This window comes from Cohnella boryungensis (genome assembly GCF_042651945.1).
In the GTDB taxonomy this organism is placed as follows: domain Bacteria; phylum Bacillota; class Bacilli; order Paenibacillales; family Paenibacillaceae; genus Cohnella; species Cohnella boryungensis.
The window spans coordinates 1-44,460 of sequence record NZ_JBHSED010000029.1; the positions used below are offsets into that span (position 1 = coordinate 1).

The window sequence follows — 44,460 nt, forward strand, 5'->3', positions numbered from 1 at the left end:
ATGCAAAAGCTGAATGTCAAAGGTCGTTCGCAAGCGGTTGTCGAGCTTATTAAGCTCGGGGAGCTAAAGATTTAAAGCAGCAGGTGCACCTTTCTCAGCCCGCTGATCGATCGGCGCGGACCTTCTTTTCCGTTTCCTTGGGAACGGAGAGAAGGCTTTTTTGATAGTCGGACAGGAGTTGCCTGTTGCGGAAAGAAGGGCGATTCGAGGAGGTATGAGGATAGCCCAATAAGAAAAGGCGCGAAGCTCAGCTCCGCCCCTTTCCTTCATGCCTGAAAAATTAACGCGCGCGCGTACCGGAAGGGGCTGGGAAGATCCGCTCCACAAGCGCGTTGAATTCGTTCAGGAAGCCTTGAATCGGATGCCCGGCGCGGACATCTCTCATGTAGCCTTCCATGCGACCCGTGAAATCGGGATTCGCCGACACGTAGACGTTCTCCACGGAGGGCGATAACGCGCGGACCTGCTGCGCGATTTTGTCCTTCATCCCGTCCGTCATGGCCGCTTGTCCGCTGTTGGCCTTGTCTTTCTCCTTTACGGCCACATAAGCGTTGTGATCGGTCATCATCACGTAGGCGGAATCGATGCCGGGGATTGCCGCGATTTTGTTGGCCACGCGGTCGCTGGTCTCGATTCTGGAATTTCCGTGCATGCCGATTACGTTGTTGTTTATTTTTTGTTTGCCGTAAATGCGATTTTGCTCGTTGTCCTCGTCTCTGGCGAAGCGCCTTGTTGTCGAGCCGCTGCGCAGACCGTATTCGTCAGCCGCATAGCCGCGCATGGCGTTCTCGCGAACGGAATTGTTGCGAATGTTTTTGTTGCCCACATCCCCCGTCTTGCTCATGCATCCCGACAGAGCGATTGCGGATGATAATAACACGGCGGAAACGACGATGCTTTTGCGCACGAGTATTTGGCCTCCTTGAAAGTCGTATGCTTGACGATAATTCGCCTGTGCATAGGTTGCGCCTGCGGACGGCCAAATATTCGATCGACGGTCATTTCCCCGTGCCTATCAACGTCTGAGAAAATGTCACCTTAACTCGTCAAAGAAAATGTCATGTTCAAGTGGTGCCGAGGCGACTCATCAGAGCGCATCGACATAGCGATTATGTTGAGAATACAGAATGCCATGGGAATTGCCCTTGCTTGTGGGATGCTGGATACCTGCCCGTGCTGGTCGTTAGTTCCACTTTGCAGCACTACTCTTCTCCTCACCTGCTCCGTGCTGGCCGTTAGTTCGACTTTGCAGCACTACTTTTCTCCTCGCCTGCTCATTGCTGGCCGTTAGTTCCACTTTGCAGCACTACTTTTCTCCTCGCCTGCTCATTGCTGGCCGTTAGTTCCACTTTGCAGCACTACTCTTCTCCTCACCTGCTCATTGCTGGTCGTTAGTTCGACTTTGCAGCACTACTCTTCTCCTCGCCTGCTCATTGCTGGCCGTTAGTTCCACTTTGCAGCACTACTCTTCTCCTCACCTGCTCCGTGCTGGCCGTTAGTTCGACTTTGCAGCACTATTCCTCTCCTCGCCTGCTACGTGCAAACTCTGACTCTGAGGAATTAATGTTTTCCCAACACATACTCGCTCGGGCCGAGTGCGGCTGCTCCTTCCGCATTCGGCCTATGTCCACTCATGATCTTCTCCACCGCAACAGCCTTCTTCATTTCTAGGTCATTTCCCCGCGCCTTGACAAATCAGCAATTAATAAGTACGCTCTATGTATTGATACCTGGTACTAATACTTAATACCAATCACGATAACGGAACGGAGGAAAAATAAGATGCCCCATGCGATGCCTTTTCATTCCAATGCCCGGATTACGGCTCTTGGCAGCTATGTACCTGAAAAAACGATCACCAACTCCGATTTGGAGCAATGGGTGGATACGAACGACGAATGGATTGTACGACGCACAGGAATCGAGGTTCGACATCAGGTCACCGACGATCAAGCGACGAGCCATCTAGCCATAGCAGCCGTCAAAAATCTGCTGAGCCGTTTTCCTTCCGTCGATGCGTCGCGAATAGACGGAATTATCGTCGCCACTACGACACCCGACATGCCGTTTCCCTCCGTCGCCTCTCAGGTTCAGCAAGCGATCGGAGCGCAAAATTGCCTTGCGGTAGATATTAGCGCTGCATGCGCGGGGTTCGTCACCGGGCTACAGATGGCCAACGGTCTCCTCCTCAGCGGCGCCTATCGCCAGGTGCTCGTTATCGGCGCGGAAACGTTGACCCGGATTACCGACTATACTGATCGCTCGACATGCATCCTGTTCGGAGACGGAGCGGGAGCCGTGCTGCTGGAAGCCCGCTCCGCAGATGAAGGCTCGCTGCTTGCGTCTTGTGCCTCCACGGACGGAGCGGGCGGGATGCAGGTCTATTGTTATCCGGGCGCTAAAATCGTCCAAAACGGCAGAGAAGTATACAAATGGGCGCTGACTACCGTGCCCGACGGCGTGCAGGAGCTGTTGAGGCAAGCGGGCTTTACGATCGGAGATTTGGACTGGTTCGTCCCGCATAGCGCCAACCTTCGCATGATCGAAGCGATCTGCGAAAGACTTGGCCTTCCGCTAGACAAAGCTCTCCAAAGCGTAGTCCGCAACGGCAACACCTCTGCGGCCTCGATCCCGCTCGCCCTGGATGCCGCCTACCGGGAGGGACGGCTTGAGCCGGGCCAGCTCGTCGCGCTGTACGGCTTCGGCTCCGGCCTCACCCAGTCCGGACTGCTGCTGCGCTGGACGATCTAAAGCTGCAAGCGATGCGTTCGGGTTGATACGCTCAGCAATTCCGCTATGCCTTCTTCCAGCGTCTTGGCAGGCCTCCACCCCAACACCGCTTCGGCTTTACGGGGACAAAGCCTGCTAAGACGCGCATCTCCCGGTCGTCCGGACTCATAGATGCGCCCGGGAGAAACTCTCCCTAGCCGCTCGAATAAGCTCGCCAGCTCGTTAATCGACGTGGCTGCGGCTGTCCCGATATTGCAGATTTCTCCTTCGCCAGAATCGATTGCCGCAAGATTGGCCCTAACCACGTCATCCACATGAACGAAATCCCGTCCCTGCTCACCGTCCCCATGGATGATCAACGGCATGCCTCGTGCCTGCCGCTCCAAGAAGCATGCCACTACGCCTCCTTCTCCTTTTGCCGTTTGCCCCGGCCCGTAGACGTTCGCATATCTCAGAATCGTGAAGCGAATCCCCCACCATCGCGCGGCATGCTGAATGTATTGCTCCGCGGCCCATTTCGACAGCCCGTAAGGAGAGCTCGGCCTCTTGACGCTCGTTTCCCGCAGAAGACGGGATCCGCTCGTCCCCCCGTATACGCCGGAGGTGGAGGAGAACACCAGCTTGCTGGCAGACTCTCTGCACCCTTCCAGCACCCTCAGCGTCCCAAGCACATTGCTTCTTCCATCCTCTACAGGCTTCCGCATCGAGCTTCCCATCCCGACCTGCGCTGCGAGATGAAACACGACCTCAGGCCGAAAGGAAGCGATGAGCTCGGCCGTCTCCTCCGCTTCTGCCGGAAAGGCATACAATTTGGCCCCGTACGGTACCTTATCGACCTTCCCCGTACTAAGATCATCGATAACAAGGACCTCTTCGCCCCGGTCCAGCAACGCACCGACCAGACGGCTTCCAATGAATCCCGCTCCTCCCGTCACGACGACGCGCATAGATCGCTTCAGTCCTTTACCCTTTTTCACCACTATATGAAGCTGCTCCAAACCTCGCTTGGACAGACGATGCAAAATAGGCCGAAAGAGCAGGTTCAATCGTCGTGACGGCAATCACCCTGTCCACATACGATAGTACATCCCACATGGCTAATCGGTCAGGAGGCTTATATGGCAAACGAGTCTTATCCTCTAGTGAGCGTCATTATTCCTTTTTACAATTGTCCATATATCGATCAATCCGTCGCAAGCGTTCTGAACCAGACGTATCCGAACATCGAGACCATCGTCGTCGACGACGGCTCCACGTTTCACCAGAACAAGCTGGCCCCTTTCCGGTCCCGTATACATTACTTCGGTAAAGCGAACGGCGGAACCGGCAGCGCAATGAACTACGGTCTGCGGGCCGCCAGCGGCAAGTATCGGGTTTGGCTGAGCTCGGACGACTTGATGTATCCCCATAAGATTGCCCGTCAGGTCGCTTATATGGAAGAACGGCAGGCTTTGATCAGTTGTACCGATTTTCATCTCATCGACGCCGACAACCGCATTACGATGCGAGCCCTGGCGGTAAAATTCCCCAGTCTCCGCAAGCTGATCGAAGCCTTGTTCACGTTCTGCCCGATTAACGGCTCAACCGTAATGATGCATCGCTCCTTGACCGAGAAAATCGGTTATTTCAATGAGGCGCTCGCCTGTACGCAAGATTATGAATATTGGCTTCGCGTCCATCTTGCCCGTATCGATTTCTACTATATGAATGAAGTGTTGACGCTGTATCGGTGGCATGAGGGAATGGGCTCGGTACAGAAGAAGGCCGCCGTTGACTATGAATTCAATCTTGTCCGGGACCAGTACGCGCCGCAAATGCGCGCCTTGCTTAACCTCTTATAATCCCGTGACATCGGGGGGAGGCCAATGAAGGTTTTATTTGTTTTTATCGTACCGAGCGGAGGCGTAGATACCTTAAACCGATTAAGATACCGGGCGTTGCTCCATAAGGGCATCTACAGCCATTTTCTCTATTTTCAATCCGGAAGCGGATCATCGGACCATCCGCCGGAAATTCCCGTATTCTATGCCTCGGAGCCGTCTGCCATTCGGCATATTCTGGACTACTACTCCTTCGATTGCATTGTGCTGACTTCTTTTTTCATCCAGCTCGCCCTTTTTCGCGAGCTTGGGTATACTCGGCCGCTTGTCTATGAAATTCAAGGCTTCGGACCTCCGGAGCACGCGCGCCTTAATCTGACGGATGCCCGCCCTTATATCTCCGCTCACGCCAACGCTATTCTATATCCATCCACTCCCTACATCGGAGAGCTGCTGCAAGAAATCTATCCCGACAAACCGCAATTCTCTTTCGCCAATCCGTTCGATCCGAAGCTTTATGATAGAGGAAGATTCGCTTATCCTCCCCATCCCCCCTTAAGCTACGCGCCGTTGGCCTGGCTAGGACGGCTGGAGGACAACAAGAACTGGAAGGACTTTCTTCTAATCGGGAACGAGGTGATTCGACGGGGAATGAATGTCCGATTGTGGATGTTCAGCGATCCGAGCCTTGCCGCGCCCGGAGAGAAAGAGTTGCTGCACCAATGGACTATAGGGCTTGGCCTGAAGCCTTACCTTATTCATCACCATAACGTAGCAAACTCGCTTATGCCTTACTATTACCATCTTATCTCTTCTTCGGGCGGCGCGGTCTGCATGACCTCCAAAGCGGAAGGCGCCCCTTATGTCGCCCTGGAGGCGCTTAGCAGCGGATGTCCTGTCGTCACTTCGAATTCCGATGGAGTGGCTTCGGCCATTATCGACGGAAAAACGGGCCTATATTACATGCACGGGGACCTTAAGACCGCCAGCGATCAGATCGTGCGCTTGCTAACGAACCAAAAGCTTAGGAAATGTCTTGTGGCGGAAGGCAAAAAACATGTGCGGAAGGAGTTCTCTATGGCAAAATACGCCTCGCGTTTCTCCGACATGCTCTCGGCAATCGGTGTAAGCTCATGCTGACGAGCATCATCGTTCTCACCTTGAACAATAGGGACCAAACCTTGCGCTGCCTCCATAGCATTCGAACCTTCACCGACAGTCCGTATGAGCTCATTTTTGTCGATAACGGCTCCACGGATGGAACGGTTGAATGGTTGTCCGCGCAGCCCGACGTCAAATTGATCGCGAACGGAAGGAACCTGGGGTTCGCCGCCGCTTGCAACCAGGGCGCGACCGAGGCGAACGGAGACTTTATCTTGCTGCTCAACAACGATACGATCGTCTCTCACCGTTGGCTTTCCGTACTTCTTCAGTGCCTCCATGCCGATGCTCGAATCGGCATTGTCGGTCCGAAATCCAATTTCGTTCTTCCTCTACAGAAAATCGATGTCGATGTCGGCAATGAGGGAAGGTACCACCTGTTCGCGCAAAGCTATAATCGGCATAATCCGGCTCTGTGGCAGGATCTCTGTGCCTTAAGCGGCTTCTGCATGCTGCTTCGCAAAAGCACCTGGCAGGCGCTGAACGGGTTCAACGAGGCGTTCGCTATCGGCGGCTACGAGGATATCGACATCGGTTATCGGGCATTGAAGTCGGGATTGTTCCTTCGTCTGGCGGGGGATTGCTTCGTCTACCACGAAGGGAACCGCAGCTTCAGCGCCAACGAGATCGATATGTACGGGGTGGCTGCCGTGAATCGCCGCCTGTTCATACGCAAATGGGGGTTTAATCCCGAGAGGCTTATCCTGAATTTCGATCCCGCTTTCCTGCCCGACCGTTACGCTGCGCCGCACCCTCATCATGCCCCTCTGGCCCCCGAGGTGCCTAGCGGCTGGTACGGAATGGACATGAACGGCTGCGTCTACCGCGTGGAGCGAGGCCGGAAGCGCGCGATCCATTCCTATGATGCGTTCTGCCGCTTGAATCTCTCTTACGATAGGGTCGGACGCTGCGGTTCTGCCTTGCTTCATAGCTTGCCTGACGGCCTCCCTCTTGATGGCGTCAGCTTTCCGCATGGCTATCCCGACGTCTTCATCGCTCGCGATCCGGCTGGCGGCATGCACAGCATCAGCTTCGGCATTCGTTATCCGATTCGCGATGAACCGTCCATGGTCGCACTCGGATTGCGCCCCGAAGAAGCGATCCCCGCCAGCTTCGAGCAGCTTTGGAGTCTGCCCGAGGGCTGGCCGCTGCGAGGAAACGTGTGGGAGGAGTATGAGCTGTACGATTATCGGCTGTTCCGGGGTCCTAACGGAGGAATCTATTTCAGCGAAGGACAGCGATTGAGACCGCTTGTCTGGGAAGAGACGCTGACCCGTTACGGCTGGAGCAATAACAACGCCGTATTTCTTCCCGCTGAATTGTTCAATCGTACGCCGATCGGCTTCCCGATCCACTAAATGACAACGCAAAATGGCGGACAGGAGAATTCCTGGACCGCCATTTTGCGTTGTTGATATACTATACGAGTCCTTCAATCCCGAGACCCGGGGAATCGGAAAGGAAGAGGGTTGCTCCCTCATACCGAATTCCGCCCCGGATGGGATCAGATGACATTAATAAAGGCGAATCCAGATCAAATCTCGTTACATTTTTCATAGCACCGGCGAAATGAGCCGCTGCGGTAATGCCGACGCGGGTCTCAATCATACTACCTATCATGCACTCCACCCCACAGGCTTCCGCCATTCGATTAAGGGTCAGCGCATGATGAATGCCGCCTGCTTTCATGAGCTTAATATTAATGAGGTCGGCCGCACGACAACTGAGCAGCTTCATCGCGTCCTGAGGGCTGAACACGCTCTCGTCGGCCATGATCGGCGTATCTACCGCGCGAGTCACCTGCTCCAGACCCGTTACATCGAATGCCGGTACCGGTTGCTCTACCAGCTCAATGTTCAATCCGGCATCTTCCATCGCCCGGATCGCCCGAATGGACTCTTTTACGCTCCAGCCCTGATTGGCATCTAGCCTTAACTTGATCTCGTTGCCAATCCGCTTGCGAATTTCCTTCACTCGCGCAATGTCGAGCTCAACATCCCCTACGCCGACCTTGAGCTTGAGAACGTCAAAACCCTCGCGAACATATGCGGCTGCATCTTCGCCCATCTCCTCGGGCGAGTTGACGCTAACCGTACAGTCCGTCTTGAACACGCTGCGGTAACCGCCAAGATACTTGTAGAGAGGCAATCCCGCTTGTTGAGCAGATAGATCGTATATGGCCATATCCAGCGCGGCCTTCGCACTGCTATTGCGTACCGTTCCCTTGTGAAGAAGCTCGAATACTCGTTCCGTATTTTGAGTCTCCAGTCCGATTAACCTAGGCTTAATCGAATGAATAAACGCCTCAATGCCTTCAAGCTGTTCTCCGGTAATCGCCAATGTCGGAGGCGCTTCGCCGTAGCCTATTCTGCCGTCTTCGTCCGTAATGCTTATTATTAGCGACGTAGCGCTCTCCAACGTACGCAGTGCTGTCTTGAAAGGTTTCCGAAGCGGGACGACGATTCGCTGCATAGCGATATCCCGAATGATCATTTGGTGCTCTCTCCTTGTTCCAGCAAGTTTTAAGAATTACGATTAAAAATTTCAATAATAATTTAAATTAATGAAATTAAAAATCATGATATGCCGCGCAAAACAGCCATAGGACGGCAAGCAGACTCTCGATTCTATCCGGCGAATCCAAAGCTGCCTCTCTCCGTTGGCTGGCATGCTTGCTACAAGCGATTTTAACTTAATTAACGACTATTCTTTCCCATGTACGGCTCTACGGCTTTTCTCTAAGTAGGTAATAGACGCATCATAATTCCGACTGACAACGCCGAGGTACAAAATATCGATCACATTAAGCTGGGTAATTCTCGAAGAGGTCGCTCCGCTACGGATCTCATTCTCCGTCGAACTGGTCATAAGCGGGATATGCGAATATTCGCATAGCGAATTGTTCCCCAGCTTCGTTATGCTAATGGTCGTCGCCCCCCGAGCCTGAGCTAGCTTAAGACAGGAGACCACATGCTCCGTTTCGCCCGAATAGGAGATTCCGATAACCGTGTCGTCCTCCTTCAATGTCGTCGCGGAGGAGAGTTGGATATGCGGATCGCCAAAAGAAAAGCATGTTTTATTTATCCGAAGAAACTTGTATTGCGCATCCGTTGCGATTAAGTTTGAAGCACCCATCCCATAGAAAAATACCCGGTTGGCTCGCAGAATCGCCTCGACCGCCTTTTCGATCAATTCCGGATCAAGAATCTTCATCGTATCCTCGATCGACTGAATGTGATTCGCCGATACGCTGTTGATGATACTCTGCATCGAATCGTAAGGCTGAATTTCATTGTATTCTAATTTGTTCTGCCCGATCAGATCGCCCGCGACCTTCAGCTTAAGCTCCTGAAAGCCCGATACGCCGAGAGATTTGCATAAGCGAATGATGGCCGCCGAGCTCCCTCCGCTCCATTCCGACAATTGGGCTACCGAAGCCTGTACAATCTGTTCCGGATGATCCACGATATATTGGGCAATTTTTCTCTCCGAAGGAGTCAGAACGTTAAGAATTGCCCGAAGCCGTATTAGCCCGCCCTCCATTTTCTTCCTCCCTCGCAAGCATTTTCGTTACCCAATTATAACAGTAATTGATGGCTTACCCCAACAATCAAATTGGACATGTCAGCCCATTCGGCGCATTACCCAAGCTTGTATCCTCATAAGCATACAAGAACCCCATTTTAATGAAGGGTTCTTGTTCGTAGCCGATCTTGCTTATTCTCTTAATATCCTAAATGGAAATCAAAGCCATTTTCGCAGCCCCGTAAGCGGCGTTGTTCAACGGCTTCAGCACTTCGGCTTGGGGATGAGCCTTGGCGATCCCTCGGACAAAACGATGGAATACATAGTCAATGTGTGAAAATACGCTTCCGCTGCATACGAGAGACACGGGCTTATTCTCAAAGCGCAGCTTGCGGATTACCGAATCCGCCATTAAACAGAGCTCATCGGCCGCATGCTCAAGAATCTCTCCCGCTTTGCGATCCCCCGCCAGATGGGCTGCATTCACCACTTTGGCCAGCGCGGCGATCGGCGGTTTCTCCGCCTTCTGATACACGAAGGGAAGCATCTGCTCGATTTGTTCCATGCCCACCTCTTGCAGAATAAGATTCATTAATTGTGAATGCGGCTCTCGGCCATCGTAGCTGCGAAATGCGGCTGCAATGGCGCGGACGCCAATGTCGTACCCGCTTCCTTCGTCGCTGATTCGATGTCCCCAGCCCCCGGAACGGGCACGATTGCCTATCTGATCTCGCCCAAAGGCAAGTGAGCCCGTGCCCGATATGACGACAACACCCTCAAGCTTTCCGCAGCCTCCCACGAGAGCCGTCTCCGCATCATTTGTCAAAATAACAGAACCGACAACGCCTATTCTTGCGAGAATTCCCTGGAACAGTTCCTGCTCGCTTGGGCGATCCAAACCTGCGTTGCCCAGACAAATCGCCTTGCAATCCGAGATACGGCTCCCGGAAAGAGTCATAGCTTCCGATAGGAGCTCAGTCAGCACACGTTCAACCTCCGCCGCTCCCGTCGAATAGAGATTCAACGGCCCGCCCTTGAATTCCAACAGGCGATTGCCCGACAAATCAGACATATGCAACAAGCTTTTGGTGCCTCCGCCGTCTACACCGATAACATAATCCATGCGGGGCCTACTTGCCCAGAGCCGAACGGGCCGACTCGATCGCTCTTGTTACGAAGCCCTCCGTCTCGTCAAGCGCATGGCGCGCCGCTTCGAGGCTAACGCTCGCATTAATCATCACAACCGCGGTTTTCACATGGTTATCCGCTTCAGTTAATGCTTGCTCAGCTTCCTCGTAGCTCGCTCCCGTTGCCGTCTTCACAATGCGGATCGCCCTTTCCTTAAGCTTCATATTGCTGACATGCAGATCCATCATTAAGTTCTGATACACTTTGCCTAATTTGATCATGGAAATCGTTGATATCATGTTCAGGATCATTTTTTGCGCTGATGCAGCCTTAAGTCTAGTTGAGCCGGTCAGAATCTCAGGTCCGACTTCTACTTCAATGGCATGATCGGCAAATTCGCTAACGATTGAATCCAGGTTGCAAGAGATCGATATCGCCTCTGCCCCGATCTGTCTGGCATATTGCAGCGCCCCCTTGACATAAGGCGTTCGTCCGCTAGCCGTTAACCCGACGACCACATCAGAAGGAGCAAGGCCCTTGCTCTTCAGATCGAGGACCGCCTGCGCCTCATCATCCTCCGCTCCTTCGGCCGCTTTGATAAATGCGTCGTCTCCGCCGGCCATCACCGCGATTACCGTCTCATAGTCGACCCCGAAGGTTGGCGGGCATTCAGAGGCATCGAGTACGCCGATTCTTCCGCTTGTCCCGGCCCCCGTATAGATGAGCCTGCCTCCCTGCTTCATCCTGGCGACAATAGCCGCGATCGCCTGTCCGATGACCGGAAGAACCTTGCTTACCGAAGACGCTACGGTCTGGTCTTCCTCATTCATAATGAAAACTATTTCTTCTATACTTAATTCGCTTAGATCAAGCGAACGTAAGTTACGCTGTTCCGTCACAAGATGCTGCAATGTATCCACTAAGATTTCCTCCCACTTGCTTTTACTTGACGGCACCTGCCGTCATGCCATCCATAAATTGCTTGGAGGCGAAGATAAACAATAAGATCATTGGAAGCGATGCAAGAGTAAGCCCGGCAAATAACGTACTCCAATCGGATGCGTATTCTCCGAACAACGACATCAGCCCAATTGGAATCGTCTTCATCACCGTGTCCTGAATAAAAATAAGCGGAAAGAAGAAGTCGTTCCAAGCCGTTACGAAGTTAATAATCATTACCGTTCCAAGCGCAGGGCGCATTAGCGGTATAATAATCATCCGCAGGATCTGCACATCCGAGCAGCCGTCGATTCTCCCGGCCTCCTCCAGCTCCTTGGGCAATGTCCGGAAAAATGCCGACAATATCATAATTCCGAGCGGAATTCCGATAGCCGTATAAATCATAATAAGAGACCATGGCGTATTCGACAGGCCCAGATCCTTCATCAGCAGAAACAAAGGTACGATTCCCAATTTGATTGGAATCATCAAGCCGATCAAGAAAAGAAATAGCAACGCCCCGTTCCACTTATAGCGCGTTCTGGCAATATAATAGGAAGCAAGCGTACAGCAGACGAGAATCAAGATCATGCTGACCGTCGAGGTCAGAACGCTGTTCAAGAAATAGGTGCCGAAGGGCATTTCCCCCAAGAGTTTCTTGTAAGCGGAAAAGGATACCTTACTAGGAAGAGAGAGCGGGTGCGTAAAAATCTCTATGGTTGACTTCAATGAAGATATGACCATCAGAAATACGGGATACAGGCTTACAACGGCAAACAGATAAGCGATGGTATGCTGAGTTACTCGGGCTGCAACACTCGTTCTCATAATTGGTTCACCTTCCTCGTTAGAGCCATGAAGCCAGCCGATATGACTGCGATAATGGTGAACATGACGACTGCAAGCGCAGAGCCGAGTCCGATTGCGGCAGAGCTGTCCGCGGAGCCCCCGAAAGCCGTACGATAAAAGAATACCGCCATCGTATCCGTCGAATAATAAGGTTCGCCCGACGATCCCTGCATCGCGTACACAAGTTCAAAGGCTTCGAACGATTGTATAAAAGTTAGCACCGTAATCATAAGAATCGGTTGCATGATTAACGGCAATACCATAGACGTAATCATCCTAAATCCCTTTAGTCCATCCAAGCGGGATGCTTCGATGATTTCTCCGGGGATCGATTGCATACCCGCTAGCAAGATCAGCAAGGATAGCCCGATTCCAAACCAGCAATTAACCAATATAATGGAGATCAGAGCCGTTTTCGGATCGCCAAGCCAAGTCATGGCCCACGATTCCAGCCCTAATTTCTCAAGAAGGACGTTTAACGTCCCATATGTCGGATTCAAGATCAGCTTCCATAGAAACCCTACAACAATGACTGAGAGCAGTCTCGGCAGAAAGTAAGCGACTTTCAAAAATCCCGAGCCCTTAATCCGCTGATAGATGAGATAGGCAAGCAAAAAAGCAATCCCGTTCTGTACAATCATCTGGACAACAAAGTAAATCACGTTGTGTTCAAGCGCATTCAGAAACATCGTATTAAACGGTTCAACGGTCAACAGTCGCTTGAAGTTCGAAAACCCGACCCAATCCAAACGCTTGATTCCTTGCCAGTCGTACAAGCTGTAGGAAAACGCCGCTCCGATCGGGTAGATAATAAAAAACAAATAAATAAAAAGCGCTGGAATCGGAAACAGGTGAATGGACCATCTTGTTTGTTTGAAACCCTTGGACTTGTCGGCCATAGACGGTTGGCACCTTTCTGCATAGATTGCTTCAAACTCGAATACCCGAAAGCGGTGCGCCATATCCAGCGAATGCTGGTCTACTCACACGGGCGCCTCCGCTTTCGGGTTTTCTAGCGAAGAAATGAATCGCTTTGCTTATTTACCAAACCAGGTGTCTGTAGCCTTTTGCATGCTTTCGGCAACTTGCTCTGCTGTTTGCTTTTCGAAGAAGAGCGCCTGCATCTCGTTTTCCATCGTCACTTTAGTCGTTGGCGTGCCTTTAGCGAAATTCGTTACCAGCAAATAAGGGGTCGATATCGTATTGGCATAGTTTGCGAACTTGGCAATAATCGGATCAGCAACTTCAACGCCAGCAATCGGGCTAACCCGTTTCATTTCATTGGAGAACAGATTGCCGAAGGCCTTGGATGCGGCGAATTCCAAGAACTTCTTCGCTTCCTCTTTATGTGCCGAATTGCTGTTTACTGCATACGAGCCGTCAACATAAGTCGAAACAGTCAATTTTCCGGCTTCTGTCTGCGACGGTACAGGGAACACGTCGAAGCTCAGTTCAGGATTCATGGACTGGATGACACCTACATCGAAGTCTCCCATCACGTACATTCCGGCCTGTCCGGTAACGAACAACGTTCTCATATCTTCATAGCTGACGCCTGTGAATTTATCGGCATAGTACGGGGATAAATCTTTCATCATTTGCAGAGAGCTGACGTACGCGGTATCCGTGAACTTCTTCTCTCCGCTAACCAATTGACTTGCGAATGCGCTGCCGCCGTATGCGGAAGGCCCCATGGCGCCTTGAGTGATCGAGATAATCCAGCCATCCTTCGCCCCGAATGCGAATGGAGTTACCTTGTTGCTTTTGAGAGTCTCGGCAATGTTAATCAGTTCATCCCAGGTTTTAGGCTCGGACAAATTATAGGTCGCGAAAATATCCTTGTTATACATAATCGCAACCGTATTGAGCGCCATCGGTACTCCGTAAATATTGCCCTCTTTCCCCGTGACAGCCGCCAAGACGTCCTCAGGGAACGCATCAAGACCGTTCAAGCCGTTAATCGGTTCGACGTAACCCGAATCTCCGAGCGTGACGCCGCCCGCATAAGGACGAAGATGGATAATATCCGGGCCGCCGCCTGTCTGAAGCGCAGTGCTCAGAACCGTGTTGTATTCCGTGCTTTTTGTCGGCTCGAAGGAAATTTCAATGTTCGGATATTGCTTATTGAACTCTTGAATGATCTTCTTATAGACGTCCTTGTCGTCCGTTCTCCAGCTTCCCATCGTTAGCTTGACCTTCTCGCCGGAGCCGTTGCTTGCGGTTTCCGAAGCCGGAGCCGAAGAAGCCGCCGACGGGCTTGCCGAATTTTCTTTATTGTTTCCGGAGCTTCCGCAACCCGCAAGTACAACGGACATGACGATCAAAAGAATAACTGTCTGATTGAATAAACGTTTCATACTAAAAATAGCCTCCCTTATTCATTTGATCTTTGTTCGGAAATGGCGGAAAGCACTGCGTCGTGAAGCTGAGGTCTGAGCTGTCTTATCGCATTGTCTCTACCTAGATGAACCGCGTTCGTCATAAACACGACCGTAAGTTCGCGAACAGGGTCGATCCACAGGCTGCATCCCGTGAAGCCCGTATGACCGAAGCTCCCGATGGACCAGTTCTTGCCGCAAGAAAGAATTTCTTCCTGGCCCTGCCACACCTGCCACCCCCATCCTCGTTGCTCGATTGGCGCTTCAAAGCACTTCTTCACCCATTCGGGCGACAGCAGCGGGTATCGCTCCGGATACAGCCACCCCAGAGCATAGCGCGACAAGTCTGCCGCCGACGTAAACAACCCCGCACTTCCTGAAGCCCCACCAAGTCTATGAGCCTTCTCATCATGCACTACTCCGTGCAAGTAGCCCGTTTCGCACCACTCGGTCGGCGCGATTCGATCCTTCCAGCTCTCCGGCGGGTTAAAGGAAGAGTTATGCATTCCCATCGGCGTGAAAATATGTTCCCTAGCGTAATCCTGCAAGGGCTGATCCGCAACAAGAGATACGATCAATCCCAGCAATATCATTCCTGGATCGCTATAGAGAACTCTTCTTCCCGGCTCGAACTCCAACGGTTGCTCGACGATCTCTCGAAGTAAGTCCCCCGTTGCATATCGATTTCGATAACCCGGGACGTCGGCTGGCAATCCGGATGTATGCTGCAGGCAATGGCGAATCGTTACACGATCATGTCTGAACTTTGGCACATATTTCTGGATCGGATCGGATAAGAGAAGCTTGCCCGATTGTGCGAGTTGGACGATCGACGGTAAGGTAACGACGACTTTCGTCAGGGAAGCAGCATCGAATACGGTCGACATTGTCATCGGCTGTGAAGCTTCGTCGGAAAATAAATGCCCCCCGGAAAATCGGATATGCCTCCTGTCACCCATTCGAACATCGACAACGGCCCCCGGAATTTGCTTGTTCTTAATCCAGACGCTGATCAATCTCTCAAACATGTCCATTACAGTTCACATCATTCCTTGTTTTCTCTAGAAATCGTGAAAATGCTCGTGTTATTTCGATGGATAGACCGTAAGTTGCTAACCGGTTAAGCAACTTACAGCCTCATTGTAAACTATAATTTCAAGTTCATCAATATAAAAATGGAATTTTATTTCATTTTCTAACGTAAAAGGTTAGATAATATGACACAAAACAAAAAACAGCCCCCATGCCGCATCGATGAAACGATGGACCGGAGGCTGTTTCTCCAAGATTCAGATCGCGGCGAGCTGTTCAACTGCGGGTACGTAATCGTAGCCCAAATCCAGAGCGACTGCTTCGTAGGTCACGCGGCCAGCGATCACGTTCGCTCCGCTTCTAAGCGCCGGATTGCTTCGGATCGCCTGGGCCGCCCCGAGATCCGCAAGCTGCAGAGCGAAAGGAACCGTCGCGTTCGTCAAGGCTATCGTTGACGTCTGTGGCACCGCGCCGGGCATGTTGGCGACCGCATAGTGAATAACGTCGTGTTTGACATACGTCGGATGCTCATGGGTCGTAATTCGGTCGATCGTCTCTACGATACCTCCTTGGTCGATGGCAACGTCAATGATGACCGCATTTTTCTTCATGGATTTGACCATCGCCTCGCTAACAAGCCTCGGCGCCTTCGCCCCTGGAATAAGCACGGCGCAGATGAGCAGGTCCGCTTCCGACACTGCGGCAGCCAGGTTGGACGGATTGGAGACGAGCGTCTGCACCCGATGACCGAACAGATCGTCCAGCTCCCGAAGCCTTGCGGCGTTCAGGTCGAGAATCGTCACCTCCGCCCCTAAGCCTACCGCGATTTTAGCCGCGTTCGTACCAACGATACCGCCACCGATCACGACGACCTTCCCCCGCCGAACCCCGGGTACGCCGGAGAGTAGAATGCCCATACCTCCGCTTTTCTTTTCCAGTAGTTGTGCGCCGATCTGCGATGCCATCCGTCCTGCGATCTCACTCATTGGGGACAGCAGGGGAAGGGTGCCGGCCACGTTAATCGTCTCGTAAGCGATCGCCGTCACCTTGGATCGTACGAGCGCTTCGACCAGTGCCGGCTCGGCCGCCAGATGAAGATAAGCAAACAACAGTAAGCCCGGGCGGAAAAATTCGTATTCGGAAGCCAGAGGCTCCTTCACTTTCATGATCATATCGGCCTTCGCCCACACTTCAGACGCTGTATCGATCAGCACTGCTCCTGCTTCGGCATATTCCGTTTCGGTAAACCCGCTTCCTTCCCCCGCTCCCGCCTCGACCATCACGCGATGTCCGCGCCTGGTCAGCTCCTTGACGCCTGCAGGCGTCAATGCGACTCGATTCTCGTTGCTCTTAATTTCTTTGGGAATTCCAATGTTCATCCTGGTCACCTCGGTTATAATTGATGTTCGATTTAGTGACATTGTACAGACGATCATTTCGCTTGACACGAGACATCCTGTCGATGTATTTTCCAAAAAAATATACATATTGTTGAAAAAAGCAATGACAACGGCTGCTTCCTTGCGTTATCCTTGTTCACATACTTAACATGGGGAGTGTTTGCTTGAAGACAGAGCTGGAGTTTACAATCGGAGACTTGCTGCAGCGGCCTATCTTCGGAACCGCCGCTCTGGCAGGAGGGAGCCGCGGCGTTCACCGCAAGGTCGGATGGGTTCACGTACTTGAAATTACGAATATTTCTCCTTACGTGAGCTCTGGAGACCTGATTCTCTCTACGGGAATATGGATTCATCGTCCGGAGCAGGAACGAACCGATTACCTGCAGCAGCTCATTCGGAGCGAGGCGGCTGGCCTGTGCGTCGAGCTCGGGACTTCCATCGACCGCGTACCGGAGGAGCTCGTCGCGATGGCAGAGGAACACGACTTTCCGCTTATCGTGTTCGAGAAGCCTGTTCGATTTGTCGAGATTACCCAGGATATTCACGCCTTGCTTATTAACCGGCATCATCAGATGCTGAAGACTACGGAGCTCTTCTCGCGTCGGTTGCAGCAGCATACGCAGCAGAGCACGGATGTTGCCGCTGTACTTCGCCTTCTGCATGAAGAGACATCGCGACAGGTTTTCTATATCTCGTCCATCGCGTCCAATCGTTTTTTTCCCTCGCTCACGGGAGCCGCAGCCTCTCGAATTTCCGAATATTACCACAGAGAGATAGAAGCACTGTTCATGGACAATCGCGATGAGAAATATATGTATGATATGGATGAGAGCGCTTCCCTTCTCGTTCATCCGGTCGTATGCTTCGGGCAAGTGTTTTCCGCTGTCGGCATCGTTCTGCCGCGCGACGCCCGAGCCGAATTTTTGTCGCCGCTGTTGGATCATACGGCCAAAGCAATCGCAACTCTCGTCTTGAGGACGCAATTTTTGGAGGAGAAGCGGCTTCGCAACCAGAACGAACTGATCCAGCAATTGCTCGACAATCGCTTGGAGAACGAAGAACAGGCACAGACTAGCATGGGGCTCCGCTTGCTGGCGAAAGGACACTATCTGTTCGCCAGCGGAAGCATTGAATTTGAGGACAAGCGGGAGGAATCGGGACCCGAAGGAATGGAGGCGGCCAGGCAGGATGTGCTCGTGCTGCTGCGTTCCTTGCTTAAGAGGCACGCCCTTGCCAATCTCGTCATGATCAAGGGTAATCAAATCAGCCTGCTTGCCGCCAAGGAAGCGATTGTCGAAGAATCTGCAGCCTCCTTGCTCAAGACGATCCGGAGTATTGCCGACGAACTGACCCGCTTTGCGGCTCGGCAATTGCCCTACGTCATGCTGCATGCCGGATTCGGCAAAATCAGAACGAGGATGACGGAAAGCTGGCGAAGCTTCCACGAAAGCTATCAGGTCATCGAGGTGAAGCGAATCATTCCCGCTCTCTCCGACGCGCTATTCTATGATGAACTGGGAGCCTATCGCCTTCTGAAAGCCGTGCCAAGGCAATCCATTCTGAGCGAATTCATAGACGATCAGTTGGGAGCGCTCGTCGCCTACGATCTGCTGCATGGAACACAACTGGTAGAGACGCTGGACGTCTATCTGAAATGCTTTGGCTCCAAGCAAGATACCGCCGCCAAATTATTCGTCCATCGCCAGACGTTATATGCCCGGCTGGAGAAGCTTGAGGAACTGCTCGGAGCCGATTACGGCAGCCAACATAGACGAATCGGCCTTGAGCTGGCGCTTATGGGGCATCGAATGCTCGGGCAATAAAATACCGCCGTCATAAGCGGAATGATTCACGAATAGGCTTGTTAGGCTTGTTCCGTTGCTTCAAGCGCCGTCAACAGTCGCTCCAGCTTGGGCACGTAACATCTCCGCAGCTCGGCTAGCTCCTTCCCTATCGCTTCCTTGAACCTGAGGGAGCCCATCGCGGCATGAATGCGATACTCCGTCAAAGGCTCTCTCATGTAACCCAGCGGAAAGCCCGCCAAGATCGTCCTAAGCCACAGCTCATAGTCATGGGTATAAGGCAGCTTCTCGTTGAAGCCGCCCATTCGGGCGAATAGAGAGGCCGTCATCATCACCGTACAGCCGTTCACGGTATTGCTTAGCCGCATTGAACGATAAAACTGGACCATTGAGCTATCCGGCAGCCGAACCGGCTGTCCCTCAGCGATCCCCTTGCCGTCCATGCGCAGAAAAGCGGTATGCGCGATCGCGTATCCATTCTCCTGCATGAAGCGGACTTGGCCGGCGACTTTATCCGGGAGAAACCGATCGTCCGAGCTAAGCCAAGCGATATATTGTCCAGCCGCTTGTCGGAAGCCAGCATTGAGGGCGCTCGCCGTGCCCCGATTGGGCTGATTAATCACCTTGACGCGACCGGCCCCCTCAAGTCGATACAGGACATCCGTCTCTCTCTGCGAACCGTCATTCACGACGATAATTTCAAGAGGCCGATAGGTTTGCGCCAGCGCGCTTGCCACAGCCTCATGCAAATAAGGGTCGTTATAGAACGGAATGACGATCGATACAACCGGGTCTAGGGAATCCTGAATGACGGTTCTCCCCCTTCCATTCTCCTTCGCCGCCGCTCCTCTGCCAACGCATGACGAATCGATTCAGGGAAGGTCACCGACGGACTCCACCCCAGCTCGCGAATACGAGAAGCGTCTCTGGAAAGAGGGGATGGAGATGGCTGGTCGTCGCCTACTATCCATCTCAACCGGACGGCCGCCGCTTCATCGAAGACCGCCTTGACTTCTCCAAGCGTACGGCGAATACCGGACTCGATCGCATAGCTTACGCCAGGCAGGCCCTTGTTCAGAATCGCCTCGTACGCAGCCGCGGCATCCCTTACATCCAGAAAATCCCTGGATTCATCCAGCGAAGAAAGACGAAAAGGCGGTTGATCCTCCCCAAGCTCTTCGGATGCCGCCACCCAGCGGACAATCTTGCCGCATAGGCCTCCGCTGTTGCCGGGACCGACCAGATTGGAGGGCTCGGCGATCATCACCGGCAGGCTGTACCAGTGATGCCACGCCTGCGCAGCCGCAGCCTGCAGCGTCTTGCTGAAGCCGTAAGGATGAAGGGCTTCGGCAAGACGCGACGGATCGGAACGGAGCATGGAACCGACCACTAGCATGCGGCATGAATCAATCGCACGCACGCCTTCCAACAAATTCGCAGTCGACATCAGATTCGCTGCAAGCGTCGCCGTCGGCTCTTTCCACGAGACATCCACGGCATTGCGGCCGGCCAGATGCAGTACGGCTTCCGGCCGGATGCTGCCCAGCAGCTTGTTCACCGCAGTCCCGTCCGTTAGATCGCACCCCTCAGCATGGACAGCCGTCAGATTTTCGCTGATTAGGGAGCGAGGAGACAGGATGGCAATGACCTCCCAGCCCGAATTCGCGAATGTACGGCAGGCGTGCAAGCCCGTGAACCCCGCAGCGCCGGTAATAAGTATTCGGCCCGGAGTCACGACAACGTCATCTGCCGCCGAAGCTCGCTCAACATCTCGACATAAGTCGGAGGCTCATAGGCAAAATCGCTGCGGGTCGCTGCCAGCGTACGATCGATGACAGGCTCATCGTCCGGGATAATTCGGACATCTCTCTTGTCGAAGCACTCCTGCATCAGAAGCAGCAGCTCGTGCTTGGACAGTTTTTCCGGCGATGTCAAATGGAGCAGGCCGCCCACCTTCGGATGCTGGATCAGCCATTCAACCGCTTTGGCCAGCTCAAGCGTCGTCACCCCGTTCCACAGCACGTTGCGATATCCGCTTACCTTCCCCTGCCGCGACAAAAACCACTGCATCAGGCCGATGCCCGACGCCTTTTCGTCCGGCCCGATAATCGATGTCCGAATGGTCGCATGCCCAGGCTGATTTATTTCTCCCAGCGCCTTGCTTCTGGCATATACCGTCGTCCCATCCGGCTCGTCTCGCTCGGAATAACCGCCGCGGCGGCCCGAGAATACGCAATCCGAGCTGATGTGGATAAGCCTGGCCCCGATCCGGTCTCCCAGATGACGAAGCCAGTGCGGAAGGAATCCGTTGACCCTGTAAGCCTCCAGCGGATGATCCTCCGCATGATGATTCAGAATGCCCACGGCATTCACGATAATATCCGGCGAGATTTCCGCGACAAGCTCGTCTACCGCATCGAAGGCCCGCACGTCGAGCTTCCGAACCTGAAGGCCCTCAAGCGCCTTCAAGTTCGATCTCGGCTCCGCCTGCGGCCTGACCGTAACGACCAGCTCGTCGGCCGAGCTGGACTTCAAATGCGCCGCGACCATATGACCCGCCATGCCGTATCCGCCAAGCAGCAGGATTTTCACGTTAGGAACCCTCCCCGCTCCAGCATTTCCCGAATTTGCGTCTTATCCATTAGACATTGACTGGAAGAAAAGCTTTCGAAGTCGACAGGACTATACCCTTCGTAATGGCTGCGCAGGCCGGGAATGTCAAGCGTGGGCAAAATAACGAGATACTGATCGTCGAACACGATTGTGCTCAAGCTTTCGTATTCCGTCAGCAGAATCTCATGAATCTTCTCCCCCGGACGAACTCCCGTCTCGATCATCTCTACGCGTTTGCCGAGTGCATCCATCAGGACATCGGCCAGGTCGACAATTCGGCAGGTTGGCATCGTCATCACGAATATTTCTCCGCCAATGCTTTGCGCCGTCGCCTTGAACAGCAGCCGGATGGCATCCTCCAGCGTCATGAAGAAACGCGTCATTTCGCGGTCGGTCAAGCCGATCTGATCCTTGTGCTTGATCTGATTCAGGAACAGATGCACGACGCTCCCATTCGTCCCTAGCACGTTGCCGCCTCTGACGCATACGAACTTCGTATCGGTGTGCAGCAGGTTCGCGTAGACGATCAGCTTCTCCCCGATCGCCTTCGTCATCCCGTAGAAATTGGACGGATTCGCAGCCTTGTCGGTGGAAATATTGATCACGCGGCCTACCTTATTTTCGATGGCCGCTTCAATCACGTTCTGCGTGCCGATCACGTTCGTTTTCAAAGCTTCATAGGGCTGATCCTCGCACACCGGCACATGCTTAAGTGCGGCAAGATGGAAGAGAATATCGACGCCGATGCAAGCTTTGGACAACGCCTCGCGATCCCGAACGTCGCCGATCCGGAAAGTCAGCCGAGGGTCCTCGAACGCCCGGCTCATGGCCACCTGACTGGATTCGCTGCGGGAATATACGATGACCTCGGCCGGATTCATCGGCAGCAGTTGCTTAATTAATTCGTACCCCCAGGAACCGGTCCCTCCGGTCACCAGAATACGCCGATCATTAAACATCCTTTTTCCCTCCAACCACAAATTTCGCCACTTTATCCGACACGTTGTCCTCCAGGTATCCTTCAGGGCACTTCCAGGCTCCTCCCAAGGACAGCATCACCCTCGCCGCTCTCTGAATCGCTTCCGGTTGAACGCCCGCGACGATATTGCTGCCGCAATCTACCGTCTCGGGTCTTTCCGTGGTCTGCCGAACCGTGACAGTCGGCACCCCGAAGATGCAGCATTCTTCTTGAACAGTCCCGCTGTCCGTAAGCGCCAGCAGGGCGTTTTTCTCCAAATGAACAAAATCGAAAAATCCGAAGGGCTCATGGAACGATACAAGCGGATGCAGGGATGCGCGAACTGCTGCCGACAGTCTCGATTCCGTACGGGGATGCAGACTGCATACGAGAGGAAGACCATGCTCCTCCGCCGTGCGGCTCAATCCCTGCATAATTCCCTTCAGCGCATCGGGGGCATCGACATTCTCCGCGCGATGAATCGTCGCCAGCAAATACTGCCCGCGTGTGAGGCCGTGGCGTGCGAGAATCGAGCTGCTCTGAATTCTCTCTTCGTAATGGAGAAGCACCTCGTAGATCGGATTTCCGGATCGGAATGTTCGCTGGACAGGAAAGCCTTCACGCAGCAGGTTTTGCTTGCTGTTCTCCGTGTAAGGCAGATTATAGGTAGATACGGCGTCGATGATCCGGCGGTTCTTCTCCTCGGGCACGTTAAGATCGAAGCAGCGATTGCCCGCCTCCATATGAACGACAGGAATCCCCATGCGTTCGGCGACGAGCGCGCACAATGCGCTATTCGTGTCGCCGAGCACAAGCACTCGGTCGGGCTTCTCCTGCCTAAGCACCTGCTCCACTGCGCCGAACATAGCTGCCAATTGTCCTCCGACCGTCTCTTTACGTTCGTTCAGGAGCAGATCAGGCTCGCGCAGTCCCATTTCCGTGAAAAAAACGCCGCTTAAGCTGGACGTAAAATTTTGCCCCGTATGCACCAGCACATGCCGCTCGGCAAGACGATCCAGCTTGCCGATCAATACGCTGAGACGGATAATCTCGGGCCGGGTTCCCAGTATCGTTACGATGCGCATCGTTTCACCTTCTTCGTTGTGCTTTTCTGCCCGTAGCCTTCCGGCCTGCCGAACGGCCGCGGCGCCTGACCGACCTGCGCCTCTTTGCCTTTGTTGCGCGTCTGCGGCGAAGCTTGCCCCCGCCTCGCGCCGAAGTCCCGCCAAGCCCCAGCAGCGTAGGTCCGGACGGCAGCTTCTGCAGCTCCTCATCAGGCACCGCGGAGACGTCCTCGAAGGCATACCCCCTTTGCAGAAAGGCCTGCTCCGAGCCGAAAGGCCGCTTCACGCCATGCTCCACCAGATAGACGGTCGGCCCGCTGCCTCGCCACAAGGAATTACGCTTCCGGACCATCGACGGCGGGAGCTGTTCGATCAAGGCATCGAGCCGTTGCCGGAACGCATCGACGCCGAAAGCCTGCTGAGCCGCCGCCATATTGCGCTCTCCCACCGCTAGCCGCAGCTCGTCGTTGCTAAGCAGCGCATTCACCCGTTCGGTTAAGCCTGCGACATCTCCGGGCGGTACCAAATACTCCCGATTGCCCGTCGCTTGGAGAATCTCGGTCAGCCCTCCGGAGGAGAAGGCCACGACGCCTTTGCCGAATACGAGTCCCTCCAGAGCAGTCATTCCGAAGCCTTCCGCGACCAGGCTCGGCACGACAACGACATCCATCACGGGGAAGACATGCTGAATCTGCTCGGCGAACGGAAGAAAGATAAAGCGATCAGAATAGCCGGATTCGGCAGCGAGCCTTTGGCAGTGCCGATAATAAGCGTCGTCCGCGGACTTCCCAAGAACGAGAAACCTCATCCTGCGATCGGATGCCGCAATAGGCAGCATCGCATCTATAAATTGCTCCAGACCTTTGCTTCTGTAGATGGTTGCCGCCAGGAAGCCGGCCACGCGATGATGCTCTCCCCAGCCGTACAGCTGACGCAATCTCATCCGATGGTATGGCCAGCTGTTGGGGAGCAATTCATCGCGATTCATATAGGGGGGAAGCATGAATGTTTTCGACTGCGGCGCATGCTCGTGAACGGGCTTAAGCGTGGTGTGGGAAATCCCCGCAACGATATCGCTGTTTGCGGAGATCAGCTCCACGGCCGTCTTGCGATCCAGACGGTCCATAATCGTCTCCATCAGCATCCAGACCGTGGGAAACCCCAACGCTTTCGAAGCTAACGCCGGCAAAGGATGGACGCTTGTATTGACAAGTACGCAGCTCGGGCGCTCCTCCTCCAACAAAATATGGATGCGGCTCCAGGAGGGGTGCTTTTTCATCGCAGCGAGCTCCTCGTGAATCGTAGGAGCCGCAGTATACAAGGAAACGCACAACGGGATATCCAGCATGACGATCTTGATGCCCATCGCCCTCGCCTTATCCGCAATCTCTCCACCCTGCGGTACGACCAGAACGCATTGGAAACGACGGAGCATCTCCCGGGTGATCAGCAGGAGCAGCTTCTCCGCTCCCGTCACGAAGGACTGGCTGCAAATATGCGAGAAGATCACCAGCTTCGGTTTTGCGCCGTTCACGACCGCGCATACCGATGAATGGTCACGGGTATGTCCGCCACCTCCTTAAGCCGAGTTGTACAATGTATGGGAAGGACAGCAATCACGGCGCGGCGATTAACCATTTTTCATCAAATCTATTAACTGGTTCAGCCTGGATACGTACGTATGATCCTTTAGCGTTCGGTAGAGCCCCCTTAGGGCGATCATTTTGCGCTCTTCCTCGTGCTCCAGATAATACTCGGCTTTGGCGGCCAGATCCTCCGGCGAATCGTAGGTTACGATTTCATGTCCGGGAATGTAATATTGGGCAAGATCCTCGCGCCAATCGGTCAATTGAAGCGTCGCGGATGCGGATATTTCGAACGTTCGCGGATTCGGCGACAATGCCGTTATCTGCGCGCTGTTCTGGTTAAAGGTGCCGTCATCGTGAGCTCTGTGCGAATTAATGACGATTTTGTGGGCGTTGTACCTTTCCGTCGTTTCCTCCGGCTCCATCCAGTTCCCCAGCTCGATAACGCCTTTCCAGCGCTCATATTCCGTCAGACGGTCCCACCAGAATCCCGAAATGTACAGGCGCCTATGCGAGATAAGCGGCATAAGCTGATTAAATAGATTGACGCGATTCCAGTAGGCGCTGCCGATAAAACAAATCTCTCCCCTCATCGCGAGATCTGTGTTGCGGGGGCGATAAGCCCCGGGGAACACCCCAAGGGGCAAGTAATAGACGTTGGCGCAGCCTCTCTGCAAGTACAGCGGTACGCAATTGCGCTCCAGCGTAAAAACATGCGAATAATGAATGGCGATATCCGCCGTGACATCCGAATAATAAGGATCATCCGTGAACCAAATTGCCGTGCGAACTCCGAGGCCGTTTACCGCATGAATCTTATCGAGGGGCAAATGCATACCGTCCAGCGCCAATAGGAAATGGGGTCTTTCCTTTGCGGCAATCGCAGCAATATCATCCGTCGGCACGGCGATCGTTACTCTCTCCGCGATAACTCTTAATGTGGCGATAATTCCGTCATCCAACGGAGAGTATGGGAAGCCTTTGCCCGAGGTTACGTATAATACATGCACCGGGCGCTTCACCGGAACTGGCGTTGCCCGGCGTACGACAGACTCACACACACCTTGCCAGTGTCCGTCGGATCGGCCTAGTGCGTATCCGTCCTCTCTCCCCCTGCGATAAGCCGCGTTGTCCAGCCGTCTCGTACCCGGACGCTTCGCCTTTGCCAAGCCTCATCCCTCCCTCTTGTTGAATGGCCCCGTGGGCTGAGACTACACAAGACCGGCTGATTGCAGCAACCTGCGAATCCGGTTATTGAACGTATGATCCCGCCTAGTCCTTCGATATCCTCTTGCCGCCACCCATTGACGCTCCTCATCCCGTGACAAGTAGTGCTCCAATTGCTTAACCAGATCATTCGCGTCTCTGAAGACGGCAATTTCCGAGCCTATGGCGTAATACTCCGGCAATTCCTGGCGAACATCGGTCAACTGAAGGGAGGCGCACGCCGCCATCTCGAAGGTCCGCGGATTAATCGACTCGGCCTGCCAGTTGATCCCGTTCAGATTGTCCTTTCCCGCTTCCGTCGTGCGGTGCAGATTAATGACGATCTTCGCTCCGTTGTAATATTTGGCCGTCTCCGGCACCTCGATCCATCCGTCATTGACGAAATGGGACACAAGCGAATAATTCGTCATCCGTTCCCAAAGCTTGCCGCCGATAAGCACCTTCTTCCCCTGCAAAAAGGGCGCAATCGCGTCAAAGAGCTCGACGCGATTCCAGAACGCCATGCCGATAAAGCAAATGTCCGTCCGATACTCCGGAGGGACTGCCATTGGCTTGAAATAATCGGGATGGGAAGCCAATGGAAGATGGTGCACCTGCATACATCCGCAGGAACGGTACAGGGGCAGGCAGGAGCGCTCGTGGGTAAACACATAATCGTAGTGAGGAGCGATCTTCACCGTCAGATCGGTCACATACGGATCGTCCACAAACCAGATCATGGCCGGAATGCCCATCGCGCGAATCGCGTCGATCTGCTCCAGATGATCCGGCGGAAAAACATGCAGTCCATTCATGACCAGCACCGCGTCCGGCCGGAATTGTTCGGCCTGCAGACGCATCTCTGTCGCAGGCGAGACTCTCACCTCTGACGTTTCGCTCCGCAAGGCTGCGATCACGCCTTGATCAATCGCCTCGAAGCCTTGCGGCACATATAGAATCCGCGCGCGGCTTGGTGGGAATGTCTCCTGACGAACCGTTGCGTCAATGCCGCCGCAGATTCCTAATCTCCAACCGTCCAGCCACCCTTTCGCATAGCCGTCCTCGCGGCCGCGAAGGTGGTTTTTTCTGCTTGCAGCACTCCGCATCCTCATCACCCGCAATCAATATATGCGCCCCGGTTGGGTTGATCTTGGATACTTACCCGCCCCCAGCCAGAATTTAGGCGGGTAAATCCCCTCCCGCCAATTGCCGCATTCGCGCATGACGAACAGACAAAAAAGAGGCGGTCAGGAAAATTCCTGAACCGCCCTTCATTTGCTGGCTCGCGCCGGATTCATTGAACGCGGTGAACCTTCACGTATTGATCTACGATTCCGCGTACTTCTATTGGAACGACATCTGTTTTCTGGATTCCGTTGCTGTACTGCACCGTAAAGACAAATGCATAGGGGCCGTCGGGAATGTCGGTAAACTTCACGTCGGTGTCCGCTTCGCGCAGCAGCTCCTTCCATAAAATGGAGGATGGTTCCGTCGGCTTCAACATTTTCTTCAATGCCGGAGTCGCCTCGGCGCTTACCGATACCGCCTTGGTCGCTGAGGTCCCCGTATCCGTCACCGTTGCTGACAGCAGGAACGCTTCTCCCGCCCAGAACACATTCTCCGCCCGAAGCTTGCCTGGATATTTGGCATTCCAGGTCAGTCTGTTTTTCTCCCAATCGGGCGTATGGGCGACCTGACCGGCAATCGTCAGCTCCAGTACGGGAATAAGCTTCGTAACCGTATCGCTGGCCCCGTGGGTGTCTGTAACGCGCAAGGTCGCCGTTATCGCTCCCCGGTTGTTCTCTGTCCATGCTCCGGGGATGGCCATTTGTTTGGTCAAGCCGGTAAGACGGTCTCCGTTCGGCCCGACAATCGTCCAGACGTACGCAAGCGGATCTCCGTCCGGATCTCTGGACAAGTCGATCAGTTCGATCCGATCTCCTTCGTAGGCGGGTTTCGGCTCCCAGTCGAAATTCGCGATCGGTTTGCGATTAACGACAGTCACCCGCTGGATCGCTTGAGCGGCTTGCCCCATCGAATCCGTTACCACCTGACGAATTTCAATGACGCCAAGCGAATTAAATGACGTGCTCCAAGTCCCTCGATCGGCAGATCGCAGCGTTTCCGCGCTGTTCTCCGTAATGTTCCGCACATAGTAGGCATGCTTGAGATTGGCGGCCGGCCCGTCCTCTTTGTCCCAGGCCGTCGAAGTGACCGTGAAAGGCTCGTTAGCGTAATTCGTGGACGGGGTCACCGTAAAGCCCGGAATCGGCGGGTCATCAGGCAGAACAGGCGTATCGATGTCAATTGTCTGCTCCGTCCAATAGCTCCAGGCGCTGTATTCGTCCTTTACCTGCATCCCTACGCGATACTTTCCAGCCTCCTGCGGCGTCACAAGCTTCTGATGAACCATCGTTCCGCCGGGGGTGACATAATAATATCGCCATTCCAGAACGCCGCGCGTCGTCCTATAATCGATTCCAGTCTCATCCGTGCTGTAATTGTCAGGACTGAGCCAGCGATCGGGATCGTAGCTTTGATCGTTCCAGACGACCTTGTGATCCGTCGAGCTCACCGATAGCGCAAACTTCGCCACTGGTCGGCGATGAACCGTTATAATCTGCCAGAACGCATTCGACCATTTCCGATACTCGCCAAACTCCAGCGCTGGAAATAGGTATTCCGGATGAGGATCATCCTCCGCCTTCAATGTAACGCGATAATTGCCGACCTTATCAAACTCCAGCGCCGGGCTCGTCAGCGTCTGTCCGTCCAAAGCAGAGAGTCCCTGGTGATTTAAGAACTTCGGCGTATGCGAGATCGTCCATATGTTATTTTGCGCAGCCGGGTCGTTCTCTGGATCGGTGTAGGTAATGTTGCTATAGCGTACATTTGCAGTTGCTTTTCCCTCATCCCATATGGCATAGCTGGCCAGCCATTCCACATCCGGGCTGCCGAGCTCCCTTTGACTGATTTCAGAGAAAGCGACATAAGACTTGTCTGAGAAAGGCCCGAACTTTCCGGATTGATACGTATCATCCGTTACTTCGAAGTACGGCACGCCGTCCATAAATACTTCGATTTTTTTCTTCTGCGTCATGATCTTAAAGCTGTAATCGGTATGCGGCTGGAACGGAACGTCAATGCTGTCGAGCACTGTGCGAGTCCCGTTCACGTATTTGGACAGAAAAAGCTTGGTTCCGTTTGTTTCCACTGCGTAACGGTACTTCGGATTGGTCATGCGGAATGACAGCCCTGCGAGTGAATTATCCTCTCTTGGCACGTCCATCTTTAAGGTGAAAGTGTACTCTGCGTTCTCATACGCCTCCGGCGAGACGAACTGGCCGAGCTTAAAGCCTTTATGCGCCGCCGTCGCACTCGTTGACCCTGTATCCAGAAACATAAAGCCTTGCGTTGTCTCCGAAGCCTGAGAGAATTGTCCAGAGACAAAATCATAATGATGGCCGTCGTAGATAGATAAGTAGATGCCATCGCCCATGTATTCCCCAAAGCGCATCGTCTGAGTCTTGTTGTCGTATCCCCCGCCATAAAAATTGCTCCAGCGGTATTGGCGCATCATTTGATCGGCATGAAGGTTCAGCTTCTCTACGCTGCCGCTCGCCGTATGGGTTCGCCATCCTGTTCCGTAGCTGCCGTCCTGGGCGACGTAGAAGCCCGGATTAAACGTGTCGATCGAAGCCTTCGGGTGCGTCAGGGGCCAAGCTGTAACCTCTCCCGTCGTCAGATCGATCCGATTGGAATAGAACGTGTTCGCAAATAGGCTCAGGGATGAAGCTGTTTTCGTAATCGCGACATTCTGCTCGGAGTTAAGGACCAGTACCGGATATTGCTCGACGTTCGGATCGTACATACCGGCAGCATAAGAGCCGGTCCCCGTTCCGCTAAGCAAATAGGAGCCAGCGAATTGATAATTCGCATCCCATTTCACCAGTCGCAGGCCCGCCGGCGTAAGCGGATTAATGTCTGATATATTGGCATCGATCTTCGCGCCGGATGCCGCGGTACACGTATTCCAGCCGTAGGTGTACAGATTGCCCGAATCATCCTTCCAGTAAGTCGCGCCATAGCTCCAGGTACAGGTGTAAGGGACCGGGGCCTCCGTCACGACCTGACCATAGAAGTTCCGAATGTTCCGAGCAATGATTTCCGTTGTCGCAGGCAGCGCCAATGACTTCTTCGTAACAAGCTTGCCGTTTCGGTCAAATTCATAGGCCTCCGTGCTTCCAGAAGAAGACCCAAAAGGCAGCAGAACCATGTTGTCGCCTTTCGTCATCGTCGTCGCATTTGAAGGAGGCGTAATGCGATCCCCCTTGTCGTAAGAGCTGCCCAAATACTGTCCCGTATAGGCATCGTATACACGAACATCTAGGAACCTATCGTTTATGGCATAGGAATACCTGATTTCGCTCGGAGCGTCATCCGGATTGTAGTAATAGGCAAACGTATTTCTTTGATAGACTAAGTAGATTCGGCTTCCGGTAACTTCGTAGTTAATCAGTTTGTCAACAGCTTCGATTGTTGTGGTCGCGCTTGAATAGTTCCCGTTATGGGCTTTAGATACTGCGTTAGCATCTCGATACACGTCGTCATAGTTGATATACGGAATCATCCGCTTCGGTCCGCCAGGCTTATTAAGATTAATAATGTAGTCGTAGGGATTTCCATCCTGCCAAAAATACCGCTTGTACGTCTCGATTCTCGGATATGATCCGCTGCTGCTATCCACCGTTGTAACATCCTGGGCAGATACCCTTGGAATTTTATTTTTGTTGTAAGCAAATACGTAATCGCCCTGCTTGAATAAAATGTAAGTCTTGTTGGAGCGCACCATAATATTCGAATCGGTGGTCGGCTCCAGATAATCGTAATCATCGCTGTTCGGCGAAGTTTGCACTTTGCCGTTTTTGTAAGGAATCAAAATCGGCTGTGATTTCGCAGCATCCCGGGCAACGATTCCTTTGTAGGCCGTTTTGCCGTTGACCCCGAAGCCGTTGTCCTGAATCGGAGGCATAGCCAGCTGAGCGACGTTCGCTCCCGCTTGGAAAGAGTAGTAGTTCGGATAGGCATACTGCTTTTCCATTCCCTTGCCCAGTCCTGCCAGCAGACTCTTGCCTTCCTTCGACCACATGTAAGGCTTATTATCCAACAGGCTCGTCGTGTTAACCTCATACAGCTTCCAGCTCCGCAAAATATCCGTTACCGGGATGGCATCGTCTGTCGGCGGCTTCGGAATTTCGTTCTCGCCCTCAACCAGAAACGACACGCTGGGCGCAAGGTTAACTACATCAATTATTCGCGAGCTTTCAGGCTGCGTATCGGATGCCCAGGCGCATTTTCCGTAGTCCTCGCATACCCGCGCATCCAAAAGAAATTTCCCGACTTTTTGCGGCCGCAGAACGACCTTCGTTAGATCCCCGCCGAGCATAGTCATCCACGGCTCATCGAATACGCCGTCGTTGTTGGCATCGTATTTGTAACGATATTGGATGCTGACGATCTTATCTCCGTCCGGGCTGTACGATTTGTTATAGATATTGAAGTCGCTGGGACGAATGCCGAGCGGCGGTACCTCCAGTACGCCAATCGGAGGATCGTCCGGAAGGACGATGAGCTGGTGCGAAGCGGAGTATAGCGACTTCATGCCCCCGCTATCTACGACATCAAGCCGAATCGTCTCTGTGCCTGCTTGGGTGTACACGTCCTTCTTGTTTTGCCAAATGTATTCCACGATCTGCCGCCCGATCGGGCTGTAGCTCTTCTCTCCGCTGAACGGTGTCGGCAGCGGACGGTTCTCTTTAACCTTCGTCGGTCCGGTAATGACGGGAATCGGATTCTCCGGAATGACGCTGATTGTTGCCGTCCTCCTCGACTCCGCGCCGAACGAATCCCGAGCAATGACCGTTATGCTATGGGTGCCTAGTTCCGTCGCTTTCAAATTGAAGTGAGATTCGTCATTGTCTCGAACCTGATACGTTCCTGGAAGACCGCGAACCCATGAGCTGGAGCTGCTCCCGAAGAGAAAGGTGTAAGAAATCGAGTCTCCGTCGGGATCATAGGGCTCTGGCGGATTTGTGCTGTTGTCGTTAATAATCCGCAAGTTTACAGGCCGATTCACGACGACCTCATAATCGGGTCGAATGCCATTACGATTCGGTTCTTTAAAAAATCCTACAGAGAAAACGGGCGGCCGATTGCTTTGCGGGCTTTCGATATTCAGAGGCTTCTCGTTTACCCAGCCTGAGCTTCCGCAATCCGCGGTCACTTTAATTGAAATGAATTGAGTGCCCACTCCCACGTTTCCCGGATACGCCGAGTAAGGAAACTCAGATACAATCAACTGTCCCTTAATTCTAGGACTTGTCCAGCTTTGCTCGTCTTTCTCGATTAAGTATTCATGGAATTCGTACTTGCAAGACGAGGGAATGACAAAGTCCTTAGGCCTAAGAGAGAAGCTGTCTCGCCACTTGATTGTCTGTGAAGGAAGGATTTCAAAATCTCCGCTAACCGAATTTTGGTAAAAAAAAGAGACATACGCCGTTTTCCTTTTATCCGTCAAGCTCACAAGCTGCGTCGTTTTGCTATCCGTAATCTCGTTGGAGAAATCCCCTCCATAGCTCACATTGCTGCCAACTATCGTACCGTAGGAGGAAACGGATTTTACGATCTGGGAATCCGGCAGCTGTTTAACATCAACTTGGCTTGAGCCTTTGTTCACGTAACTCCCCGAAGAGCCAGCCTTGACCATATGCCTGACGTTAATAGCCCCGCCATCCAACCGATAATACAAATTCAAATGATAAGTATCGTATGTTCCGTTATATGTAAATCTTTCCGGATGAGCTTCCACGATAGAACCTCCCGAGGGTGTACCGACAGTGCTTTTCTTATATCCTACATAGCTGTAATTCGAATTGGTTGCCGGAACGATCGCATACGATTGCCCCCCCATCATGCTTTGTGATTGATCTGGAAACAACGCATCGATATTCTGTCCGCTTGTCGTGAAATGATGGACTTCGAGCTTCCCTTCTAGTTCGATTTCGAAGACGACTGGTACAAACACCCGAACGACTTTCATGGGAAGCTGTACGTTAGGATAGGGAGAGTCCTCCTGAGTATTTACAATATATTGAAGGTTTGATTCAAGATCAGCCTGTACTTTCACGTGTAAGCTGATTTTGTCTGAGCCTATGCCTGATTCGTTGGACTTTATGGGTTCACTCATTGAATTACTAATAAAGTCCCTATAGCTTCCGATTTGCTCGTTAGTTGGACGAGAATTATTAAAGTACTGCATATCAAGTGAACTATTATTGAATCTTCTAACCTCTACTTTTTTTACTTTTCGACCAGGAAAATTAAAAGTATACGTATGCTCCATGGTCTGATTCTTCTGGCCCCAATAATGAGGATAAACCTTTTGCTCGTAATCCCATGAACCGTCATTCTTACTCCAGATTTCTGTATACATAAATCCGACGGCGTAACGCATTGTATTCTCCGGGTTTGCTTTCGGGTATCCAGAGGGTTGAATCCAGCTATTCCCTCCTAAAATTGCCGCTTTTGCCGATTGAGATGTAACCGGCAAAAGCGTAACAAGAAAGGAGAGCAACAGCAAATACTGAATAAGCCTTTTGCCCATCCTCTCCGCTCCTTAGTTAAATGGATTCTTAATTAAAATGTAACCCGGGTAATCAGCTCTAATCGCAAGATAGTCCGCTTCGTCTATTGTGTAATCCTTTGATTCCACGTCAAGCGGATGAGAAACCAAATAATAGTGAAAACGGAAATCACCATCGTTTTCTTTAGCGATGTTGCTAGCTGGCATATATCTTGCTTTTGACTTTGGGTTAAGTAATGCAAACCCTGTGCCCATTACACCCTTATCCGTAGTGGTTGCTCTAATTAAGACCCTACCTTCCTTATTAGCCATATCCAATCTATAATACGCCTCTCCTCTGACCTTAAAGGGCAAATCATCATAAGAAACCACGTACGCCTTTGTTGCAGGCTTACAGCCCTCATAACAGAGATCCATCAAAAATTCTTGTCCCTTAAAATAATGCTCATAAGGCTTAATATCCTTTAATTCCAAAATATCCATCAACTCTGGAATCTCCTTACTCCCGATCCATACAAACTTCGTAACTTTGTCCCATTCAACTTTCTCCCCAAGAGCCTCCGAGATAAATCGCAACGGCACATACGTCCGTCCGTTGACGGCTTGAGCGGCTGCGCCGAGCGTGATCGTCTTACCGTTCGCCATAGCCGTCTTAGCGCCGATCAGCAGATTAACCGTACGATCGCCCTTGACGATCGTAATTTCTTTTCCTTTCAAATCAAGCTTGCCGCCGAGCTTGTCCGAGACAAAACGCAGAGGAACAAGCACTTGGTTATTCTCCAGCTTGGGCTTCTGGTCGGGAAACTTGACCTTACGGGCATTGACCAATACTTCAATCGGCTGCGATTTCATTTGCGGAATTCGCACGTCAGTATCCGCATTCGCGGAAAAAACGGCAATCGGCATCATCATAATCCCGATTGCCAGCATCATGAACAGGAATAACGGCCGTTTCTTCATTGCGCATCATCTCCTTGGGGTTCCTCCGGAATTTCGTTAGAAGACAGGCTATCGTTAGGGCGAGACTTTAAGATATTCTGCATGAGCATGGACAGCTTTTCCTTAATAAGCGGATCGGCGTTTCTGACCTCAAGCCATCTCTCAAGCATGACGACCGTTTCCGCGCGCGAAGCGGTTCGATTGACGCCCATCGTGCCATCCGGGAAACCGCTTACGATCTCGGCACCGTAAGCCAGCGCAATGGTTGGCAAATCCCGTCTTTGGAACGTCTCGCGGTCCTCGAAAGGAAAATCCGATTTCTGAAGCGCTCGGAATGCGACGAAATAGTCTTCGTACTGCTCCTCGAAAGCTAATGCCCGAGCCAGGATTCGCATCATTTCGATACGCTTGATCGGTTTCTCGAAGGCTTTGGAATCCCGCTCGTTCAGCAGTCCGAACTCATAAGCGGCGGCGACGTATTCCTGGTACCAGGGCGAACCGCCCTTGGAATGCGGCAATCTTAAAGCATCGACGACCATCTTCACGAACTCTGCACGAGTTACGGCTTTTTTGGTATCGAAGCTCCCGTCCGGGAATCCGCTGACATAACCTTTCATCACGGCTTGTCCGATCTGCACCCTTGCCCAATGACGATGGGAGACGTCCTTAAATTTCGGCGCAGCGGCAGCCGCCCCCGTTGTTCCGTTATCCCACACGACACATGCCAGCCCAACGAACAGGGCCCCCATTTTTTTCATCTTACAATCCCCTTCCCCAGATTCCATTCAAATAAGGATAAAAAAGCACCAGCAAACAGAGGGATCTCTCCCCAGTCGGCGTGGTGCTTCCTCGCGCAATGAGCTTTTATTATCCTGTTTTTGGTTATTTTATTATATAAAAAACAATTCTGTTAAGTCAACAGGATATTTGTCGTTTTTTCGTATATTTTGGATATTCGGCGCAGGACTAAGCTTAAACCGGCTGCTCGTACGCCAGTTGATGTCCGTCTTCGAAGCCCTTGGCAAAGCCGGAATTATAGCCTTCATTGTATGCTTGATTAAACCCGGCATTATATGAAGCTCCCTCTCCAGACACACGCTTTCTGCTGACGCTCCTGCGAGTCTGGGATTTCCGGGTGCGAAGCTTTCCCTTGCCGCTGCGAGTCTTGCCCCTTTGAATCTTTCTCGGCGATTTGCGGCCGCGGCGTCCATGGACGCGCCGTCTCTTTCCGCCCTTGCCGACGCTTGCGGAACGCTTCTTGCGCTTCAATCCGAGCACCTCCGGTCAGTCGGTTCCTTTATGCCTGACGGCTGCGGATAACCATGGCGCGGCCGGTTTGCCTATCATGGGAGGCCGCCAGCTCTTTCCCGTAACCAGCTTCAATATCGCCCCCTGCATCCCGGTAAGCACACGTACATGCTCATGCAGAGTCGCCGGAGACACGCCCACGTTATCCGTCACATTCGCCACGTTTTCCAATATTTTCGCTAACGCTTCCTGGCTTCTGGAGATGGCGCTCATCATCTGGAGCTTGATCTCCCATTCCCGGTCCGCGCGGTTCATCTCTCCCGATCTCCCGTATCCATTCCCCCGAACATCGAGGATATGCCTTCATCGTCTGTGTCCGGGTTAATTATGATTTTCATGTTGCGGCTTAATCCGTTGCACAGCTTCGTCAATCCATCGATGATCTCTATGTTCTGTTCGTTTATTTGCAGACAGGTGGACAGCTGATCATTATGGGCCTCGTACGTATCGTGGGTAACATGGGTCACGAGCCAATTACGTACCTTCTCGGCTTCCGTCGCTTTCGCTTCAAGGATCATGGCAACGTTCCATTGCATTTTCGCAATGGCATCGAGAGTGAGATGATACGCTTCCTCCCGGTTCATCCTTCTTTCCCCCCTTTCGCGACACGGCGATTATTCTTCGTCGGCTGAATCCCCCATCGCTTTCACGATGTGCGTCATGCTGTCGGCCACGGCTTCCTGCAGATCCGCCAAGCTGTTCAAATAAGAAATCACATTCTTGGTGACATTGGACGAACTGTCCAGCAGCCCGTTTAATCCGTTTAACTGAGGATGCTCATCCGGCAAAGCTTGAACAAGCTGGGCGGATCGTACGGCCACATGTCTTTTGGCGTCCAAGATTCTGGCCATCTGCTGATGGGATTTGGACAGATGGACGACGATTTCGGTCAACAATTCCTGCATGCCCGCCATATCCTCCCTTGATCCAAATGCTATGCCTCTCCGGCACGATTCGTTTCGTCGTTCATTCCTGCTCTCTACAGCATATGCCGCCTTTCAGCGCTTGCCACAGGAGCAAATGCCTACATTGTCGAAGCTTTGAACAGAAGACATTACGTCAAAAAGCCTATCGCCGTCCTTCACAGGAGACAGGCAATAAGCTCTGAATCTTCCGCATGTCCATAGCGTCAACCAGCCAATATCAGGCACCTGGAAAACCGTCAAAGCGCTTGCCGGAGCAGCGGAGGAGAAATAATCGGTAGCCCAGGCTCCATAGCTTCGAATTGATTGATCGTAAGAGCCCTGCTCGGCTTCAGATGCAGCTGCCATGACCGAAGAACCGCCGCGCTAACAATTCGTCTCGCCTTGCCGTCCTCCATGTGCAAATACGAGCCATCCGGCAAGATGCCAACGCCGTACTGCCTATCCTGCTCCGCCTCTTCCCCCCGCCATTTTCTCTCCGCCTCATCCGAAGAGATTGGCTCGCCAAGCTCCCATCTTCGCAGATCGATCTGTGAAAGCCTTACGGATTGAAAAGACAGCTGCCCCTCCACCAGCCTGCGCCGTCCATGCTCGATCCAATAGCATTGGGCCCCGATTGCCTGAACGGCTATTCTGTCGGGGAAGAACAGAGCCGAATGCGACAGCTCCGGTACGGAGCCCGGGCACTCGCGGGCCTGTTGAATCCACTCGTAAGGATTCCGCCACTTCTCCATAAAATATTGCTGATTGCGATCGTTCACTTCCTGGAAGCGATCGCCAAGCGCCTTCATGCTTACGCTCCCGAAATGGTGGATAAATGTATCCTGCGCCATGACCAGACTTTTGCCCAACAGACGCACCCGTATATTGTAATCGTCATCCTCGAAGTTGCCGATTTCAAAGCCTTCGTCGAAGTAGCCGATTCCCTCGAACAATTCCCTTCTGAACAGCAGGCAAAATCCGGTCAGGCGATCCGTTCTGCGCCAGCGGGATGGATCGGATCGGTTGAATTGTCGCGCGAATTGCGGCATATCGACGATATTGGAGTACGGCACATCGATTTTCTGTTCTCCGCTAATGTAGTTGGTCATCGGGCCGACCATGCCGATCCCGTCGTCGCTGTTCAGGCAAGCCAGCATATTATCCAGCCATTTCTCCGTCACTAACGTGTCATTGTTCAGAAGTACAATCGTTTTTCCTTTGGACATCATCATTCCCACGTTAATCGCTCCGGCAAACCCCCGATTGTTCGGCAGCACCCGAAAGCGAACCTGGCCGCCCAGCTCTTGCAAGTAAGCTGCGGTTCCGTCAGTCGATGCATTGTCTACGACAATAATCTCGTAGGATAAATCCGTATTCTCCATAATGCTGTTGATGCATTGCTTCACCAGACTCAATTGATTGTAGGTCGGGATTACAATGCTCGTGCCCTCGAACAACGTCGGAAAGCTCTGGGCTCCGGCTTGGACGCCTTCGCGATAGCCTTCATCGAACCCCTCCTGAAACCGCATCTGAATGTGTTGGTTTTTCCAGGTAGCTTGTTGATGTCCGCGAGTCTTTCGTCTGGCCCGCGCAACGCCGCGAATCCGGCTGTTGCGGCCCGGAGGCTTCGATTTCGCCCTCATCCCTGCCATTCCGTTCACCTCCTTCTACTCGTTCCGCTCAGGCCGCGCCAATCCGGCCATCCGATCGGCCAGATGTCCGAAATCGAAGGTTACTTTGCCGCTCATTCCCGCAAGATGAACCGCAATCGGAATAGCCGCAATACCCGCCGCTACAAGTGCGATATCAAAGTCGTGCTGCATGGCTTCCGACAAAACCCTCGTCACGTCGTCATACCCGTTAACCGGCGTGACGATTCCCGTAATCGTCAGCCCCTTAGCTTCAAGCGTCTGCTTGAGCTGAGCGGCTACGTCGCCAATGATGACGATATTGCGCCCGCTAAGCAGCCTTAACAGCAAGCCCTGCTCTTCCAGTAAATAATTCATCGTCGAAGTCGTGTACCGCAGCGTTCGATAATCGATTCCGTGGGCGCGCAGGACGGCAAACAGCAGCGGCTGAAAATGGGGATGGCGCGACATCGGAACACCGACCAGCGTGGCTACCTTCAGACAAGAAGCCAGCTCGTCGCGCGCCTCCAGGTTCGGCACTGTGATCCCCGCATAGGGTAAAAACGGGCCCGCCCGCTTGATTTCGGGAATGGTCAGCACGTTGTCCTGAGCCAAGGTGAGCAGCTCGCCGTCTCCTAAACGGACAAAGGCATACGGCCGCTTCTCTCTCAGCGCCGTTTCCAGCTCCTCATACACCGAATTGCTGTCCAGCAAAGGAACGCCCCGTTTTCTCAATAGCTCGACCCCTGCGGCAACCGCTTCGTGCAAGCTGATATCCGGGATAATCATGTCCGCGGGAAGCTGATCGGCCAATATTCGTTCCCCGGAGTCATTCAGGCCGTCCTGGTACCCCTGTTCGTAGCTCCTCTTCTCCTCCACAGCTTCTTCTCCGACTCTTTCAATCGCCGGTTGAACGGCAGGCACTTCCCGACGCTTCTTATAGACGCGCCGTTTGCGCGCGAACGTCTTTCTCTTGGCGACAGAATTCTTTTTCCCGCCCCTCTTGATCGTCGTTCTGCCCGAATGCGACTTGGCAGCTAGAGGTTTAGCCTCCGTACGAGCAGGCGGGTGAACCTTGACCCCTTTGGAGGCGGCGGAAACGTTCGCTTCCTTCGCGACTTTACCCGGGCTTGGCGCAATCATGTGATGGCCCCCTTTAATCTCCTCCCGGCTTCCTCCAACGACTCGAAGGTGCCTGCGTCGGTCCACCAGCCCTTCAGCTCCCGGTAAGTTAGCAGGCCGGATTGGGCATAGGCGTTGTTTACGTCCGTAATTTCAAGCTCCCCTCTGCGGGACGGCTTCACGCCGTTGATTCGATCGAACACGTCCGTATCGTAAAAGTAAAGGCCGGTCACGCAATAATCGGACTTCGGCTGCTCGGGCTTTTCCTCGATAAGAACAATCCGGCCGCTCTTTTCCTCAAGCTGCGGAACCCCGTAGCGACGCGGATCATCCACCTTCTTCAGCAGAACCATCGCGCCTTCCGTTTGTTTGGCGTACTGCTCGAAATAGGGCCGCAAGCTTTCCTCAAACAAATTATCTCCCAGCAGCAAAGCGAATTTGTCCTTCCCCGACAGAACCGGATGCGCCAGCTCCAGCGCTTGCGCAATTCCCCCGGCTTCCTCCTGCACGCGGTACACAAGCGAGACTCCCCAATCCCGGCCGCTGCCGAGTACGTCCACGAAGCCTCCCATAGCCGAACGGCTCGTAACAAGCACGATATCGCGTATGCCAGCCTCTCTCAGCTTGGCGATCCCGTAGCAGATCATGGGATAGGTTCCTACGGGCAACAGATGTTTGTTCGTCCAATAGGTGAGCGGCTTAAGACGCGTCCCCGTCCCTCCCGCCAATATGACAGCTTTCAAAGCGATTCCTCCTCAGGATGGGAAGCGTAGACAGCCCGATTAGACGAATGATCGCGGGTCCAGCTGCCATTTATCCACGAACAAGCGATAATTTCGCTCAACGAGCAGCGACTGCTGCTGGGAGCCCTCCCTCTTGAAGCTGGCGCTTCCCTCGTGATAGATCAGTGCATCGTGGCAGACAAGCAAGCTATAGCCGTGCATTCTTGTTCGCAAGCAGTAATCGTCGTCCTCGTAATGGCCGGGTGAAAACCGTTCATCCAGCAAGCCGATCTTCTCCATCAGATCTCTTCGAAAAACGAAACAGAAGCCTACTATTCTTTCGACCCTTTTCCACTTTGCCCGATCCGGAAGGTTGACGGTTGCCGCGATCCTCTCGAATTCTGCTAAATCCTCGAACGGATAATTCACTTGCTGCGAGCCGCTGGCGTAATTCGTTACAGGTCCGACAATGCCGACATCCGTCCCGCTGTGAAGCGCCGCCGACAGGCTCCTCAACCAGTTCGGGGTAACCACCGTATCATTGTTGAGCAGCACGAGCGTATCCCCCGTAGACAAGCGCAAGCCCTTGTTGCAGGCGGCTGGAAAGCCCTCGTTGCGAGGGAGCGAGATCAGCATCAGCTTTTCCTTCAAGCACCATGACGCAGTCCCGTCCGTCGATCCGTTGTCCGCCACGATAATCTCGTAGGGGGGCTCGGTATGGCGGCGAATGGAGGAAACGCATCTTTGCAGCAGATCCAGCGCATTATATGTCGGAATAATGATTGACGCCCTGCTCATGGCTCCCAATCCCCCAGTAGACTTCGATTGCGCGTCCAGTCCGCAAAGTCCAGCCGATTGCCCCGGACATCGAACGCTTCTCGCCAAGCCTCCGCATGATCGCCTGCCGCCCTTCTCCAATCCGAGCGGGTGCCTCTGCGTTGCCTGTGTCCGCCTACCGCCCCCCCGATTCCGATTCGAAGGCCGTTAAGAATCGCTTGCGCATGGGCCTTGATCGGAACGGCCAATGCGCCGATCCCCAGAGACTCAATGGCGCGACGCGAAACTGCGTACGGCAGTGCTGATAACGTATTGATTTTCAAATCTCCGCGCTGCAGGCTGACGTTCAGAAACTCGAACAGCCTCTCGTTCCCCCCTCTCTTGCGGAACAAGCCCATTTGCGCGGAGATATCATTAAGCGCAATATCCATTTCCCACTGGCATGCCCATATAAAGCCCGCCAATTGATCCGCTGAGACTGCCTGCTCCCCGTCCAGGAACAGGATTGTATCGGCTCCGGTTAGTTTCGCGCCCAGAGCCCGTCCGACATCGGCATCCAACGGCTCAGGCACGCTGACGAGAGTTACGTTGCCGAAGCCTCTCGCCAGCGCGAATAATCGTTCCGCGGGGTTGCTTGCCACGATAACCACATCATCCAGGGGCAAGGCTTGCAATTGATCCAGCACCTGACGCAACGGCTCCTCCTTCATTCCCGCGAATACGATGGCTGCCGCCTTACCGTTTAGCGGAACCGGGGTAACCGCTGCCCTCGCTCCCGAGCCTTGCATAAAACCGGCTGCGTAATTTAGACCTCGGCGGCGGACAAGCGCCCAATTCGTTTCGTTGTTCCTTTTTGTCTCGCGAAATCTCAGGCTCCATCGCTCTCGAATCGCTATCCTGACCGCTTCCGGGCCGGGCTGGAAGGCGGGATCGCTTCGCCAAGCTTTCCCGTCCGCCGCGCCGGCCAAGTAATCGGGACCCTGCGCAATAGTGGAAACCATTCTCTTCTTCCCGACGGCAGCAGCTCTGACTCTGGGCCGATTAAGCCTGGTCGAGGCGGAACGAGTGGAGCTGCCTGAAGAACGGACCGCCCGTTTCGTCGATAGATGCTTCCGTTTCATTGTCTTCATCTCACCATCCATCTCTGGCGGTCTCCATCGACATAACCGCCTCGACTGTCGGTATTTCTTAACCACCACTGAATCGCTTCCAGATGATCCCCTACAATCAGCGGCTCCAACGAGTGGGTACGCTCCCGCTTCAGACGCATCGGATTAAGCTTTCCAACGTTAACTGCAGTTGTACGTTCGACGTTAAATCCCTTGTGGACAGCCATCGCATGAGCAAGCGGAGGAACGGACAGGGCCGAGCTGCCGATAGCGGTCAGCGCTTTTCGGCTAATCGCGTGGGGAACGGCCGTCATCGATGCGCCCGCAAGATCAGGGCGGCCCATAAGCGTGTTTAACGCATGCTTGGCTAACACCACCCCATGGACGATCGGCTTGTCGACTGGACCGGAATAATCGTTAAGCGCCACATCGGTGCCTTTGGCTACTGCATTTACGAATGGCTTAAGGCGTCCCGCTGGAATAACCATATCCGCATCGATAAAAAGGAGAATGTCGCCCATCGCTTCCCTGGCCCCGATCGACCTTCCCACGTCATGACCCAGCGGACGATCGTAGACCAGCAGCTTCGCCCCGCTTCTTCTTGCGATCTCAAGGGAGCCGTCGGTCGAGCCGTTCAAGACGACGATGACTTCGGTATGCGGATGCACGCGAAACGCTTCGTGGATCACTTTCCTTAACGTCCGACGTTCGTTCATGACGGGCACGATGACGGAAACCCGAGGTGCGCGCCAAGGTTCCGATAAGGATTCGGAGGGCTGCATTCTCTCTACGACGGAAAGGCGGTTTCTGGCAGACGCCCTTCGTCCTTTGATCGACGGCTTCGGCTTTGGGACGCGAGAACGGCGCCTTCGCGTGTTAGTCGCTATTCCATTCACCCCCCCAGACTCGGGCAACGGTATACCACATATTGTATGTGTGACGTGTCCCTGCGTAACGGCATATGTACTGTCAATCTGTCGACAGAGCCGACTTAACGCCTGCAAGCCCCGGGCAGTCAACCCGGAGCTTACGTTAAGCAATCTATTCCGTTAACCTTCGACTGCCGCCGGGCGGCCCAGCGCAATCCATTGAATGGAGCCTTTCGGTTCGGGACCCAGCCGGGTGCGGAAAACGATAAGCTCGGCTTCGTTCGGACGTTTGGCGCTCAGAATGCAACTGCAGGACGGGTGATCCGACATGGCGACCAGCGTGTAGGAAGCGTCCGCAAACGAGGAAGCGAAGGCGATGGTAAGCCGCATAGACTCCATCCCTCCCTGGAACGCGTAAGACTGGCTGCCGAATAGCAAGCCCACTCCCGAAATTTGGGCCGTAACGGGGTGAAAAGATAGCTTAGCCTCGCACACGCTGCCGTCTCGGAGATGCTCATTCGTTACGCTGTCCAATTCCAGCTTCGCTCCGCTAATACTGTCGTCCGCCAGATGCTCGCTCGTCACACTACTGGCTTCCAGCTTCGCTCCACTTACGCTGCCGTTCGCCAGATGCGCGCCTACTACGCTCCCTGCTTCCAGCTTCGCTCCGCTTACGCTACCGTCCGCCAGATGCTGGCCTACTACGCTCCCTGCTTCCAGCTTCGCTCCGCTCACGCTGCCGTCCGCCAGATGCTCGCTCGTCACGCTCCCTGCTTCCAGCTTCGCTCCGCTCACGCTGCTATTTGCCAGATGCTCGCTCGTCACGCTCCCTGCTTCCAGCTTCGCTCCGCTCACGCTGCTATCTGCCAGATGCGCGCTCGTTACGCTCCCCGCCTCCAGCTTCGCTCCACTTACGCTGCCGTCCGCCAGATGCGCGCTCGTCACGCTTCCCGTTTCCAGCTTCGCTCCGCTTACGCTGCCGTCCGCCAGATGCTCGCTCGTCACACTACTGGCTTCCAGCTTCGCTCCACTTACGCTGCCGTCCGCCAGATGCGCGCTCGTCACGCTTCCCGCTTCCAGCTTCGCTCCGCTTACGCTACCGTCCGCCAGATGCGCGCTCGTTACGCTCCCTGCTTCCAGCTTCGCTCCGCTCACGCTGCTATCTGCCAGATGCTCGCTCGTCACGCTCCCTGCTTCCAGCTTCGCTCCGCTCACGCTGCTATCTGCCAGATGCTCGCTCGTTACGCT

General features: G+C 53.5%; 38 protein-coding genes and 1 pseudogene. 6 read left to right on the forward strand and 33 right to left on the reverse strand.

Annotation, left to right across the window (positions count from 1 at the left end):
• Positions 1 to 75 (forward strand): annotated as a pseudogene (locus tag ACFO1S_RS14060) (helix-turn-helix domain-containing protein); the annotation flags it as partial.
• Between the two features lie 205 nt (positions 76 to 280).
• On the opposite strand, the gene ACFO1S_RS14065 reads toward ACFO1S_RS14060, so the two are convergent.
• Positions 281 to 907, reverse strand: a complete 627-nt coding sequence (locus ACFO1S_RS14065) for a YhcN/YlaJ family sporulation lipoprotein (protein ID WP_204604759.1) — start codon at positions 905 to 907, stop codon at positions 281 to 283.
• Positions 908 to 1,782: 875 nt separating this feature from the next.
• Here ACFO1S_RS14065 and ACFO1S_RS14070 point away from each other — a divergent pair.
• Complete coding sequence (locus ACFO1S_RS14070) at positions 1,783 to 2,751, forward strand: ketoacyl-ACP synthase III (protein WP_378126982.1); 969 nt, start codon at positions 1,783 to 1,785, stop codon at positions 2,749 to 2,751.
• Here ACFO1S_RS14070 and ACFO1S_RS14075 read toward each other — a convergent pair.
• Positions 2,748 to 3,707, reverse strand: a complete 960-nt coding sequence (locus ACFO1S_RS14075; RefSeq protein ID WP_378126984.1) for an NAD-dependent epimerase/dehydratase family protein — start codon at positions 3,705 to 3,707, stop codon at positions 2,748 to 2,750. The genes ACFO1S_RS14070 and ACFO1S_RS14075 overlap by 4 nt on opposite strands.
• Positions 3,708 to 3,848: 141 nt before the next feature.
• Between ACFO1S_RS14075 and ACFO1S_RS14080 the strand changes: the two genes are divergently transcribed.
• From ACFO1S_RS14080 to ACFO1S_RS14090, 3 genes are read left to right on the forward strand one after another with little or no spacing between them, the layout of a single operon-like run.
• Positions 3,849 to 4,571, forward strand: coding sequence for a glycosyltransferase (locus ACFO1S_RS14080; protein WP_204604760.1), 723 nt, complete (start codon positions 3,849 to 3,851; stop codon positions 4,569 to 4,571).
• A 24-nt stretch (positions 4,572 to 4,595) separates the two neighbouring features.
• Positions 4,596 to 5,690, forward strand: a complete 1,095-nt coding sequence (locus tag ACFO1S_RS14085; protein ID WP_204604761.1) for a glycosyltransferase family 4 protein — start codon at positions 4,596 to 4,598, stop codon at positions 5,688 to 5,690.
• Entirely contained in the window at positions 5,684 to 7,069 is a 1,386-nt protein-coding gene (locus ACFO1S_RS14090) for a glycosyltransferase family 2 protein (protein ID WP_204604762.1), read from the forward strand. The genes ACFO1S_RS14085 and ACFO1S_RS14090 overlap by 7 nt, the downstream gene beginning before the upstream one ends.
• A 61-nt stretch (positions 7,070 to 7,130) precedes the next feature.
• Here the strand turns inward: ACFO1S_RS14090 and ACFO1S_RS14095 are convergent, their stop codons facing one another.
• From ACFO1S_RS14095 to ald, 9 genes are all read right to left on the reverse strand, one after another.
• Positions 7,131 to 8,204 carry a mandelate racemase/muconate lactonizing enzyme family protein gene (locus ACFO1S_RS14095; protein WP_204604763.1) on the reverse strand — a complete coding sequence of 358 codons (1,074 nt, stop codon included), beginning with the start codon at positions 8,202 to 8,204 and terminating at the stop codon, positions 7,131 to 7,133.
• 210 nt (positions 8,205 to 8,414) lie between these two features.
• Complete coding sequence (locus ACFO1S_RS14100; RefSeq protein ID WP_204604764.1) at positions 8,415 to 9,254, reverse strand: MurR/RpiR family transcriptional regulator; 840 nt, start codon at positions 9,252 to 9,254, stop codon at positions 8,415 to 8,417.
• Between the two features lie 190 nt (positions 9,255 to 9,444).
• Complete coding sequence (locus tag ACFO1S_RS14105; RefSeq protein WP_378126988.1) at positions 9,445 to 10,359, reverse strand: BadF/BadG/BcrA/BcrD ATPase family protein; 915 nt, start codon at positions 10,357 to 10,359, stop codon at positions 9,445 to 9,447.
• A gap of 7 nt (positions 10,360 to 10,366) precedes the next feature.
• Positions 10,367 to 11,284, reverse strand: a complete 918-nt coding sequence (gene murQ / locus ACFO1S_RS14110) for an N-acetylmuramic acid 6-phosphate etherase (protein WP_378126990.1) — start codon at positions 11,282 to 11,284, stop codon at positions 10,367 to 10,369.
• A 22-nt stretch (positions 11,285 to 11,306) separates the two neighbouring features.
• Complete coding sequence (locus tag ACFO1S_RS14115; protein ID WP_204604766.1) at positions 11,307 to 12,131, reverse strand: carbohydrate ABC transporter permease; 825 nt, start codon at positions 12,129 to 12,131, stop codon at positions 11,307 to 11,309.
• Complete coding sequence (locus ACFO1S_RS14120; protein WP_204604767.1) at positions 12,128 to 13,051, reverse strand: carbohydrate ABC transporter permease; 924 nt, start codon at positions 13,049 to 13,051, stop codon at positions 12,128 to 12,130. The genes ACFO1S_RS14115 and ACFO1S_RS14120 overlap by 4 nt, the downstream gene beginning before the upstream one ends.
• 138 nt (positions 13,052 to 13,189) lie before the next feature.
• Positions 13,190 to 14,509 carry an ABC transporter substrate-binding protein gene (locus ACFO1S_RS14125; protein ID WP_204604768.1) on the reverse strand — a complete coding sequence of 440 codons (1,320 nt, stop codon included), beginning with the start codon at positions 14,507 to 14,509 and terminating at the stop codon, positions 13,190 to 13,192.
• Between the two features lie 17 nt (positions 14,510 to 14,526).
• Positions 14,527 to 15,564: a serine hydrolase domain-containing protein gene (locus ACFO1S_RS14130; protein ID WP_204604769.1), complete on the reverse strand. Its 1,038-nt coding sequence runs from the start codon at positions 15,562 to 15,564 to the stop codon at positions 14,527 to 14,529.
• A gap of 255 nt (positions 15,565 to 15,819) precedes the next feature.
• Complete coding sequence (gene ald / locus ACFO1S_RS14135) at positions 15,820 to 16,941, reverse strand: alanine dehydrogenase (protein ID WP_204604770.1); 1,122 nt, start codon at positions 16,939 to 16,941, stop codon at positions 15,820 to 15,822.
• A gap of 185 nt (positions 16,942 to 17,126) precedes the next feature.
• On the opposite strand from ald, the gene ACFO1S_RS14140 reads away from it, so the two are divergent.
• Positions 17,127 to 18,785: a PucR family transcriptional regulator gene (locus ACFO1S_RS14140; protein WP_204604771.1), complete on the forward strand. Its 1,659-nt coding sequence runs from the start codon at positions 17,127 to 17,129 to the stop codon at positions 18,783 to 18,785.
• Positions 18,786 to 18,826: 41 nt separating this feature from the next.
• Here ACFO1S_RS14140 and ACFO1S_RS14145 read toward each other — a convergent pair whose 3' ends face one another.
• The 22 genes from ACFO1S_RS14145 to ACFO1S_RS14250 form a co-directional block, all read right to left on the reverse strand.
• Positions 18,827 to 19,636: a glycosyltransferase family 2 protein gene (locus tag ACFO1S_RS14145; protein WP_378126999.1), complete on the reverse strand. Its 810-nt coding sequence runs from the start codon at positions 19,634 to 19,636 to the stop codon at positions 18,827 to 18,829.
• Complete coding sequence (locus ACFO1S_RS14150) at positions 19,558 to 20,499, reverse strand: NAD-dependent epimerase/dehydratase family protein (protein WP_204604773.1); 942 nt, start codon at positions 20,497 to 20,499, stop codon at positions 19,558 to 19,560. The genes ACFO1S_RS14145 and ACFO1S_RS14150 overlap by 79 nt, the downstream gene beginning before the upstream one ends.
• Entirely contained in the window at positions 20,496 to 21,356 is an 861-nt protein-coding gene (locus tag ACFO1S_RS14155; RefSeq protein WP_204604774.1) for a dTDP-4-dehydrorhamnose reductase family protein, read from the reverse strand. The genes ACFO1S_RS14150 and ACFO1S_RS14155 overlap by 4 nt, the downstream gene beginning before the upstream one ends.
• A complete protein-coding gene (locus tag ACFO1S_RS14160) occupies positions 21,353 to 22,336 on the reverse strand; it encodes an SDR family NAD(P)-dependent oxidoreductase (RefSeq protein ID WP_204604775.1) in 984 nt (327 codons plus the stop codon). The genes ACFO1S_RS14155 and ACFO1S_RS14160 overlap by 4 nt, the downstream gene beginning before the upstream one ends.
• A complete protein-coding gene (gene wecB, locus ACFO1S_RS14165; protein ID WP_204604776.1) occupies positions 22,329 to 23,420 on the reverse strand; it encodes a non-hydrolyzing UDP-N-acetylglucosamine 2-epimerase in 1,092 nt (363 codons plus the stop codon). Before wecB ends, ACFO1S_RS14160 begins: the two co-directional genes overlap by 8 nt.
• 4 nt (positions 23,421 to 23,424) lie before the next feature.
• Positions 23,425 to 24,933 carry a glycosyltransferase family 4 protein gene (locus tag ACFO1S_RS14170; protein WP_204604777.1) on the reverse strand — a complete coding sequence of 503 codons (1,509 nt, stop codon included), beginning with the start codon at positions 24,931 to 24,933 and terminating at the stop codon, positions 23,425 to 23,427.
• 96 nt (positions 24,934 to 25,029) lie between these two features.
• Entirely contained in the window at positions 25,030 to 26,154 is a 1,125-nt protein-coding gene (locus ACFO1S_RS14175) for a CgeB family protein (RefSeq protein WP_204604778.1), read from the reverse strand.
• A 42-nt stretch (positions 26,155 to 26,196) separates the two neighbouring features.
• Entirely contained in the window at positions 26,197 to 27,297 is a 1,101-nt protein-coding gene (locus tag ACFO1S_RS14180) for a CgeB family protein (RefSeq protein ID WP_204604828.1), read from the reverse strand.
• A 188-nt stretch (positions 27,298 to 27,485) separates the two neighbouring features.
• Entirely contained in the window at positions 27,486 to 33,059 is a 5,574-nt protein-coding gene (locus tag ACFO1S_RS14185; protein WP_378126996.1) for a hypothetical protein, read from the reverse strand.
• 807 nt (positions 33,060 to 33,866) lie between these two features.
• The gene (locus tag ACFO1S_RS14190) at positions 33,867 to 34,793 is read right to left on the reverse strand and encodes a copper amine oxidase N-terminal domain-containing protein (protein ID WP_204604780.1); all 927 of its coding nucleotides are present in this window, start codon (positions 34,791 to 34,793) and stop codon (positions 33,867 to 33,869) included.
• On the reverse strand, positions 34,790 to 35,530 hold the full coding sequence (locus tag ACFO1S_RS14195) for an S-layer homology domain-containing protein (RefSeq protein ID WP_204604781.1): 741 nt from the start codon (positions 35,528 to 35,530) through the stop codon (positions 34,790 to 34,792). The genes ACFO1S_RS14190 and ACFO1S_RS14195 overlap by 4 nt, the downstream gene beginning before the upstream one ends.
• Positions 35,531 to 35,744: 214 nt before the next feature.
• Positions 35,745 to 36,041, reverse strand: a complete 297-nt coding sequence (locus ACFO1S_RS14200) for a hypothetical protein (RefSeq protein WP_204604782.1) — start codon at positions 36,039 to 36,041, stop codon at positions 35,745 to 35,747.
• A 15-nt stretch (positions 36,042 to 36,056) separates the two neighbouring features.
• Positions 36,057 to 36,335: a hypothetical protein gene (locus ACFO1S_RS14205; protein WP_204604783.1), complete on the reverse strand. Its 279-nt coding sequence runs from the start codon at positions 36,333 to 36,335 to the stop codon at positions 36,057 to 36,059.
• Entirely contained in the window at positions 36,332 to 36,664 is a 333-nt protein-coding gene (locus ACFO1S_RS14210) for an alpha-helical endospore appendage domain-containing protein (RefSeq protein WP_204604784.1), read from the reverse strand. Before ACFO1S_RS14210 ends, ACFO1S_RS14205 begins: the two co-directional genes overlap by 4 nt.
• Positions 36,665 to 36,694: 30 nt before the next feature.
• Positions 36,695 to 36,985 (reverse strand): nucleoside-diphosphate sugar epimerase, encoded by a 291-nt coding sequence (locus ACFO1S_RS14215; protein ID WP_204604785.1) that lies wholly within the window; start codon positions 36,983 to 36,985, stop codon positions 36,695 to 36,697.
• Positions 36,986 to 37,242: 257 nt separating this feature from the next.
• A complete protein-coding gene (locus ACFO1S_RS14220) occupies positions 37,243 to 38,637 on the reverse strand; it encodes a glycosyltransferase family 2 protein (protein WP_204604786.1) in 1,395 nt (464 codons plus the stop codon).
• A gap of 15 nt (positions 38,638 to 38,652) precedes the next feature.
• On the reverse strand, positions 38,653 to 39,756 hold the full coding sequence (locus tag ACFO1S_RS14225; protein WP_204604787.1) for a GT-D fold domain-containing protein: 1,104 nt from the start codon (positions 39,754 to 39,756) through the stop codon (positions 38,653 to 38,655).
• Positions 39,753 to 40,478 (reverse strand): sugar phosphate nucleotidyltransferase, encoded by a 726-nt coding sequence (locus tag ACFO1S_RS14230; protein ID WP_204604788.1) that lies wholly within the window; start codon positions 40,476 to 40,478, stop codon positions 39,753 to 39,755. The genes ACFO1S_RS14225 and ACFO1S_RS14230 overlap by 4 nt, the downstream gene beginning before the upstream one ends.
• A 39-nt stretch (positions 40,479 to 40,517) precedes the next feature.
• Positions 40,518 to 41,255, reverse strand: a complete 738-nt coding sequence (locus ACFO1S_RS14235) for a glycosyltransferase family 2 protein (RefSeq protein WP_204604789.1) — start codon at positions 41,253 to 41,255, stop codon at positions 40,518 to 40,520.
• Positions 41,252 to 42,364, reverse strand: coding sequence for a hypothetical protein (locus tag ACFO1S_RS14240; protein ID WP_204604790.1), 1,113 nt, complete (start codon positions 42,362 to 42,364; stop codon positions 41,252 to 41,254). Before ACFO1S_RS14240 ends, ACFO1S_RS14235 begins: the two co-directional genes overlap by 4 nt.
• Positions 42,361 to 43,125, reverse strand: a complete 765-nt coding sequence (locus ACFO1S_RS14245) for a glycosyltransferase family 2 protein (protein ID WP_204604791.1) — start codon at positions 43,123 to 43,125, stop codon at positions 42,361 to 42,363. The genes ACFO1S_RS14240 and ACFO1S_RS14245 overlap by 4 nt, the downstream gene beginning before the upstream one ends.
• Before the next feature lie 267 nt (positions 43,126 to 43,392).
• Positions 43,393 to 44,460 (reverse strand): WIAG-tail domain (locus ACFO1S_RS14250; protein ID WP_378126998.1); only part of this gene is annotated, 1,068 nt, incomplete at its 5' end.

What these genes read in the sequence shown, in the direction of transcription:
- ACFO1S_RS14070 (WP_378126982.1), top strand. Translation starts at nt 1,783, where the DNA reads ATGCCCCATGCGATGCCTTTTCATTCCAATGCCCGGATTACGGCTCTT.
- ACFO1S_RS14080 (WP_204604760.1), top strand. Translation starts at nt 3,849, where the DNA reads ATGGCAAACGAGTCTTATCCTCTAGTGAGCGTCATTATTCCTTTTTAC.
- ACFO1S_RS14085 (WP_204604761.1), top strand. Translation starts at nt 4,596, where the DNA reads ATGAAGGTTTTATTTGTTTTTATCGTACCGAGCGGAGGCGTAGATACC.
- ACFO1S_RS14090 (WP_204604762.1), top strand. Translation starts at nt 5,684, where the DNA reads ATGCTGACGAGCATCATCGTTCTCACCTTGAACAATAGGGACCAAACC.
- ACFO1S_RS14095 (WP_204604763.1), bottom strand. Translation starts at nt 8,204, where the DNA reads ATGATCATTCGGGATATCGCTATGCAGCGAATCGTCGTCCCGCTTCGG.
- ACFO1S_RS14100 (WP_204604764.1), bottom strand. Translation starts at nt 9,254, where the DNA reads ATGGAGGGCGGGCTAATACGGCTTCGGGCAATTCTTAACGTTCTGACT.
- ACFO1S_RS14105 (WP_378126988.1), bottom strand. Translation starts at nt 10,359, where the DNA reads ATGGATTATGTTATCGGTGTAGACGGCGGAGGCACCAAAAGCTTGTTG.
- ACFO1S_RS14115 (WP_204604766.1), bottom strand. Translation starts at nt 12,131, where the DNA reads ATGAGAACGAGTGTTGCAGCCCGAGTAACTCAGCATACCATCGCTTAT.
- ACFO1S_RS14120 (WP_204604767.1), bottom strand. Translation starts at nt 13,051, where the DNA reads ATGGCCGACAAGTCCAAGGGTTTCAAACAAACAAGATGGTCCATTCAC.
- ACFO1S_RS14125 (WP_204604768.1), bottom strand. Translation starts at nt 14,509, where the DNA reads ATGAAACGTTTATTCAATCAGACAGTTATTCTTTTGATCGTCATGTCC.
- ACFO1S_RS14130 (WP_204604769.1), bottom strand. Translation starts at nt 15,564, where the DNA reads ATGGACATGTTTGAGAGATTGATCAGCGTCTGGATTAAGAACAAGCAA.
- ald (WP_204604770.1), bottom strand. Translation starts at nt 16,941, where the DNA reads ATGAACATTGGAATTCCCAAAGAAATTAAGAGCAACGAGAATCGAGTC.
- ACFO1S_RS14160 (WP_204604775.1), bottom strand. Translation starts at nt 22,336, where the DNA reads ATGTTTAATGATCGGCGTATTCTGGTGACCGGAGGGACCGGTTCCTGG.
- wecB (WP_204604776.1), bottom strand. Translation starts at nt 23,420, where the DNA reads ATGCGCATCGTAACGATACTGGGAACCCGGCCCGAGATTATCCGTCTC.
- ACFO1S_RS14180 (WP_204604828.1), bottom strand. Translation starts at nt 27,297, where the DNA reads ATGCGGAGTGCTGCAAGCAGAAAAAACCACCTTCGCGGCCGCGAGGAC.
- ACFO1S_RS14190 (WP_204604780.1), bottom strand. Translation starts at nt 34,793, where the DNA reads ATGAAGAAACGGCCGTTATTCCTGTTCATGATGCTGGCAATCGGGATT.
- ACFO1S_RS14195 (WP_204604781.1), bottom strand. Translation starts at nt 35,530, where the DNA reads ATGAAAAAAATGGGGGCCCTGTTCGTTGGGCTGGCATGTGTCGTGTGG.
- ACFO1S_RS14205 (WP_204604783.1), bottom strand. Translation starts at nt 36,335, where the DNA reads ATGAACCGCGCGGACCGGGAATGGGAGATCAAGCTCCAGATGATGAGC.
- ACFO1S_RS14210 (WP_204604784.1), bottom strand. Translation starts at nt 36,664, where the DNA reads ATGAACCGGGAGGAAGCGTATCATCTCACTCTCGATGCCATTGCGAAA.
- ACFO1S_RS14215 (WP_204604785.1), bottom strand. Translation starts at nt 36,985, where the DNA reads ATGCAGGAATTGTTGACCGAAATCGTCGTCCATCTGTCCAAATCCCAT.
- ACFO1S_RS14220 (WP_204604786.1), bottom strand. Translation starts at nt 38,637, where the DNA reads ATGGCAGGGATGAGGGCGAAATCGAAGCCTCCGGGCCGCAACAGCCGG.
- ACFO1S_RS14225 (WP_204604787.1), bottom strand. Translation starts at nt 39,756, where the DNA reads ATGATTGCGCCAAGCCCGGGTAAAGTCGCGAAGGAAGCGAACGTTTCC.
- ACFO1S_RS14235 (WP_204604789.1), bottom strand. Translation starts at nt 41,255, where the DNA reads ATGAGCAGGGCGTCAATCATTATTCCGACATATAATGCGCTGGATCTG.
- ACFO1S_RS14240 (WP_204604790.1), bottom strand. Translation starts at nt 42,364, where the DNA reads ATGAAGACAATGAAACGGAAGCATCTATCGACGAAACGGGCGGTCCGT.
- ACFO1S_RS14245 (WP_204604791.1), bottom strand. Translation starts at nt 43,125, where the DNA reads ATGCAGCCCTCCGAATCCTTATCGGAACCTTGGCGCGCACCTCGGGTT.